Origin of the sequence: Nocardia sp. NPDC049526, from assembly GCF_044465765.1 — a bacterium.
Classification (GTDB): Bacteria; Actinomycetota; Actinomycetes; order Mycobacteriales; family Mycobacteriaceae; genus Nocardia.
In genome coordinates this window covers 464,049-521,719 of record NZ_JBITMA010000008.1, presented here as the reverse complement: position 1 = coordinate 521,719, position 57,671 = coordinate 464,049, and the positions used below count along the sequence as shown (strand labels likewise).

At 67.6% G+C, this 57,671-nt stretch carries 17 protein-coding genes (1 of these 17 only partly in view); 7 read left to right on the top strand and 10 right to left on the bottom strand.

Annotated elements, in window-relative coordinates:
- Nucleotides 1–24, top strand: partial view of a GDSL-type esterase/lipase family protein gene (locus ACIBW7_RS26670; RefSeq protein ID WP_397050761.1) — the final stretch only. It extends 1,104 nt beyond the left edge of the window; 24 of the gene's 1,128 nt are visible here — the last part of the coding sequence; its start codon lies beyond the left edge, outside the window; it ends in the stop codon at nucleotides 22–24.
- Here the strand turns inward: ACIBW7_RS26670 and ACIBW7_RS26665 are convergent, their stop codons facing one another.
- Nucleotides 25–636, bottom strand: coding sequence for a TetR/AcrR family transcriptional regulator (locus ACIBW7_RS26665; protein WP_397050759.1), 612 nt, complete (start codon nucleotides 634–636; stop codon nucleotides 25–27).
- A 71-nt stretch (nucleotides 637–707) separates the two neighbouring features.
- On the opposite strand from ACIBW7_RS26665, the gene ACIBW7_RS26660 reads away from it, so the two are divergent.
- On the top strand, nucleotides 708–1,280 hold the full coding sequence (locus ACIBW7_RS26660) for a peroxiredoxin-like family protein (RefSeq protein ID WP_397050757.1): 573 nt from the start codon (nucleotides 708–710) through the stop codon (nucleotides 1,278–1,280).
- On the opposite strand, the gene ACIBW7_RS26655 is transcribed toward ACIBW7_RS26660, so the two are convergent.
- A complete protein-coding gene (locus ACIBW7_RS26655) occupies nucleotides 1,266–1,841 on the bottom strand; it encodes a Uma2 family endonuclease (RefSeq protein ID WP_397050755.1) in 576 nt (191 codons plus the stop codon). The genes ACIBW7_RS26660 and ACIBW7_RS26655 overlap by 15 nt on opposite strands.
- A gap of 170 nt (nucleotides 1,842–2,011) precedes the next feature.
- On the opposite strand from ACIBW7_RS26655, the gene ACIBW7_RS26650 reads away from it, so the two are divergent.
- Nucleotides 2,012–3,397: a serine hydrolase domain-containing protein gene (locus ACIBW7_RS26650; protein WP_397050753.1), complete on the top strand. Its 1,386-nt coding sequence runs from the start codon at nucleotides 2,012–2,014 to the stop codon at nucleotides 3,395–3,397.
- 181 nt (nucleotides 3,398–3,578) lie between these two features.
- Here ACIBW7_RS26650 and ACIBW7_RS26645 read toward each other — a convergent pair whose 3' ends face one another.
- The 6 genes from ACIBW7_RS26645 to ACIBW7_RS26620 form a co-directional block, all read right to left on the bottom strand.
- On the bottom strand, nucleotides 3,579–3,755 hold the full coding sequence (locus ACIBW7_RS26645) for a hypothetical protein (protein WP_397050751.1): 177 nt from the start codon (nucleotides 3,753–3,755) through the stop codon (nucleotides 3,579–3,581).
- A 105-nt stretch (nucleotides 3,756–3,860) separates the two neighbouring features.
- A complete protein-coding gene (locus ACIBW7_RS26640; RefSeq protein ID WP_397050839.1) occupies nucleotides 3,861–47,648 on the bottom strand; it encodes a non-ribosomal peptide synthase/polyketide synthase in 43,788 nt (14,595 codons plus the stop codon).
- A 336-nt stretch (nucleotides 47,649–47,984) separates the two neighbouring features.
- Nucleotides 47,985–48,749, bottom strand: coding sequence for a precorrin-4 C(11)-methyltransferase (gene cobM / locus ACIBW7_RS26635; protein WP_397050749.1), 765 nt, complete (start codon nucleotides 48,747–48,749; stop codon nucleotides 47,985–47,987).
- A gap of 16 nt (nucleotides 48,750–48,765) precedes the next feature.
- Entirely contained in the window at nucleotides 48,766–49,191 is a 426-nt protein-coding gene (locus ACIBW7_RS26630) for a PPOX class F420-dependent oxidoreductase (RefSeq protein ID WP_397050747.1), read from the bottom strand.
- A 107-nt stretch (nucleotides 49,192–49,298) separates the two neighbouring features.
- A complete protein-coding gene (locus ACIBW7_RS26625; RefSeq protein WP_397050745.1) occupies nucleotides 49,299–49,916 on the bottom strand; it encodes a response regulator in 618 nt (205 codons plus the stop codon).
- The gene (locus ACIBW7_RS26620; protein WP_397050743.1) at nucleotides 49,913–51,394 is read right to left on the bottom strand and encodes a sensor histidine kinase; all 1,482 of its coding nucleotides are present in this window, start codon (nucleotides 51,392–51,394) and stop codon (nucleotides 49,913–49,915) included. Before ACIBW7_RS26620 ends, ACIBW7_RS26625 begins: the two co-directional genes overlap by 4 nt.
- A gap of 130 nt (nucleotides 51,395–51,524) precedes the next feature.
- Between ACIBW7_RS26620 and ACIBW7_RS26615 the strand changes: the two genes are divergently transcribed.
- A complete protein-coding gene (locus ACIBW7_RS26615) occupies nucleotides 51,525–52,583 on the top strand; it encodes an ABC transporter permease (protein ID WP_397050741.1) in 1,059 nt (352 codons plus the stop codon).
- Between the two features lie 30 nt (nucleotides 52,584–52,613).
- On the top strand, nucleotides 52,614–53,327 hold the full coding sequence (locus tag ACIBW7_RS26610; protein ID WP_397050837.1) for an ABC transporter ATP-binding protein: 714 nt from the start codon (nucleotides 52,614–52,616) through the stop codon (nucleotides 53,325–53,327).
- A 120-nt stretch (nucleotides 53,328–53,447) separates the two neighbouring features.
- Here the strand turns inward: ACIBW7_RS26610 and ACIBW7_RS26605 are convergent, their stop codons facing one another.
- Nucleotides 53,448–53,840, bottom strand: a complete 393-nt coding sequence (locus tag ACIBW7_RS26605; RefSeq protein WP_397050739.1) for a hypothetical protein — start codon at nucleotides 53,838–53,840, stop codon at nucleotides 53,448–53,450.
- A 218-nt stretch (nucleotides 53,841–54,058) separates the two neighbouring features.
- Entirely contained in the window at nucleotides 54,059–54,982 is a 924-nt protein-coding gene (locus ACIBW7_RS26600; RefSeq protein WP_397050737.1) for a LysR family transcriptional regulator, read from the bottom strand.
- Nucleotides 54,983–55,124: 142 nt separating this feature from the next.
- Between ACIBW7_RS26600 and ACIBW7_RS26595 the strand changes: the two genes are divergently transcribed.
- Nucleotides 55,125–56,534, top strand: a complete 1,410-nt coding sequence (locus ACIBW7_RS26595) for an MFS transporter (protein ID WP_397050735.1) — start codon at nucleotides 55,125–55,127, stop codon at nucleotides 56,532–56,534.
- 76 nt (nucleotides 56,535–56,610) lie between these two features.
- Complete coding sequence (locus tag ACIBW7_RS26590) at nucleotides 56,611–57,357, top strand: 3-hydroxybutyrate dehydrogenase (RefSeq protein WP_397050733.1); 747 nt, start codon at nucleotides 56,611–56,613, stop codon at nucleotides 57,355–57,357.
- Nucleotides 57,358–57,671 lie beyond the last annotated feature (314 nt).

Genomic DNA, 57,671 nt, shown 5'->3' with positions numbered 1-57,671 from the left:
GCGATCCCAGGGCTTACCGGCTAGTCAGGGGGCCAGGCCGCGCAGGACGATTTCGATGCCGAGGCGGAATTCCGTCTCGGCATCGACATTTCGGGCGTCGGTGGCGGTTTCGACGAGTACCGGATAGTCGGCCGGGGCGAGTCGGGTCATCGCGGCGGTGCCCGCGCCGGCGAGTGGGCCGTAGTGCTCGTTCTGGAGATGGCCGAGCAGGAAGGCCATCAGGGTGCGTTGAGCCAGGACTCGGCCGATTCCGGCGAAGCCCGCATCGGTGAGGACGGTCAGCATCGCCTCGATCCAGCGCAGGCTGTTGGGGGCGGACTGGCGGTGGCGCACTACCAGCGGGACCGTGGCCGGGTGGGCGGATACCGTCGTGCGCATGCGGTCCAGCAGGGCGGCGATGCGGTCGCGCCAGTCCGGGTCGGTCGGTGGCGTGAGGTCGATATCGGCCAGGAGATGGTCGACGACCAGCACCTCGAGTTCGTCGCGGTCGGCGACGTAGCGGTAGAGCCCCATGGTGGCGATGCGGAGTTCCTTCGCGACCGCGCGCATGGTGAGGCCGGACAGACCGTCGCGGTCGAGCACCGCGACGGCGGCGGCCGCGATGGCGGGGCTGGTCAGCGAGCGAGGGCGGGGCACGGGTTGACAGCGTACAAGGTACGCGCATACTTGACGTAGGCGTACGTCGTACACCTACGAAGGGAGTTTCCATGCCATTGCCGACCACGGTGCCCGCCCGGGAGCTGGTCACCATCGCCGAAAGCACAATTCGGATTCCGGACCAGGATTGCCTGATCCACCTGCAATTCCGCCGCTTCGCCGGCTGCCCGATCTGCAACCTGCACCTGCGCTCGTTCGCGGTCCGGCACGCCGACATCCTCGCCGCCGATATCCGCGAGGTCGTCGTATTCCATTCCAGCGCAGCCGAATTGCGCAAATATGAAGGCGACCTCCCATTCGACCTGATCGCCGACCCGACCCGAACCCTCTACCGCGAATTCGGCATCGAAACCAAACGCCGCGCCCTCCTCGACCCCCGTGCCTGGCCCACCATAATCCGCGGCGTCACCACCGCGACCATGGCCGTCCTCCGCAAGGAAAAGCCCGCTCCCCCAGCGGAACCCGAAGGCGGCCGCCTCGGCCTACCCGGCGACTTCCTGATCGCGCCCGACGGTCGCGTACTCGCGAGCAAACTCGGTGCACATGCCGACGACCAATGGACCGTCGACGAGCTCCTAGCGTTCGTGCCCGCCCGCGATAAGTCCGGCTCAGGGCATCAGTGAGGCCGGATCCACGGTGAATTCGAAGGGACTGCGCAGGGTGGCGGTATCCCCGGCCGCCACCCGGTATGTCCGCTCGTAGGTATCATCCGCACCGAGGGCGTGTGCGAAAAGGACCGGCAACTTTTCGTCGGGAAGCTGGCCTTTGAACGGGTTGATCTCGACGCGCCAGTAGTTTGGGATTCCGGCTGCGGCATAGAGCACGGGCTTGACCATGCGGTCCTGCAGCGTCGTCGATTTGGAGACGACTTCGACGACCAGTTTCACCTGTTCGACAGGGACGCCGCGGTCGTCCCAGTCGATCGGGCCAATCGCCACCATCACGTCGGGAATGGGCTCGTCGTCGCCGATCAGTACGCCGACGCCTTCCAACACCACGTATCCAGGCGGCAATACGTCGTCGAGAGCGCGCATAAGCCATTTGATCAGCCACTGATGCCGTGGCTTGGGCGCAGCGTTCACGACGAGCTGGCCATTCAGCACCTCGTACCGTAATCCGTCTTCGGGAATGTGATCGAGGTCCGCGGCCGTCCAATGGTCGGACCGAGGAGCGGGCACTGCCATTGGAACCACCTCCAACCTCGTCGAAATGGGAGCGCACGATGTCCGCTCAGTCCGTCCGAGTCTAGCCCGAGCAGTCCATGTCAGCGGCGTGTCAGCGGGGGTGGGCATGGTTCTGACAGGCCGCACGGGGATCTCCCCGGAGTGGCGGACAGGACGGAAAGGGTTGGACGATGTCTGAGGTTGTACTGGGAGAATTCGTGGCGGAGATGGCGGCGAAGTTCGGGGTGCCAGGGGCTGCGGTGGGGGTTCGGGTCGATGGGCGGGAGGTATTTGCGGCGCATGGGGTGACGAGTATCGAGAATCCGGTGCCGGTGGATCGGGACACGATGTTCGTATTGGGGTCGGTGAGTAAGACATTTACCGCGACGGCGGTGATGCGGCTGGTCGCGGAGGGCAAGGTCGAGCTGGATGCGCCGGTGCGGCGGTATGTGCCGGAGCTGGTGCTCGGCGATGCGGCGACCGCGGCGGAGATGACGGTGCTCAATCTGCTCAATCACACTGCGGGGCTGGGGATTCGGCTGATTGTCGAGACCGGGGACGGGGACGACGCGCTGGCCGGGTATGTGGCGCGACTGGACGAGTTGGATCAGATCGGGCCGGTCGGCGCTCGCGCGTCCTATTCGCAGGCGGGGTACAACCTGCTCGGGCGGGTCATCGAAAAGGTGACCGGGCTGACCTTCGAGAAGGCGGTCGCGCAGTTGCTGCTCGACCCGATCGGGCTGTCGCGCAGTCGTTATCTGTTGAGCGAGATCATGACTCGGCGCTTCGCCGTCGGACACAATCGCGGTCCGGACGGCGCGCTGACAGTCGCACGCGAGTGGAAGGACACGCGGGCCAACAATCCGGGCGGCGGCATCGTATCTTCGGTGGCCGACCAATTGCTCTGGGCGCGCTTCCAACTCGGCGACGGCCGGGCCGAAAGCGGTGAACGGGTAATGCCCGCCGAGATGCTGGCGCGGATGAAGGAGCAGACCGTCGAGTTGCAGGGCAGCTCGCTCGGCGACGCCTTCGGCATCTGCTGGTTCCTGCGCGATGTGAACGGTGTGCGAATCGTCGGCCACGGCGGCTCCTCCAACGGCCAATTCGCCGAACTCGTCATCGTGCCGGAGCGGAATTTCGCCATCACCGTCATGTCCAACGCGGGCCCGGACGACGGCATCCAGTTCAACCAGGCCGTGGTGCGGTGGGCGCTGGAGCACTACCTCGGGCTGATCGATCAGGATCCCGAACCGCTCCCCTTCGATCCGGCACGGGCCGAGGAGATCATCGGCGACTATGAAATCGACGCCATGACACTCACCATCGGCACCGATGAGACGGGCCTGACGGTCGCTTGCGGGATCAAACCTGAGGTCCGCGCAGCATCGGAAATCGAACTGCCCCCGGACCTTCCAGCAGCCGGTCTCGGCCTGCTGCCCGGCTACCGCGACGAATACATCGTCACCGGTGGCGGCCTACAAGGCCAGCGCGGTTTCTTCACCCGCGACGAAACCGGCCGTATCGTGGGCGCGGATATGGCCGGACGCATGTTCAACCGGGTCTCGACCACGGCCTGATCCGCAAACGAGTGATAGCCGTTGCCCAGCCAGGCAACGGCTATCGCATTGTGGTTTGTCGGCCTTTGTTGTCTATGGCATCCGCAGCGGTATTCAAGAGCCGGACAACCTAGCGAAATCTAGGGCTTGCTACGCCAGCGGCTGAGCGCGGTCCCGACCAACGCCCGAGCATCCTTGCCGGTCACAGCCTGCCCTGAAGTGTTTCGAACGCGCGGGCGTACAACGCAATCTCTCGGGGCTGAGTGACCGTCAGCTCTGCTGTGATCGCTTCAACCATCACCATGCGTTCATCGAACATGACGAAGTTGGTTGCAGGAGTGAGCCATTCGGCATCCGAGGGCACCACGCCGAACAGCATCGAGACGGGGCCGGTCGGTAGTAGGACCGGAAAGATAAGAGCCCCGCACCTTCATCTTTCGAGGTGCGGGGCTCTTACCTTCGTATACCGCCTGGGCGGTCTCTGTTACTCGACGATCACGATTCGCACGTCCTCGTCCGCCGCATCGGTCGGCTCGCCGACGGTGACGAACCAGTGGGTGACCTCGCCGTCGGCCAGGTCATCCGCGATGTCGTCCGCACCGGGCAGCACGGACAACGCACCGGCAACGGCTGCTGCCATGGACTCCAGGACAGCGGCTCGACCCGAGACGGCGGTGGTGAAGGTCGTCGACTCGTAATCGATGTCGTACTCCGAGCGGACCTGCTCGGCCTGTTCGAGCGCCTCGGTCTGGCTGAAGGCGCGTACGGTGCCGTCGGCCGTGAGGACCACGAAGGCCGGGTGTTCCTCGGCGAGCGGGCGGACCCGATCGGCGTAGGAGACCGGGTGCGATGGGGCGGCGGCCAGTTCGGCCTGGACCGTCGGGTCGCTCGGGACCAGCCAGTTGATCGGGCCGTCGGTCGGTTCCAGCGTGATACCGAAACCGGCTCCGGCGGTGGCCATTTCGGCGGCGGACAGATCGCCGGCGAACAGGCAGGCGGCACCGGCCTTCTGGATGGCCCAGACCGCGACCACCGCATCCACCGAACGTGGCAGCGCAAGGGCCACCACATCGCCGGGTCCGGCACCGTGCGCGATGAGCACCCGGGCCAGCTGCGAGGAACGGCGATCCAGGACGTGGTAGGCGATTTCGTCGCCGTCCACCAGCAGCGCGGGCGCCTCGGGATCGGCCTCGACCACCTCGGCGAGCACCCTCGACACCGTACGCGCACCGACCCGGCCCACCGGTTCCGGTGCGGGAGCCGTTGCCGCGATACCGGATTCGACGAGCAGGCGGGCCCGCTCACCGGCATCGAGGATATCGATATCGCCGACCAGTCCGGCCGGATCACCGAGCAGAGCGTCCAGCACCCGGAGCAGCCTGGTGGACAAGGTTTCCACCTCTTCGGCGGTGAACCGGCTGAGCAGGTACTCGAAGGTGAATTCGAGGGTGGACTCCGCGGTCACCTGCAGGGTGAGCGGATAGTGCGTCGCACTTTCCATGCCGACACCGGTCACCGACATGCCGTCGATCGAACTCGCCGCGGCGATCGCCTCCCGATCGATCGGGTAGGACTCGAACACCAGCAGGGTGTCGAAGTGCGAGGCGATTCCGGCGGCCCGCTGGATATCGGACAGGCCGACGTAGTGATGGTCGAGCAGCTCGGTCTGGTCGCGCTGCAACCGCTCGAGCTGATCGTCGATGGTCGCGCGGTCATCGATGCGCACCCGGACCGGGAGCGTATTGATGAACAGACCGACCATCGACTCCACGCCGGTCAGCTCGGCGGGCCGACCCGACACCGTGGCCCCGAAGACCACATCGGCGCGGCCGGTGAGCCTGCCGAGCAGGATGCCCCAGGCCGCCTGCACCAGGGTGTTGACCGTGATGCCGAGTTCGGCGCAGTGCTTGGTCAGCTGACGGGTGCGGTCGGCGTCGATCTCGGTGATCAGTTTGGCGGTCTCGTAGGTCTCGGCCCTCCGCGCAGGCGGCGCCAATTCGGTCGGTTCGGTCGCACCGTCGAAGGCATCGGCCCAGACCCGCAACGACGCGTCCTGATCGCGAGTGGCGAGCCAGTCCAGGAAGTCGCGGTAGGAGGAGACCTGCGGCAGTGCCGACTGATCGCCACGCGTCGCGTAGAGCACCAGCAGATCCCGCATCAGCAGCGGCATCGACCAGCCGTCGATCAGCACGTGGTGCGTGGTGATCGCCAGCGTCCATTCCTCGGCCGCGGTGCGCAACAGCGTGTAGCGCACCAGCGGTGGGGCGGACATATCGAAGCGGTCCGCATGGTCGGCATCGATCCGGCGACGCAGTTCGTCGGCCCGCTCCGCCTCCGGCACATCGGTGAGATCCTCGATGCGCCAAGGCACTTCGATCCGATCGAGCACGACCTGGCGGACCTGACCGGTGGAGTCGGTGACGAATGCGGTGCGCAGGTTCGGGTATCGATCCAGGATCGCCTGCGCGGCCGCGTGCAACCGCTCCACATCGACCGCTCCGGCCAGCTGCACCACAGCCTGCATGGTGTAGACGTCCACGGTGGCCGTGGTCATCAGCGCGTGGAAGAGCAGACCGGACTGCAGCGGCGAGACCGGCCAGACATCGTCGAGGCCAGGGTAGGTCTGTTCCCACAGATCGATATCGGCCTGGCCGACCTGCACCAGCGGCAGATCCGACGGCGTATGACCGCCGGCATCCGGCCGCTGCGCGTGCTTCGCCAGCGCGGTCAGCGCGGCAACCCACAGCTCCGCCAACTCCTGCACCCGCTCCGGGGACAGCAGCCCGACCGGGAACTCGAAGGTGGCCAGCAGCCGCGGACCATCGTCCTCGTCGCCGACGGTGACGGCGATATCGAGCGCACCGTTCGCGGGCATGGTGGCATCGCGCTCGGTCTTGATCGCCGCTTCCTGGTACCGGAAGCCGACCTGACCCGCGAGTGGCAGATTCAGCAGCCCGTGGCCGACGCCCTGATCCGGCACCGCGAGCAACTGTTCCTTCACCGACTTGATGATCGAGCCCGCGGCGGCGCCGCCGTCGAACGCCTCGGCCAGATCGATCCCGCTCAGCGCGAGCCGGGCCGGATAGACGGCGGTGAAAGCACCCACCGTGCGCGACAATTCGGCACCGTCGACCGCCACCCGACCGTCCCCGTCGAGCCGGATCAGCACATCCGAACCGTGCTCTGCACCGCGCCAGCGCACCAGCGCCATGGCCAATGCCGACAGCAGCCCGTCCGGCACGCCGCCGTGGAACCGCGCGGGAACCGTGGTGAGCAGGAACTCGGAGATCTCCGTCGGCACCTCGATGCGGACCCGTCGCGTCGTGGCGACGGTATCCAGCGCCGGATCGAAGGCCCGCGCGCCGAGCAGCGGATCGGGTGTGGCCGAAACCTCCTGCCAGAACGGCAGTTCGGCGGCGCGGCCGCTCGCCTGCTCGGTCAGGCCGTAGGCCCAACGCCGCACCGAGGTACCGACCTCCGGCAGGGCGACCTGGTCGTCGGCGATCAGATCGAGCAGATCGCCGGTCAGGATGTCGAGAGACTTCGGATCGGCCGCGAAGCCGTGCACCACGACGAGCATGAAGTTGCCGCCGTCGAGCCGGTCGGCGGTGCAGCGCACGAACTGCGCCATCACACCGTTGGCCGGATCGAGGCGATCCGCGGCGGCCCCGCGTTCGTTGTCGGCGAGCCGCATGAGCTCGTCATAGCCGTAGTCGTCGTCGAGGGCGGTATCGAAGGCGACCTCGTGCACCAGTGCATCGATATCGATGGCACCGCGCTCGAGCGCTTCGAATTCCCAGACCTCGTCGACCCGGCGCAGGCGAGTGCGCAGCGCATCGTGCCGGTCGACCAGGGCGGCGATCGCCGCACGCAGCCGATCCCCGTCGAGGTCGCTCGGCAGTGCCACCGCCGCCTCATAGGAGAAGCGCTGGTACGCCGTGCCGTTCGCGAGCACCGCCGCGATGCCGGGCGGCAACGGGATCTCGCCGATCCCACCGCCGGGCAGCTCGGCCATGGTCGCCTGCCGCAGATCCGCGGCCGAGGTCGCGATCGCGGCGAGTCCGGCGACGCTGCGCTGGTCGAAGACATCGCGCACGGAGAACACCACGCCCTGTGCCTTCGCCCGCGATACCAGCTGGATCGACAGGATGCTGTTGCCGCCGAGTGCGAAGAAGTCGTCGTCGGCGCCGATCCGTTCGATACCGAGCACATCGGCGAACACACCGGCCACGATCTGCTCGACCGGGGAGACCGGCGCGCGGAAGGCGGCATGTTCGAAGGTGGGCTGCGGCAAGGCGTTTCGATCTAGTTTGCCGTTCGCATTGAGCGGCAGGGCGTCCAGCGCCAGGAACGCGCTCGGCACCATGTACGACGGCAGCTCCGCGGCCAACGCCGACTGCACCGCGCTCTTGTCGAGTTCGCCGGTGGTCGGGACCACATAGGCGACCAGGCGGTCACCCAGTGCCGGATCGGTATGCGCGAGCACCGCGGCCGAGCTGATCGAGGTCTGCCGCAGCAGCGCCGCCTCGATCTCGCCGAGTTCGATGCGGAAACCGCGGATCTTCACCTGGAAGTCGGTGCGACCGCGATACTCCAGCTCACCGGCCGCATTCCAGGCCACCAGGTCACCGGTGCGGTACATCCGAGCGCCGGATTCGAACGGATCGGCCACGAACCGCTCCGCGGTCAGATCGACCCGTCCGAAGTAGCCGCGCGCCAATTGCGCGCCGGCCAGGTACAACTCACCCGAAACACCCACCGGCACCGGACGCAACCGCGAATCCAGCACGTAGACACGGCTGTTCCACTCCGGGGCACCGATCGACACCGAGACGGTGTCGGCATCGGTCACCTCGTGGTTGGTGATCGAGACCGCGGCCTCGGTCGGACCGTAGAGGTTGAACAGGCCGGCCGCGTTCGACTCGCGGAACCGCTGTGCCGTCGCGGCGGGCAGCGCCTCACCGATGGCGAGCACCCGGCGCAACGACTCGGGCAGCTGTCCGTCCGATTCGATCAGCAGGGCGTCCAACATCGACGGCACCACATGCAGGGTGGTGACGGCGGTATCGCGCATCAGCGTGTTCAGGTAGGCCGGATCGCGATGTCCGTCGGCGGACGCGATGACCATCCGGCCACCGGAAACCGCCGCCGACCAGAACTCCCACACCGAGAGGTCGAAGGTCGCGGCCGTCTTCAGCAGCACCGCATCCTCGGTGCCGAGACCGAATTCGGCTGTCTTCCACAGCAACTGGTTGACGATCGCCGCATGCGGCACCGCGACACCCTTGGGGCGTCCGGTCGAACCCGACGTGAAGATCACGTACGCCGTATTCGCCGGGCGCAGTGGCGCGATCCGCTCCGCGTCGGCGATCGGCGCGTCCGTGAGGTCCGCGTGTGCGTCCATCCGAACGACGTCGGTCACCGAGGTCTGGAAATCGGTGTCGGCGTTGGTCACCACACACAGCGGCCGAGCGGTCTCGAGAATGTAGTCGGTCCGCTCACCCGCCTGATCCGGATCCAGCGGCACGTACGCGCCACCGGCCTGGGTCACCGCGTACATCGCGACCACCAGGTCCACCGAGCGGCGCAGCGCGAGCGCCACCCTTGCCTCCGGTCCGACACCCAGCGAAATCAGGTGCCGCGCAAGACGATTCACCCGGGAGCCGAGCTCGCCGTAGGTAACGGCGGTGCCGTCGTCGCCGACCAGCGCCACCGTGTCCGGTGTGGCCGCCACGGTCCGATCCAGCAGCGAGGCCAGCGTCGCGGAGGCATCCACCTGGTGCGCTGTCGCATTCCAGCCGGAGACCAGTTCGCGGCGTTCGTCCGCGGCCATGATCTCGAGATCGCCGACAGCCGAGCGCGGCGCCGCGATGATCTCCGCGAGCACACGTGCGAAGCGATCGGCGAAGCCACGGACGGTATCGGGATCGAACAGATCGGTGGCGTAGGTGAAGTACCCGCCGATACCCGACGGAGTTCCGTCCTCGTCGTAGCTGTCCGCCACGATCAGATGCAGATCGAACTGCGACAGCTGGGTGTCGATATCGAATCCGGCCACCGTGAGCCCGGGCAGTTCCAGCGTGGTCCGCGCCAGGTTCTGGAACGACAGACCCACCTGGAACAGCGGATGGCGCGCCTGCGACCGCACCGGGTTCAGCACCTCGACCAACCGCTCGAACGGCACATCCGCATGCGCGAACGCCTGGATATCCGTTTCGCGCTGGCGCCCGAGCAGATCCGTGAACGCTTCGCCGCGCTCCAGTTGGGTACGGAACACCAGGGTGTTGACGAACATGCCGATCAGGTCGTCGAGCACGGCCTCACCGCGGCCTGCCATCGGTGTGCCGATCGCGATGTCATCGGTTCCGGAGAGCCGCGAGAGCATTACCGCGAACGCGGTGTGCACCACCATGAACAGCGTCGCGCCCTCGGCCCTGGCCAGACCGACCAGCGCACGGTGCGTTTCGGCGTCGATGCTCAGCTCGACCTTGCCGCCCGTAAAGGACTGCACGGCGGGACGCGGGCGATCCGACGGCAGATCCAGCTGATCCGGCACATCCGCCAATGCCGACTGCCAGTAGGCGATCTGCTTGGCCGCCAACGACTCCGGGTCGTCCTCGCTGCCGAGCAGCTCGCGCTGCCAGATCGAGTAGTCCGCGTACTGCACCGGCAGCGGCGCCCACGTGGGCGACTCGCCGACCGAGCGGGCCGCGTACGCCGTCATCAGATCCCGGGTCAGCGGGCCCATCGACGAACCGTCACCGGCGATGTGGTGCACCACGAGCACCAGCACGAACTCGTTGGCCTCGGCGGGGGCGTCGGTCACCTGGAACAGCTCGATGCGGACCGGTACCTCGGCGGTGACGTCGAACGGCGCCGCCATCACCGCGATCACCGTGGATTCCAGCTCCGCGGCCGCGATCGGCCGCAGCTCCAGTGCCGGAACAGCCCGCGCCACCGGCAGAATCACCTGCGCCGGGGCGCCCGCGGTCTCCGGGTACACCGTCCGCAGAATCTCGTGCCTGCCGACCAGATCCGCCATGGCCGCCCGCAGCGCGTCGACATCCAGCGCACCGGTCAACCGGACCGCGATGGGCAGGTTGTAGGCCGCCGACTCGGTGTCGAAGCGGTTCAGGAACCACATCCGCTGCTGCGCCAGCGACAACGGCACCGGATCCGGTCGCGGACCGGCGACCAGCGGCCGCCGCTCGCCCACACCGGACAGCTGCTCCAGCTTCACCGCCAGGGCCGCCACAGTCGGCGCCTCGAACAGCGCGCGCACCGGCACCCGCCCACCGATCGCGGCGCTCAGGCGCCCGACCACCTGGGTGGCGACCAGCGAGTTACCGCCGAGTGCGAAGAAGTCGTCGTCGGCGCCGACGCGCTCGATACCGAGCACATCACTGAAGACGCCGGCCACGATCTCCTCCACCGGCGTTGCCGGAGCGCGGAATTCGCGCGTGGTGAAGGTCGGTTCGGGCAGCGCCTTGCGGTCGAGCTTGCCGCTCGAATTCAGCGGGAAGGCGTCGAGCACCACGATGGCCGCCGGAACCATGTAGGCCGGAAGCACATCCGAGACCTCCGCCAGCAGTGCCCGCTGGTCGATCGACTGACCCGGTGCGGGAACCACATAGGCGACCAACTGATCGCCCAGTGCCGATGCGGCCACCAGCGCCACCGCCTGGCTCACCGCGGCGTGGGCGAGCAGCGCCGTTTCGATCTCGCCGAGCTCGATCCGCTGACCGCGGAACTTCACCTGGAAGTCGGTGCGCCCCAGGTATTCGAGGCGATGATCCGCACCCGCCGGTTCGCGCCAGACCACCAGGTCGCCGGTGCGGTACATCCGCGCACCGGGTGCGAACGGGTTGGCCACGAAGCGATCCGAGGTCAGATCCGGCCGCGCGACGTAACCGCGGGCCAGCTGATCACCGGCCAGGTACAGCTCACCGGCCACCCCGGCGGGCACCGGCCGCAGCCGCGAATCCAGCACGAACACCTGGGTGTTCCACTGCGGCAAGCCGATCGGCACGGTGCGTATATCCGTCTCGCGGGCGGGCCAGTAGGTCACCGACACCGCGGCCTCGGTCGGACCGTACAGGTTGTGCAGCAACGCATCCGAAACAGACCGCCACGCCGTCACGGTTTCCGGCGGCAGCGCCTCACCGATCACGAACACGTCCCGCAGCGTCGGCAGCGAGCCCGCTGCCAGCTGTGCGGCGAACACCGTCAGCATGGACGGCACGAAGTCGGTGACGGTAACCCCGTGCGCGGCAATCGCATCCGCCACGTAGGCCGGGTCGCGATGGCCGTCGTGGGTGGCCACCACCAGCTTCGCACCCGCGCGCAGTGGCATGAAATAGCCCCACAGCGACACGTCGAACGTGGTCGCGGTCTTCTGCAGGTACACATCGGCCGAGCCGAGCGGGTACTCCGCGAGCATCCACTCGATCTGATTGTTGATCGCCTCGTGCGACACCGCGACGCCCTTCGGGCGACCGGTCGAACCCGAGGTGAAGATGACATAAGCCGGGTTGTCCCGGGTGACCGGACGCAGCAACTCACCGGGTTCGAGCGGAGCGGAGGAGAACCCGGCCAGCTCCAGCGAATCCAGTTCGAGCACCGGGATGTCGGCGGGGACCGGCACCGCGTCGGCCGCGGTGGTGACCACGCACGCGGGCTGGGCGGTGTCCAGAATGTGCGCGATCCGCTCGGCCGGATGATCCGGATCCAGCGGCACATACGCGCCACCGGCCGTCACGATCGCGTACATGCCGACAACCAGATCCAGCGACCGCCGAACGGCGAGGCCGACCAGCGACTCTGCGCCGACACCCTGCGAAATCAACAGGCGGGCAAGCTTGTTCACCCGCTCGTCGAATTCCCGGTAGGTGAGTTCGGCACCCTCGAACACCACCGCGACGGCATCCGGGTGCGCCGCTGCGGCGCGCCGGTATCCGTCGAGCAGCAGCTCGGGCCGCACCGGATGCGTGGTGGCGTTCCAGCCATCGAGCATCCGTTCCCGCTCCACCGAAGTCAGCAGCTCGAGATCGCCCACCGCGGCGCGCGGGGCGTTGATGATCTCGCCGAGCAGCCTGGTGAACCGGTCCGCGAACCCTTCGACCGTGCTCCGGTCGAAGAGATCGGTGGCGTAGGTGAATACGCCTGCGATGCCCGCGGGAGCCCCGGACTCGTCGTACAGGTCGCTGAGAATCAGGTGCAGATCGAACTGGGAGATGCGGGTATCGAAGTCCACGCCGGAGACCGTGAGATCCGGCAATTCCAGGGTGGTCTGGGCCAGGTTCTGGAACGACAGGCCCACCTGGAACAGCGGGTGCCGTGCCTGCGATCGCGCCGGGTTCAGCACCTCGACCAACCGCTCGAACGGCACATCGGCATTGGCGAACGCCTGGATGTCGGTTTCCCGCTGCCGCCCGAGCAGATCCGCGAACGGCTCGGCCGAATCCAGCCGGGTACGGAACACCAAGGTGTTGATGAACGTGCCGATCAGATCGTTCAGCGCCGCCTCACCCCGGCCCGCCATCGGCGTACCGATCGCGATGTCGTCCGTGCCGGACAGCCGGGACAGCAGGACGGCCAGCGCCGTGTGCACGATCATGAACAGCGTCGCGCCCTCGGCCTGCGCCACGCCGCTGAGACCACGGTGGGTGTCGGCGTCGATGCGCACCTCGACGGTGCCGCCCGCGAAGGACTGCACCGCGGGCCGCGGGCGATCCGCGGGCAGGTCCAGCTGCTCCGGCAGATCGGCCAGCGCGGTCCGCCAGTAGGCGACCTGCTTGGACATCAGCGATTCTGGATCGTCCTCGCTGCCGAGCAGTTCGCGCTGCCAGATGCTGTAATCCGCGTACTGGACCTCCAGCGGCGCCCAGTTGGGTGCGACACCCGCCGAGCGCGCGGCGTAGGCGGTCATCAGATCACGCGTCAGCGGTCCCATCGAGGAACCGTCACCGGCGATATGGTGCACGACCATCGCGATCACGTACTCGGGCGCCGAACTTTCGGTGTCGATCTCGAACAACCGCACCCGCACCGGCACCTCGGCGGTGACGTCGAACGGCGCCGAAATCAACTCGACCACAGCGGTTTCGACCTGATCCGGCGTGACCGTCCGGACGTCCAGCTCCGGAATCGCCTGTCCCACCGGCAGAATCAGCTGCACCGCACCCGACTCGGTCTCCGGGTAGATGGTGCGCAAGACCTCATGCCTGCGCACCAGATCCGCGATCGCGGCGCGCAGTGCGTCCACATCGAGCGCGCCGGTCAGCCGCACCGCGATCGGGACGTTGTAGGCGGCGGACTGGGTGTCGAAGCGGTTGAGGAACCACATCCGCTGCTGCGCCAGCGACAGCGGAATATGTTCCGGCCGCGGACCGGCGACCAGGGCGTGCCGTCCGCGCCCGTCGGCATGCTGTTCGACCCGGATGGCCAGTGCGCCGACGGTCGGCGCCTCGAACAGCAGCCGCACCGGGACGCGGGTGTTCAGCGCCGCGCCGAGGCGCGCCGCGACCTGCGTCGCGAGCAGCGAGTTGCCGCCCCAAGCGAAGAAGTCGTCATCCAGGCCGAGCCGCTGCGCCTGCGCTCCGGAACCGAGATGCAGCACCTCGGCGAAGGTATTCGCGACGATCTCCTCGATCGGGGTGACCGGCGCGCGGAAGACCGCCTTCTCGAAGGTGGGCTCCGGCAACGCCTTTCGATCCAGCTTGCCGTTCGCGTTCAACGGCAGCGCATCGAGGGTGAGGAAGACCGAGGGCACCATGTAGGACGGCAGCTCGGCGGCCAACGCCGATTGCAGTCGCACATTGTCGAGCTCATCGACTTCGGGTACCACGTAAGCGACCAGCCGGTCGCCCAGATTCGGGTCGGTGTGCGCGAGCACCGCGGTGGCCGCAACCTCGGGCTGGCGCAGCAGGGCCGCCTCGATCTCACCGAGCTCGATCCGGAAACCGCGGATCTTCACCTGGAAGTCGGTGCGTCCGCGATACTCCAGTCCGCCCTCGCTGTTCCAGGCCACCAGGTCACCGGTGCGGTACATGCGCCCGCCGGCGCCGAACGGGTTGGCCACGAAGCGATCCGCGGTCAGGTCGACGCGCCCGAAGTAACCGCGCGCCAACTGCGCACCGGCCAGATACAGCTCGCCGGAGACACCGATCGGCACCGGACGAAGCCGCGAATCCAGCACGTACACCTGGCTGTTCCACTCCGGGGCACCGATCGGCACCGACACGTTGTCGGCATCGGTGACGGTGTGCGCGGTGATCGACACCGCGGCCTCGGTGGGGCCGTACAGGTTGAACAGCTCGGCCGCGTTGTCACGCCGGAACCGCTGCGCGGTCGTCGCGGGCAGCGCCTCACCGATCGCCAGCACCCGCCGCAGCGACTGCGGCAGGCGGCGACCGGATTCGGTGAGCAGCGCGTCCAGCATCGACGGCACCACGTGCAGCGTCGTAACGCCGGTGGAGCGCATCAACTCGTTGAGGTACGCGGGATCGCGGTGACCGTCGGCATCGGCGATGACCAACCGGCCGCCGCAGACGGCGGCCGACCAGAACTCCCAGACCGACAGGTCGAAGGTCGCCGCGGTCTTGAGCAGCACCGCGTCATCAGCGCCGAGGCCGAATTCGGCTGTCTTCCACAGCAACTGGTTGACGATCGCCGCATGCGGCACCGCCACGCCCTTCGGCTGGCCGGTGGAGCCCGACGTGAAGATCACATACGCGGTATTCGCCGCCGCCAGCGGCCGCAGCCGGTCACCGTCGGCGATCGGACCGTCCGCGACGCCGGATAGATCCAGCTCGTCGATCGACACCACATCGGTCACGACGCTGTCGAAACCATCGCGGCCGGTGGTCAGCACGCAGAGCGGTGCCGCGGTGCTCAGGATGTAGTCGGTGCGATCGGCGGGCTGATCAGGATCGATCGGTACATAGGCCGCACCCGACTTCGCGACCGCGTACATCGCGACCACGAGATCCACCGAGCGCCGAATGGCCAGTGCCACCCGGTCCTCCGCGCCGACACCGCGCGTGATGAGGTGACGCGCCAGGCGGTTGGCCCGGCCGTCCAACTCGGCATAGGTGAGCGTCGTGTCCTCGGCCACCAGCGCCACCGCATCCGGGCTCGCCGCAACGGTGGCGTCCAGCAGCGACACCAGTGTGGTCGAGGTGTCGCTGTCGAGCGGGTGCGCGGTGTCGTTCCAGGCGTGCAGAATTCGCGTGTTCTCGGCGGGCGAGAGCAGATCGATCTCGCCCACCCGCACGTCGGCATCAGCCAATACGGCATCGAGCACCAGTACGAAGCGGTCGGCGAAGCCCTGCACCGTCGACTCGTCGAACAGGTCGGTGGCGTAACCGAATTCGGCGACGATCTGGGCGGGCGTACCGTCCTCGGCGTAGCGGTCGTACAGCGTGACGTGCAGATCGGTCTTGGCCAGCTGCGAATCGAAGTTCACCGCGCTGACCGAAAGGCCGGGCAGCGTGAAGGTGGTCTCGGCCAAGTTCTGGAACGAAAGTCCGACCTGGAACAACGGATTGCGCGCCGTCGAACGCTCCGGGTTGAGCACCTCGACCAGCCGCTCGAACGGCACATCGGCATTCGCGAATGCCTCGAGGTCCCGCTCGCGCACATCGGCGAGCAGGTCGGCGAAGGTGTCGCCGGGCTCGATGATGGTCCGGAACACCAGGGTGTTGACGAACATACCGATCAGATCGTCGAGTTCGCGTTCACCACGACCCGCGATCGGGGTGCCGACCGCGATGTCGTCGGTACCCGACAGTCGCGAGAGCAGTACGGCCAGCGCCGCATGCGTGACCATGAACAGCGAGGCGTTATTGGCCCGCGCCAGCTCGTGCAGCTTGACGTGCTTGTCCGGTGCGATCTCGAAGCGAATCGCCTTGCCCTGGAACGACTGCGCGCGCGGGCGCGGCCGGTCCGCGGGCAACTCCAGCTGATCGGGCATGCCCGCGAGCGCGGACTGCCAGTAGGCGACCTGCTGTGCCGCGAGCGATTCCGGATCCTCCTCGGAGCCGAGCACGGCACGCTGCCACAGCGCGTAGTCGGCGTACTGCACCGGCAGCGGCTGCCACTGCGGGATCTCACCCTGGGCCCGTGCCACATACGCCGCCATGACGTCGCGGGCCAGCGGACCCATCGACGAACCGTCGGCCGCGACATGGTGCACCGTGAACGCCAGCACGTGCTCCTGTTCGGCGAGCCGGAACAGCCCCACCTTCAGCGGCACCTGCACGGTGACATCGAAGGTGGTGAGCGCGAATTCGATCACCGCGCCGACCAGGTCCGATTCCGAGATATCGGTGACGGTCAGCTCCGGCACGGCCTGGTCGGCGGGCAGGATCACCTGGTGCGGGCCGCCGGCCGAACTCGGGTAGGTGGTGCGCAGCACCTCGTGCCGGGCGAACACATCGCCGAGCGCCTTTTCCAGCGCCGCCACATCGAGTTCACCGGACAACCGCACCGCGAGCGGGATGTTGTCCACGGCCGAGGTGGTGGTATCGAACTGGTTGAGGAACCAGTACCGCTGCTGCGCGGGCGAGAGCGGCACCCGGGCCGGGCGCTCCCCCGCGACCAGCCGCGGCCGGGTCCGGCCGGATCCGGCATTGTGTTCGGCCTTGGCCGCCAGCGCGGCGACCGTCGATGCCTCGAACAGATCGCGGACCGCGAGCTGGGTATCCAGCGCCGCGCCGATGCGTGCGGTCACCTGGGTGGCCAGCAGCGAGTTGCCGCCGAGTTCGAAGAAGTCGTCGTCCAGGCCGACGCGCGCGACGCCGAGCACATCGCTGAATACGCCCGCCACGATCTCCTCGATCGGGGTGGACGGTGCGCGGAACACCTTCGCCTCGAATACCGGCGCGGGCAGCGCCTTGCGATCCAGCTTGCCGGAGGCATTGAGCGGGAACGCGTCCAGCACCACGAAGGCGGTCGGCACCATGTAGGCGGGCAGATCGCCCGCGAGTTCGGCGCGCACCTGGTCGATATCGATCGAACGATCCGCCGCCGCGATCACATACGCGACCAGCTGATCACCGAGGCGATCATCGGAGCGGACCACCACGGCCGCCTGCGCGATCGTCCCCAGCGCGGTGAGCGCCGATTCGATCTCACCGAGCTCGATGCGCAGACCGCGCAGCTTCACCTGGAAGTCGGTGCGGCCCAAGTACTCCAGCTCACCGTTGGCGGTCCAGGTGACGAGGTCGCCGGTGCGGTACATGCGCGCGCCGGTGCCGAACGGGTTGGCCACGAAGCGATCCGCGGTCAGATCCGGACGCGCCACATAGCCGCGCGCCAGCTGTTCGCCCGCGAGGTACAGCTCACCGGCGACACCGACCGGAACCGGGTGCAGCCGCGAATCCAGCACGTACACCTGGGTGTTGAAGACCGGCGCACCGATCGGCACCGACACCGTATCGGCGTCGGTGACCTCGTGATAGGTGACGTCGACCGCGGCCTCGGTCGGGCCGTACAGGTTGTGCAGCCAGACACCGGTCAGCTCGCGCAACCGCTGTGCGGTCACCGCGGGCAGCGCCTCACCCGAGGCGAAGACATTGCGCAGGTCGAAGCATTCGCCCGCGCGGTCGTCGGCCACGAAGACCGACAGCATGGACGGCACGAAGTGCACCGTGGTGACCTGCTCGTCGGCAATGGTGCGCACCAGGTAGGCCGGGTCGCGATGGCCGTCCGGCTTCGCGATGACCAGGCGCGCGCCGACCTGCAGCGGCCACCAGAATTCCCATACCGACACGTCGAAGGTGGCGGGCGTCTTCTGCAGGACCACATCGCCGCGGTCCAGCCCGTATTCGGCCTGCATCCAGACCAGGCGGTTGACGATCGCGGCATGGCTGACGGCCACACCCTTCGGGCGACCGGTCGAACCCGAGGTGAAGATCACGTACGCGGTATTCGAAGGCCGCAGCGGCGCAAGGCGTTCCGCATCGATCAGCGGTTCGTCGGAGTATGCCGAGAGATCCAGTGCCTCGATCTCGAGCGTCGGCGTCGAGCCCGCGTCGAACTCGTCGGCGGCGGTGGTCAGCACGCAGACCGGCTGCGCGGTGTCGAGCACATACCGGGTGCGGTCGGCCGGATGATCCGGATCCAGCGGCACATACGCGCCACCGGCCACGCTCACCGCGTACATGCCGATCACCAGCTCGAAGGATCGGCGCATTCCGAGCGCGACCATCGAATCGGGTCCGACACCCAGCGAAACCAGGTACCGGGCAAGGCGATTCACCCGGGCGGTGAATTCGCCATAGGACATAGTCGTGCCCTCGAAGGACAGCGCGATCGACTTCGGGCTCCGGGCCGCCTGTTCCTCGAACATCGAGACCAGGGTGGCCTGGGCATCGACGACATGCGCCGTCTCGTTCCACTTTTCGAGCACCAAGGTGTGCTCGGCGGCATCGAGCAGATCGACATCACCGACCGCGACGGCCGGATCCGCGACCACCGCATGCAGCAGGCGGACCAGACGCTGGGCGACACCGGCGATCGTCTTCGCGTCGAACATATCCGTCGCGTAGGCGAATTCGGCGGTCATGCCGTCCGTGTTGCCGCCCGCGTCGAGCCGGTCGGCGAGGTTCAGGTGCAGATCGAACTTCGCGGTCACCACATCGAGCGGCACACCGGCCACCTCGAGACCGGGCAGCTCGAACGATGCCTCACCGGTGTTCTGGAACGACAGCATCACCTGGAACAGCGGATGCCGCGCCTGCGAACGAGCCGGGTTGAGGATGTCGACCAGCCGCTCGAACGGCAGGTCGGCATGGCCGAAGGCGGCCAGATCGGTTTCCCGTGCCCGCGCGACCAAGTCGGCGAAGGACGCACCGGAATCGACCGGCGTGCGCAGCACGAGCGTATTGACGAACATGCCGATCGCGTCGTCGAGCACGGCCTCGCCACGACCCGCGACCGCGGTGCCGATGGCGATATCGTCGCTGCCCGACAGGCGTGCCAGCAGTGCAGCGAACGCCGCGTGCACCACCATGAACAGGCTCGCGCCGTTCGCGCGGGCCAGTGCGGTGAGCTCGGTCAGCAACTGCGCGTCGATGCCGAATTCGTAGACGTCACCGCGGTTGGACGCGACGGCCGGACGCGACCGATCCGACGGCAGATCCAGTTGGTCGGGCAGACCGGCCAGATTCCGCGACCAGTACGCGACCTGCTGGGCGATCAGCGATTCCGGATCGTCCTCGGAGCCGAGGGTGTCGCGCTGCCAGAGCGCGAAGTCGGCGTACTGCACCGCCAGCGGCGCCCAGGCGGGCGATTCGCCGCGGGTGCGGGCCGCGTAGGCGACCATCACATCGCGGGCCAGCGGACGCACCGACCAGCCGTCACCGGAGATGTGGTGCACCACGAAGACCAGCACGTGGGTATCGGGCAGCGAGCCGTCCATCGGCGACTCGAGCCGGAACAGTTTGGCGCGCACCGGAACTTCGGCGGTCACGTCGAAGCCGGTCAGCACCAGTTCGCTGATGCGATCGCGAATATCGGTCTCGGACACCACGAGCGGGGTCAGGTCGAGGTGGACCTGACCGGTGGGCAGCACGACCTGCACACCCTGACCGTCGGCGGTCTCCGGGTAGACGGTGCGCAGCACCTCGTGCCGGTCCATCACATCGGCGACGGCCATGCGCAGCGCATCGGTGTCGAGTGCGCCGGTGAGCCGGACCGCCAGCGGGATGTTGTTGACGGCGGTCTGGTTGTCGAAGCGGTTGAGGAACCACATTCGCTGCTGGGCGAGCGAGAGCGGAATCTGGTCCGGCCGTGGTCCGGCCGTCAGTTCCCGGCGTCCGCCGGTGCCCTGCTGCCCCTCCATGCGCGCCGCGAGCGCGGCGACATTCGGGGCCTCGAACAGCAGCCGCACCGGAATGCGGGTGTCGAGTGCCGCGCCCAGGCGAGCGACCACCTGGGTGGCGATCAGCGAGTTGCCGCCGAGGTCGAAGAAGTCGTCGTCAAGACCAACTGCGCGCCCGGCCTCGAGAGTCGACAGACCGAGCACCTCGGCGAAGGTGTCGGCCACGATCTCTTCGATCGGGGTCGACGGTGCGCGGAATTCCTTGGCCTCGAAGGCGGGTTCGGGCAGGGCGCGGCGATCGAGCTTGCCGTTCGGGTTCAACGGCATGGCATCGAGCACCATGAGCGCGGCCGGGACCATGTACGACGGCAGTTGCGCGGTCAGGTGGGTGCGCAGCTCGTCGATGTCGACGGTGGCGCCGTTCGCGGGTACCACGTAGCCGACCAGCTGATCGCCGGTCCTGGCGTCCGAACGCACCAGCGCCACGGCCTGTGCCACCGAATCGTGCGCGGTGAGGGCGGTTTCGATCTCACCGAGCTCGATGCGCAGACCGCGCAGCTTGACCTGGAAGTCGGTGCGGCCGAGGTAGACGATCGAACCGTCGGCGGCCCGGGTCACCAGGTCACCGGTGCGGTACATGCGAGCGCCCGGTGCGCCGAACGGGTTGGCCACGAAGCGATCCGCGGTCAGATCCGTGCGGCCGAAGTAGCCGCGCGCCAACTGCGCACCCGCCAGATACAATTCACCGGCGACACCCGGTGCGACCGGGTGCAGGCGCGAATCCAGTACGTACGCCTGCGAATTCCACACCGGCAGGCCGATCGGCACCGCGCCCTCGACCTTGTCGGCCACCGGGCCGTGGGTCGCGTGAACGGTGAATTCGGTCGGACCGTACAGGTTGTAGAGCTCGGCCGTGCTGACCCGGCGGATGGCGGTGGCGGCATCGGCGGTGAATGCCTCACCGGCGATGAGGAGTGCGCGCAGCGATGCCAGCGATTCGCTGCCGACAGCCGCGTCGACGCTGCTCGCGAAGACGCTCAGCATCGATGGCACGAACGAGGTCATGGTGACCCGCTCGGCCGCGATCACGTCGGCCAGGTACTGCGGGTCGCGATGACCGTCCGGGCCGGCCACCACGATCCGGCCACCGGTGCTCAACGGGCCGAAGAGTTCCCACACGGACACGTCGAACGTGGCGGGGGTCTTGAACAGCACCACGTCATCGGCACCGATGCCGTATTCAGCGGTGATCCAACGGATCTGGTTGACGACCGCCGCGTGCGGCACGGCCACACCCTTCGGCCGCCCCGTCGAACCGGAGGTGAAGATGACGTAGGCGGGGTTGCTCGGCCGCAGCGGCGCGATCCGCTCCGCATCGGTGACCGGCTCGTCCGAGTACTCGGACAGATCCAGGTCATCGATGACGATTGTGGGCAGACCGGTGCCGTCGAAGTCGTCACGCGAGGTGGTCAGAACGCATACCGGCGCTGCCGACTCGAGCACATATCCGATCCGCTCCGCCGGCTGATCGAGGTCGAGCGGCACGTACCCGCCACCGGCCTCCTGCACGGCGTACGCCGCGACCACGAGGTCGACAGAGCGCCGAAGACCGAGGGCCACCAGGCTCTCCGGGCCGACCCCAGCCGCGATGAGGCGACGTGCCAACCGGTGCACGCGGGCACCGAATTCGGCGTAGGTCAGCGAGGCACCCGTCGCCGGATCCACGATCGCGACCGCATCCGGTGTCGCCGCCGCCTGCGCGGCGAATTCGTCGACCAGCGTGCCGACCGCACCGAGATCGCGCTCGGTGTCGTTCCAGCCGCGCAGCGCCAGTTCGGCTTCGGACGCATCGAGCAGGTCGATATCGCCGATGGCCCGATCCGGTTCGGCCGCAACGGCTTGCAGCAGCCGGTTGAACCGCTGTCCGAACGCCGCCATGGTGTCGGCGTCGAAAAGGTCGGTGGCGTAGATCAATTCGGCCGCGATACCCGAAGGTGCGACCGTGGTGGCACCGGCGCCGTTCGAGGTGCTGATGGGAGTCGCGGTCTGCTCCGAAAGCACCAGCTGCATATCGAATTTGGCCACATCGATCGGCAGTTCGACACCGCTGACCGTGAGTCCGGGCAGTTCCAGGCTGTTCTGGCCGGTGTTCTGGAACGACAGCATCACCTGGAACAGCGGATGGCGCGCCTGCGAACGGGCCGGGTTCAGGATCTCCACCAGCCGCTCGAACGGCAGGTCGGCATGTCCGAACGCGCCGATATCGATGGCGCGCACGGTGCGCAGCAGCTCGGTGAAGGTGCTCTCGCCGTCGATCGGGGTCCGCAGCACCAGGGTGTTGACGAACATGCCGATCAGGTCATCGAGCGCGCGCTCACCACGTCCCGCGATCGGCGTACCGATCGCGATGTCTTCCTCGCCGGACAGCCGCGACAGCAGCACGGCCAGCGCGGTGTGCGCGACCATGAACAGCGTCGTCCCCCTGGTGCGCGCGAGTTCGGTGAGCTTGCCGTGGGTTGCGGCATCGATCTCGAAGACGTGTGTCGCACCGCGACCCGATGCCACCGCCGGACGCGGCCGGTCGGCGGGCAGGTCGAGCTGTTCGGGCAGGCCGCGCAGCGTCTTGGACCAGAACTCGATCTGCGCCGAGATCACCGATTCCGGATCGGATTCGGCGCCGAGGACCGCGCGCTGCCACAGCGCGAAGTCGGCGTACTGCACCTCGAGCGGCTGCCAGGAGGGCTCGCCGCCCTCGACGCGCGCGGCGTAGGCCGTCATCACGTCGCGGGTGAGCGGACCCATCGAGAAGCCGTCGGCCGAAATGTGGTGCACCACCAGGGCGAGCACATGTTCGGTCGGGCTGATCTCGAACAGCTTGGCCCGGAACGGAACTTCGGCGGTGACGTCGAAGCCGGTCAGGATGACCTCCGCAACGCGCTGCGGCAGTTCGGCTTCGGTGACATCGATGGGCGTCAGATCCGGGATCACCCGGGCGGTGGAGACGGTCTGCTGGTAGGCGGTGCCGTCGTACTCCGGGTAGAAGGTACGCAGCGACTCGTGGCGGGCCAGCACATCGGCGACCGCGATCTGCAGTGCCTGCCGGTCGAGCAGACCCGACAGCCGCACCGCGGCCGGGATATTGTCCACGGCCGATTCCGGATCGAAGCGGTTGAGGAACCACATGCGCTGCTGGGCCAGCGACAACGGCACCCGCTCGGGACGCGGCTGCGGCACCAGGGCCATGCGCGCACCGGCACCGGCGCGAGACTCCGCGCGGGCCGCGAGCGCGGCCACCGAGGACGCCTCGAACAGTTCACGAACACCGAGGTCGGTATCCAGTGCGGCCGAGAGCCGGGCGGCGACCTGGGTGGCGCTCAGCGAGTTGCCGCCGAGTGCGAAGAAGTCGTCGTCGAGACCGACGCGTTCCAGGCCGAGCACATCGGCGTAGGTGGCCGCGATGATCTCCTCGACCGGCGTGGTCGGCGCGCGGAATACCGCGGCCTCGAACACCGGTGCGGGCAGCGCCTTCCGATCCAGCTTGCCGGAGGCGTTGAGCGGGAAGGCGTCGAGCACGATGACCACCGACGGGACCATGTACGCGGGCAACTGCCGCGCCAGATCCTCGCGCACCGTCTCGATATCCAGCCGCAGGTTCGGCGTCGCGATGACATACGCGACGAGCTGGTCGCCGGTGTGCTGATCACCGCGCACCACGACGACGGCCTGGGCGATCTCGTCCAGCGCGGTGAGCGCCTGCTCGATCTCGCCGAGCTCGATGCGCAGACCGCGCAGCTTCACCTGGAAGTCGGTGCGGCCCAGGTAATCCAGCTCACCGTCGGCCGTCCAGGCCACCAGGTCGCCGGTGCGGTACATGCGCGCGCCGGCGGCGGCGAACGGGTTCGCGACGAATCGATCGCTGGTCAGATCCGGACGCGCAACATAGCCGCGCGCCAGCTGCGTGCCCGCGAGGTACAGCTCACCCGCGACACCCACCGGCACCGGGCGCAGCCGCGAATCCAGCACGTAGACCTGGGTATTGAAGACCGGCGCACCGATCGGCACGGTGTCGGTATCGGTCGCGACCACCTCGTGGAAGGTGACGTCGACCGCGGCCTCGGTCGGGCCGTACAGGTTGTGCAGCGCCGCACCGGTCAGCTCGCGCAGGCGATGCGCGGGCTTGGGCGGCAGCGCCTCACCGGAGGCGAATACCAGTCGCAGCGAATCACACCGCGCCGCGGCGGCATCGGCCACGAAGACCGACAGCATGGACGGCACGAAGTGGGTGACGGTGACCCGCTCCGCGGTAATGATCTCGGCGAGGTAGGCCGGATCGCGGTGTCCGTCCGGCTTCGCGATGACCAGCCGCGCACCGATCTGCAACGGCCAGAAGAACTCCCACACCGAAACGTCGAAGGTGGCGGGCGTCTTCTGCAGTACGGCGTCGGCGCCGGTCAGCCCGTAGGCCGACTGCATCCACACCAGACGGTTCACGATCGCGGCATGGCTGACCGCCACACCCTTCGGACGACCGGTCGAACCCGAGGTGAAGATCACGTACGCGGTATTCGACGGGCGCAGCGGCGCACGCCGTTCCGCCTCGGTCACCGGCTCGTCCGACAACCCGAACAGGTCGAGCAGATCGATGCGCACCTGGGCGGTATCGATCTTCAGATCGTCACCGGAGGTCAGCACACAGACCGGATCGGCGGTGGCGAGAATGTATTCCGTGCGCTCGGCCGGATGATCCGGATCCAGCGGCACATACGCGCCACCGGCCACGGCCACCGCGTACATGCCGACCACCAGATCGATGGAACGCCGCATGCCGAGGGCCACATACGATTCCGGGCCGACACCGCGTTCGATGAGCCAGCGCGCCAGGCTGTAGACCCGGGCGCCGAACTCGGCGTAGGTCAGACTCGTCCCCTCGAACGTCAGCGCGGTCGCATCCGGAGTCACGGCGAGCTGGGCCTCGAACATCGAGACCAGCGTGAACCCGTGAGCGGAGCCTGCGGAGCGAGCCGACAACACAGCGTCCAGGTCGTGTGCGGTGTTGTTCCAATCGGACACCACGAGCTCACGCTCGGTGGTATCGAGCAGTTCGATATCGCCGACCGCGGCGGCGGGTTCGGTGGTGATCGCGGTGAGCACCCGCACCAGGCGGTCGGCGATGCGGGTCACCGTCTGCTCGTCGAACAGGTCGCGCAGGTAGCCCGCGCGAACCCGCAGCTGGGAGTCCAGCTGCGCGATCAGGGTCAGTGGATAGTGCGTGGCATCGGCGGCCTGCATATCGACCACGGCCATGCCATCGATATCGGCGGCCTGCGCCCGGATGCCCTCGGCATCGACCGGGTAGGACTCGAAGACCACCAGCGTGTCGAACAGAGCGCCGATTCCGGCGGCGGACTGGATATCGGCCAGGCCGACGTAGTGGTGATCGAGCAGATCCGCCTGCTCGCCCTGGGTCCGGGTGAGCAACTGCTCCACCGACTCCGACGGATCGAAGCGCACCCGCACCGGAACGGTGTTGATGAACAGACCGACCATCGACTCGACGCCGGACAGCTGTGCCGGACGGCCGGACACCGTGGTACCGAACAGCACATCGTCACGGCTGGTCATCCGGCCGATCAGAATGCCCCAGGCGACCTGCAGCACGGTATTCGGCGTGACGCCGAGCGAGGCGGCCAGCGCGGTGAGTCGCGCGGTCGCCTGCTCGTCCAGCTCGAAGAAGTATTCGCCGGACAGCGAGGTGATCTCGCGGCTCGCATCCGGGCGCGACAGCAGCGTCGGTTCGCTGACACCGCGCAGTGCGGCGGTCCACGCGGTCACCGAGGCCGCGTGATCCTGCTGCCTGGTCCATTCCAGGAAGTGCCGGTAGGAGCGCACCGCGGGCAGCACATTGGTATCGGCGTGCGCCGCGTAGAGCACCAGCAGATCGCGCATGAGCAGCGGCATGGACCAGCCGTCGAGCAGGATGTGGTGGTTGGAGACCACGAACTGCCAACGGTTGGCAGCGATTTGGATCAGCGTGAAGCGGATCAGCGGCGGCTCGGTCAGATCGAAGCGCTGCATGCGATCGGCGGCGATGAGATCGGCGGCCTCGCCGGATTCGATCCGGTCGTGCTCGGCCCAGGCGACGCGGGCGCTGTCGAGGACGACCTGCACCGGGTTGCCGTCGTTATCGGTGACGAAGGCGGTGCGCAGGTTCTCGTAGCGATCCACGAGGGCCTGTGCGGCCGAACGCAATCGGGTCGGATCCACCCGGCCGGTGAGCGTCAGCACGGCCTGCGCGGTGTAGACGTCCACCGAGGTGGCGGCCAGGCGCGCGTGGAAGAGCAGACCAGCCTGCAGCGCGGACAGCGGCCAGATATCGGCCAGTGCCGGGAAGCGCTGCTCCCAGTTGTCGATATCGCGCTGTGTTAGTTCCCGCCCCGAGCCGCCCCGCGCCGAGCGCACCAGGGCGAAGTCGGACGGCGTGTGCCCGCCCGCGCCGTTCGAATTGGCATGACGGGCAACCGCTTCCAGTGCGGTAGTCCACAGTTCGCCGAATTCGCGGACCTGTGCGGCATCGAGCAGGGTGCTCGGGTAGCCGATATTGGCGGTCAGCTTGTCGCCGACCACGATGGCATTGATATCCAGCGGCGCCATCGCGGGCATATCCGCGTCATAGGCGCCGCCGAGCGCACCGAGTTCGGCGGCCGGGATCCAGCCGAAGCCGCGTAGCGCCTCGGGCACATCGCCCTCGGAGACGCGGCCCAGGTAGTTGAAGCTCACCTGGCCCGGCTGTTCGACGGGCAGTTCCGATGCGGTTGCTTCGTTCAGGTAGCGCAGCAGGCCGTAGCCGATGCCCTTGTCCGGCACCGCGAGCAGCTGCTCCTTGACCGCCTTGACAGCCTTGCCGAGCGCGGGGCCGCCGGTCAGCGCGGCATCGATATCGATGCCGGACAGGTCGAAGCGGACCGGGAAGATCGCGGTGAACCAGCCGACGGTGCGTGAGAGATCCGCGCCGGGCACGATGCCCTCTTCGCGGCCGTGGCCCTCCAGACGGATCAGCAGCGCATCGTCGGCGCGGGCGGTGGTGCGGCCCGCGCGCCACTTCGCGGTCGCCAGGGCAAGCGCGGTGAGCAGACCGTCGTTGACGCCGCCGTGGAACAGCGCGGGCACGGTAGTCAACAGCGCCTTGGTGACCTCGGCCGACACCTCGACCTGCAACTTCTCGATGGCGCCCGAGGTATCCACGGTCGGATCCAGCGCACGCTCGGTCAGCAGCGGATCCGCCGTGCCGACCACCGAACGCCAGTAGTCGAGTTCGGCGACCCGCGCGGCGCTTTCGGCCTCGCGCCGCAGCGCGTCCGCCCAGGCCCGCATCGAGGTCGCGGGCGCGACGAGCTGCGGTTCCTGGCCCGCGGTGAGCTGACCCCAGGCGGCGACGAAGTCCGGCACCAGGATGCGCCAGGAAACACCGTCCACCACGAGGTGATGCGCGGCCACGATGAGGCGGCCACCGCGGCTGCCGTCCGAGGGTTCCAGCCAGACGAACCGAACCACCACGCCCGCGGCCGGATCGAGTCGATCCAGCGCGGCATCCAGTGCGGCGGAAGCGATTTCGAAAAGTCCGGCGTCGTCGATATTGGCATCGAATTCGGTGCGATCGATCAGCGCGTCCACGTCGACAGTGCCCGGTTCGACGGTTTCGAGGGTCCAGTCCGCACCCTCGCGGTACAGCCGTGCCCGCAGCATGTCGTGGCGATCGACCACCGCGGCAACGGTTTTCGCGATGCCCGCGCGGTCGATGCCGACCGGCAATTCGAGCGCCATGGTCTGGTTGAACCGGCCGAACGAACCCTGCCGCTGCGCCATGAACCGGACCACCGGGGTCAGCGGCATCGCGCCGATGCCGCCACCGGGCAGCTCGGCCAGCGCCTCGACGGCGGTATCGGTGCTGTCGGCGGTCTCGGCGACCGCGGCGAGTCCGGCCACAGTGCGCTGCTCGAAGACATTGCGCGGGGTGAAGACCACACCGCGCGCCTTGGCCCGCGAAACCAGCTGGATGGACACGATGCTGTCGCCGCCGAGAGCGAAGAACGAATCATCGACACCGACGCGCTCGACGCCGAGCACCTCGGCGAAGACCTCGGCGATGGTGTGCTCGATCGGCGTGCGCGGTGCGCGGAAGACCACCTCGGTCGCGAAGACCGGCTCCGGCAGGGCCTTGCGGTCCAGCTTGCCGACCGGGGTCAGCGGGATGTGGTCGATCACCATCACCGACGAGGGCACCATGTATGCGGGCAGGCGTTCCTCGACGTGCGCGGTCAGCTCGGCGACATCGATCGAATGCCCCTGCACCGCAACCACATACGACACCAGCGAGGTGGCGCCCGCCGCGCCCTTGTGGCCGACGGTGACCGCGAAGTCGACGGTCTCGTGCGATGCCAGCGCCGCGTCGATCTCACCGAGTTCGATGCGGAAGCCGCGCACCTTCACCTGGAAGTCGGAGCGGCCCACATATTCGACCTCGCCGGTACGGGTCCAGCGCACCACGTCACCGGTGCGGTACATGCGCGCACCCGCGACATACGGGTTGGCCACGAAGCGTTCGGCGCTCAGTCCGGCGCGGGCGTGATAGCCGCGCGCCAGCTGGATGCCCGACAGATACAGCTCACCCGCGACACCCACCGGCACCGGCCGGAGCTGGGCGTCCAGGATCAGCGACTGCATACCGCGGATCGGCGCACCGATCACCACCGTGTCACCGGCCACCAGCGGATCGCTGATATTGGTCATGATGGTGGTCTCGGTCGGACCGTAGCCATTGTGGAAGTTGCGGACGGACCCGTTCTCCAGCGGCACCGCCCACTTCGCGACCAGATCCGCGGGAACCGCCTCACCACCGGCGACCAGTACGCGCAGCGAGTCGAGGCCGGTCGGATCGAAGGTGGCCAGCGCGGCGGGTGTGATGAACGCGTGCGTGACCCGCTCGGTGCGGATCAGCTCGGACAGTTCCTCACCGCCGTACACGCCGGGCGGCGTCACCACGAGCGCACCACCCGCGCCGACCGCGAGCAGCAGTTCCAGGATCGAGGCATCGAAGCTGGGCGAGGCGAAATGCAGTGCGCGCGAACCGGAATCGAGGTCGTAGCGCACGATCTGCTCGACGCTGAAGTTCGCCAGACCGGCATGGGTGACCACAACACCCTTGGGCACACCGGTGGAGCCCGAGGTGTAGATGACGTAGGCCGGATGCGCCGGGCGCAGCGGGCGGACCCGGTCGGCGTCGGTGATCGGACCACCGTCGAATCCGTCCAGGTCGAGCTCGTCGAGCACCAGCCAGCGCACCGAATCCGGCAGGCCGTCGCGAACCGCGGCGACCGTGAGGCCGACGGGGGAACCGGAATCGGTGACCATATGCGCGATGCGCTCGGCCGGGTAGTTCGGGTCGACGGGCACGAATGCCGCACCCGTCTTCGAGACGGCCCAGGCCGCGAATACCGAATCCGCGGAGCGCGGCACGCCGACAGCGACCAGATTCTCGGTACCGATGCCCTCGGCAATGAGCAAGCGTGCCAACCGGTTCGACCGCTCGTCGAGGTCGCCGTAGGACACACGTGTCCCCTGGAACACCACGGCGGTCGCCTTCGGATCCATCGCGGCGGCCTCGGCCAGCAGCTCGGGCAGGGTGCGCGCGGGCACCGCGGCCGCACCGGTGCGGGCGATCAGATCGGCCCGCTCCTGTGCGTCGAGCACATCGATGGCACCCACAGCGACCGTCGGGTCGGCGGCAATGGCCTCCAGCACCCGCCGCCAACGCTGCGTGATCAGTTCGGCGGTCGACTCGTCGAACAGCTCGGTGGCGTAGGTGAGCGCCAAAGCCATTCCGGCGGAACCGGTTTCGGAGAGCGTGAACTGCAGGTCGAAGCGGGCGACATTCTCGTCGAGATCCAGCGCGGACACCGAGAGACCCGGCAATTCGAGTGCGGTGCGCTCCAGGTTCTGGAATGCGAGCATCACCTGGAACAGCGGGTTGCGCGCCTGCGAGCGTTCCGGCGCGAGCAGTTCCACCAGCCGTTCGAACGGCACGTCGGCATTGCCGAAGGCGTCCAGGTCGGTCGAGCGCACCCGGTCCAACAGCGCCGTGAACGATTCCGACTGATCGATACCGGTGCGCAGCACGAGGGTGTTGACGAACATGCCGACCAGATCGTCGAGCGCCTGCTCACCGCGTCCCGCGATCGGCGAGCCGACGGCGATGTCGTCGGTGCCCGACAAACGGGCCAGCAGCACAGTGAGCGCACTGTGCATCACCATGAACAGCGACGCACCGCGTTGGCGCGCAATACCTTCCAGCGCCGCGATCAGTTCGGCGGACAGCTCGGTCTGCAGGGTCGCGCCGCGATGCGAGGCGATCGCGGGACGCGCCCGATCGCTGGGCAGCGGCAGTTCGTCCGGGACGCCGTCGAGTGCGCGCCGCCAATGCGCGACCTGACGCGCCATCAGCGAAGTCGGATCGTCCTCGGCGCCGAGGACTTCGCGCTGCCAGATGGCGAAGTCCGCGTACTGCACCGGCAGTGGCGCCCAGCCGGGTGCGGCGTCCTGGGCGCGCGCGGTGTAGGCGAGCATCACGTCGCGGGTCAGCGGGCCGATGGAGAAGCCGTCGGCCGCGATGTGGTGCACCACGACGACGAACACATGCTCATCGGCACCGGCGGAGAAGAGCCTGGTCCGTAGCGGAGCCTGTTCGGACACATCGAATCCGGTGGTCACGAATTCGGTCACCACCGCGGTCAGCTCGGCCGGATCGACCGAAACCGGCTGCAGGTCGAGCGCGATCGCGTCGGCGGGCACGATCACCTGGACCGGGGTGCCGCCGTGCTCCGGGTAGCGGGTGCGCAGCGATTCGTGCCTGCGCACCACATCCGCCACCGCCAGCCGCAGCGCCTCGATATCGAGCGCACCGGTCAACCGGATGGCGACCGGGAGGTTGTAGGCCGCGGATGCGGTGTCGTACTTGTTCAGGAACCACATGCGCTGCTGTGCGAACGACAGCGGCACGAGTTCGTCGGCCTTGCGCGGGCGGGCGACCAGCCGGGCGCGCGCGGCGCCATCGGCATGCGATTCCACCCGGGCCGCGAGCGCTTCCACGGTGGAGGCCTCGAACAGCGCGCGCACCGGGACGGTGGTGCCGAGCGCCGCGCCGATCCGGGCGACCACCCTGGTCGCGATGAGTGAGTTGCCGCCGAGGTCGAAGAAGTCGTCGTCGACACCGACCCGAGCCACGTCGAGCACATCGGCGAAGACCGCGGCGACGGTCTCCTGGACCGGTGTCACCGGGGCGCGGAAGGCCCTGGCCTGCACGGCGGGCGCGGGCAGCGCGCGACGGTCCAGCTTTCCGTTGACGGTCAACGGAATCCACTCCAGCCGCACCAGCGCCGCGGGCACCATATAGGACGGAAGTCGTTGCGCCGCACCGCTGCGCACCACATCGAGGTCCGGGATCACATCGGGTTCGGCGACCACATAGGCCACGATCCGCTGATCGCCCGGCTGGTCCTCGCGCACGATGACCGCGGCCTGGGCGATGCCCGGCTGGGCCAGGATCGCGGATTCGATCTCACCGAGTTCGATGCGGAAGCCGCGCACCTTGACCTGATCGTCGGCGCGGCCGAGGTATTCGAGTTCACCGAAGCGGTTCCAGCGCGCGAGGTCACCCGAGCGGTACAGACGCGTGCCCGCGGCCTCCGCGTCGGCGAGGGGGTTCGCGACGAAGCGGGTGGTGGTCAGGTCCGAGCGACCGAGGTAGCCACGGGCCAACTGCGGTCCCGCGACATACATTTCGCCCGCGACGCCGACCGGCACCGGCCGCAGCCGGTTGTCGAGGACGTACACGCGCAGACCCGCGATGGCGCGACCGACCACGCTGCCGGAAGCGGCGGCGATGGTCGCGGCGTCCAGCGCGCGGTAGGAGACGTGCACCGTGGTCTCGGTGATGCCGTACATATTGACCAGCAGCGGAGCGGCATGCGCCGAGCGCCTGTCGGTGCCGTCGCCGTGTCGGGCAACCCAATCCGAGAGCCTGCGCAGTTCGAGGGCTTCACCGCCGAACACCACATAGCGCAGTGCCAGCGGTTCGGCATCCGGTGCGGCATTGCGATCCGCCTCGGCCAGTTGGTAGAACGCGGACGGCGTCTGGTTGAGCACCGTGACCTGCTCCACCCGCAGCAGTTCCAGGAACTGTTCGGGCGAGCGCGAGGTGTAGTAGTCGACGACCACCAAGGTGCCGCCGAACAGCAGCGGACCCCACAGCTCCCACACCGAGAAGTCGAAGGCGTAGGAGTGGAACAGCGTCCACACATCGCGGGGGCCGAAGCCGAAGTCGCGATCGGTATTGGCGAACAGCCGCACCACATTCCGGTGCGCGACCGCCACACCCTTCGGGCGGCCGGTCGAGCCGGAGGTGTAGATCACGTACGCGACATTGTCCGGGGTGAGCGCCGCGAGGCGGTCGGCGTCGGTGATCGGCGCATCGTCGGCGTCCTCGACATTGCCGGTCTCCACCGCGAATCCGTCGAGCACCACGGTCGGCAGTTCGTCGGGCACGGTCACCTGGACCGTGGAATCGAGGATCACGCTGGTCGGACGCGAGTCCGCGAGCACGTAGGCGATGCGGTCGGCCGGGTAGGTCGGATCGACGGGCACATAGCCCGCACCGGTCTTCACCACGGCGAGCAGCGCGACCACGAGATCGAGCGAGCGCGGCAGGATCACCGCGACCAGCGATTCGGGACCCGCGCCGTCGGCGATCAGCCTGCGCGCCAATACATTCGCGCGCCGATCCAGCTCCGCGTAGGTCAGCGATTCGATGCCGAATTTGGCCGCCGTATTGTCCGGATGCGCGGCCACCGCCTGCTCGAACAGGTCGACCAGCGTGGTATCCGGTGCACTGAATCGCGCTGTGCTGTGTCGGATTGCGGCGCTCCCGGTGCCCTGCGTGGTTACCCGGGCTGCCGCCTCCGGCCCCTTCGCTCGCGCCAGGCTGTCGAATCCGGACGACACCCAGCGCTGTGACACATTGAGCCGCTCGGCCTCACCGAGCAGATCGATATCGCCGATGACGATCTCGGGATCCTCGACCACACTGTGCAGAATCCGCACCAGGCGATCGGCGAACGATGCCACCGTCTCCGGATCGAACAGCTCGGTGGCGTAGTTCCACGACATGCCCAGCGCACCGTCGGCGGTCTCGCCGACGGTCAGCTGCACATCGAATTTGGCTGTGCCGGGATCGAATTCGACCACCGACAGCTCGACGCCCGGCAGCGCGACGGTGCCCATATCCGCGGCCGAGGCGGCCTCGAAGGTCAACGCGACCTGGAACAGCGGGTGGTGTGCCTGCGAACGGGCAGGGCTGATCACGTCGACCAGTCGCTCGAACGGCACATCGGCATTGGCGAAGGCCGCGAGATCGGTGCGGCGCACCTGCGCGAGCAGATCGCTGAACTTGGCGCTCGGCTCGACCTCGTTGCGCAGCACGAGCGTATTGACGAACATGCCGACCAGGTCGTCGAGCGCGCGTTCACCGCGGCCGGCGATCGGGGTGCCGATGGCGATATCGGTGCTGTTGGACAGTCGGGCCGCCCAGGCCGCAAGTGCCGCGTGCATGACCATGAACAGCGTGACCCCGCGGGCGCGGGCGAGTTCGGCCAGTGCGGCGTGCAATTCGGCGTCGATCGAGAAGCCGTGGTTGCCACCGGCATTGGACGCGACCTCGGGCCGCGAGCGGTCGGCGGGCAGTTCGATCTGATCGGGCAGATCGGCCAGCTGCTCGGTCCAGTACGCGAGCTGCTGTGCCGCGACCGATTCCGGATCGTCCTCGCTGCCGAGCACGTCGCGCTGCCACAGCGCGTAGTCGGCGTACTGGACATCCAGCGGCGCCCAGGCGGGCGCCTCACCGCGACTGCGCTCGGTGTAAGCCAGCACCACGTCACGCAGCAGCGGGCGCAGCGAGAAGCCGTCACCACTGATGTGGTGCATGACGAGCACCGCGACATGGTTCTGCGCATCGATGCTGAGCAGGTTGGCCCGGAACGGCACCTCGCTGGTCACATCGAAGTGCACGCTCGCCAGCTCGACGATGCGCGCGGGCACCGCGCCGGGGGCGATCGCCTCGGTCGCCAGCTCGAAGCGCAGCTCGTCGGTGTGCAGCACGTGCTGGTAACCGGTGCCTTCGACCTCCGGGTAGATGGTGCGCAGCGCCTCGTGCCTGGCCAGCACATCGCCGACGGCGGCGTTCAGTGCGGCGATATCGACGTCGCCGGTGAGCCGGACGGCGACCGGAATGTTGTTGACCGCGGTGCGGTTGTCGAAGCGGTTCAGGAACCACATCCGCTGCTGGGCCGGCGACAGCGGGACCAGCTCGGGGCGCGGCTGCGGGGTCAGCGGTGCGCGACCGCCCTCGCCTGCCGCCGATTCCACAAGAGCGGCGAGTGCGGCGACATTCGACGCCTCGAACAGCGCGCGTACCGGGATCTGGGTATCCAGCGCGGCGCCGAGTCGCGCGGCGACCTGGGTGGCGATCAGCGAGTTGCCGCCGAGTTCGAAGAAATCGTCGTCCAGGCCGACGCCGTGGCCGACCCCTTGCAGACCGAGTACCTCCGCGAAGGTACCCGCCACGATCTCCTCCACCGGGGTGGTCGGCGCGCGGAATACCTTGGCCGCGAACGTCGGTGCGGGCAGCGCCTTGCGATCCAGCTTGCCGGAGGCATTGAGCGGGAACTCGTCGAGCACCATGTAGGCCGCGGGCACCATGTACGCGGGCAACTGCTCGCCGAGCGTGTTCTTGACGGTCTCGATTTCGATGGCCCGGTCCGGATTCGCGACCAGGTAGGCGACCAGCTGATCGCCGGTCCGGTCATCCGAATGCACGAGCACGACCGCCTGCGCGACCGCGGCCTGGGCGGTGAGCGCCGACTCGATCTCACCGAGTTCGATGCGCAGACCGCGCAGCTTCACCTGGAAGTCGGTGCGGCCCAGGTACTCCAGCTCACCGCGCGGCGTCCACATGACGAGGTCACCGGTGCGGTACATGCGCTCGGCGGCACCGAACGGGTTGGCGACGAAGCGATCAGTGGTCAGGTCCGGGCGGCCGACATAGCCGTGCGCCAACTGCGCACCCGCCAGATACAGCTCACCCGGGACGCCCGCGGGCACCGGACGCAACCGCGAATCCAGTACGTACACCTGGGTGTTGAACACCGGGGCACCGATCGGCACCGAGCTGATATCGGCGTCGGTCACCTCGTGGAAGGTGACGTCGACCGCGGCCTCGGTGGGGCCGTACAGGTTGTGCAGCCGCGCGCCGGTCAGCTGGCGCAGGCGCTGCGCGGCCACAGCGGGCAGCGCCTCACCGGAGGCGAAAACATTACGCAGACTGGTGCATTCGGCCGCGCGGTCCTCGGCGACGAATACCGAGAGCATGGACGGCACGAAGTGCACCGTGGTGACCTGCTCGTCGACGATCAGGCGCGCCATATAGGCCGGATCGCGGTGGCCGTCCGGCTTGGCGACGACCAGGCGGGCGCCGACCTGCAACGGCCAGAAGAACTCCCACACCGACACGTCGAAGGTCGCCGGCGTCTTCTGCAGCACAACGTCTTCGGCCGACAGACCGTATTCGGCGTGCATCCACACCAGGCGGTTGACGATCGCGGCGTGCGAGACCGCAACACCCTTGGGACGACCGGTCGAACCCGAGGTGAAGATCACGTACGCGGTATTGCCCGGACGCAGTGGGCGATGCCGATCCGCGTCGGTCAGCGGTTCATCCGAGAACTCGGAAAGGTCGAGTTCATCGATGCGGACCTGGCGCGACACCGTGGTCTCCAGATCGGTGCCGGAGGTCAGCACGCAGACCGGTCGCGCGGTCTCCAGGATGTAGTCGATGCGCTCGGCCGGATGATCCGGATCCAGCGGCACGTACGCACCGCCGGCGGCATTGATCGCGTACATGCCGACGACCAGATCGATCGAGCGCCGCATGCCGAGGGCCACATACGATTCCGGGCCGACGCCGTTCTGCTTCAGCCAACGCGCCAAACGGTGCACCCGGCCGGCGAACTCGGCATAAGAGAGACTTGTCCCCTCGTAGCTGACCGCGTAGGCGTCCGGTGTGCGCAGCACCTGCGCCTCGAACAACGAGACCAGCGTCGCGGCCGCATCGCCGACCGGCGAGGTCAGTGCCGCGTCCACCGGGAATTCGGTGTCGTTCCACCGGTCGAGCACCTGGGTCCGCTCGGTGTCGTCGAGCAGGTCGATATCGCCCACCACGATCGCCGGTGCGGCGGTGACACCGCGCAGCACCCGGACGAAGCGCTCGGCGAAGGCGTCCGCGAACCGATCGTCGAAAAGGTCGGTGGCATAGACGAGTTCGGCGGCCATCTCCGATTCCGCACCCTCGCTCAGCGTGAGCTGCAGGTCGACCTTGGCGGTCGGCGGATCGATGCCGAGTTCGGAAACCGCGAGTCCGGGCAGCTCGAGGGAGGTGCGGCCGAGGTTCTGGAACGACAGCATCACCTGGAACAGCGGATGCCGCGCCTGCGAGCGGGCCGGGTTGAGCACCTCGACCAAACGCTCGAACGGCACGTCGGCGTGCGCGAAGGCCTGCAGATCGCGCTCGCGCACCTGGGCGAGCAGATCGGTGAACGCTTCGGTCGGATCGACCTGGGTGCGCAGCACCAGGGTGTTGACGAACATGCCGACCAGGTCGTCGAGGACCTGCTCGCCACGACCGGCCACCGGGATGCCGATGGCGATGTCATCCGAACCGCTCAGCCGCGCGAGCAGGGTCGCGAAGGCGCTGTGCACCACCATGAACAGCGTGGTGTTGTGCTCGTGCGCGACGCGGTTGAGCGCCTCCACGAGTACGCCGGGCAGCTGGAATCGGTGCGTGCGTGCCTCATACGACGCGACGACCGGCCGCGGCTTGGGCGAGAGACGCAATTCCTCCGGCAGTCCGGCCAGGGTTTCGCGCCAGTAGCCGAGCTGTTCGGAGATCAGCGAGGTCGGATCGTCCTCGGAGCCGAGCGTTTCGCGTTGCCACAGTGCGTAATCCACGTACTGCACCGCGAGCGGCGGCCAGACCGGCGCGGATTCCGAACTGCGCGCGATGTAGGCCGACATCAGATCGCGGACCAGCGGACGCATCGAGAAACCGTCCGCCGCAATGTGGTGCACGACGACCGAGAGCACGTGGTTCTGGGTGTTGTCGCGCCACTTCTTGCTGCTCAGCGGCGCACGCTCGACCTGGTAGAGCCGAATCCGCACCGGCGATTCGGTCGTGATATCGAAACCGCGACCGATGAATTCATAGAGGGCACTGCCCAATTCGCTTTCGGCGACCGGGACGATCTCCAGTTCCGGAATCGCCCGCGCGGCCGGGAGCACCTGCTGGTAGGCCACACCCTCATGGGACGGGTAGATCGTGCGCAGCGATTCGTGCCGGGTGATCACATCGGCGATCGCGCCGCGCAGCGCGGGCAGATCGAGATGCCCGTGCAGCCGCACCGCCGCCGGAATATTGTCGGCGGCCGAATCGGCGTCGAAGCGGTTGAGGAACCACATCCGCTGCTGTGCGAGCGACAGCGGCGGGTACTCCGGCCGCGGGCGCACGGTCAGTGCCTGGCGGGCACCGGCACCGGCGCTGGCCTCCATCCGCGCGGCGAGCGCTGCGACGGTCGGCGCCTCGAACAGCAGTCGCACCGGAACCTGGGTATCCAGTGCCGCACCGAGCCGCGCCACCACCTGGGTGGCGACCAGCGAGTTGCCGCCGAGATCGAAGAAGTTGTCATCGATGCCGATGCGCTCGTGGCTCAGCACATCGCTGAAAATGTCGACGACGATCTCTTCGATCGGGGTCGACGGTGCACGGAATTCCTTGGCCTCGAAGACGGGTTCGGGCAGCGCGCGCCGATCCAGCTTGCCGTTCGGGTTCAACGGCATGGCGTCGAGCACCACGATCGCGGCGGGGACCATGTACGACGGCAGCTGCTCGGTCAGGTGCGCACGCAGCTCGTCGAGGTCGACCGTGCCGCCATTGGCCGGCACCACATAGGCGACCAGCTGATCGCCGGTCCGCGCATCCGCACGCACCAGCGCGACCGCCTGGGCCACCGAATCGTGTGTGGTGAGCGCGGTTTCGATCTCACCGAGCTCGATGCGCAGACCACGCAGCTTCACCTGGAAGTCGGTGCGGCCGAGGTAGACGATCGCACCGTCGGCATTGCGGGTCACGAGGTCGCCGGTGCGGTACATCCGGGATCCGGAGGCGCCGAACGGGTTGGCCACGAAGCGATCCGCGGTCAGATCGGTACGCCCGAAGTAGCCGCGCGCCAACTGCGCACCCGCCAGATACAACTCACCCGCGACACCCGGCGCGACCGGGTGCAGGCGGGCATCGAGCACATACGCCTGGGCATTCCAGACCGGCAGACCGATCGGCACCGCGCCGACCAGACCCTGCGCCACCGGACCGTGCGTCGCGTGCACCGCGAATTCGGTCGGGCCGTACAGGTTGTAGAGCTCGGCGGAGCTGACCTTGCGAATGGCGGCGACGGTGTCACCGGTGAAGGCCTCACCGGCGACCAGCAGTGCGCGCAACGACTCCAGCGCCGCACCACCGGCGGCATCCACACTGCCCGCGAAGACGGTCAGCATGGACGGCACGAACGAGGTCATGGTGACCCGCGCGGCCGCGATGACTTCCGCCAGATACTGCGGATCCCGATGCCCGTCCGGGCTCGCGACGACAATCCGGCCACCGGTGGACAACGGGCCGAACAGCTCCCACACCGACACGTCGAACGTGGCAGGGGTCTTGAACAACACGACGTCATCGGCACCGATGCCGTATTCACCGGTGATCCAACGGATCTGGTTCACCACGGCCGCATGGGGCAGCGCCACACCCTTCGGCCGACCGGTCGAGCCGGACGTGAAGATCACATACGCGGTGTTCTCCTGCCGCAGCGGTGCGATCCGCTCCGCATCGGTGACCGGCGCATCCGAGTACTCGGACAGCTCGAGCTCATCGATGGAAAGCGTTGGCAGCCCGCCGCTTTCGAAGTTGTCCCGCGAGGTCGTCAGCACACAGGCCGGTGCCGCCGACTCGAGCACATAGCTGATCCGCTCGGTCGGCTGATCCAGGTCCAGCGGCACATAGCCGCCGCCGGCTTCCTGCACCGCGTACGCCGCGACCACGAAATCGACCGAACGCCGCAGACCGAGGGCGACCAGCTTTTCCGGACCGACGCCCGCCTCGATCAACCGACGCGCCAAGCGGTGCACACGCGCACCGAATTCGGCATAGGTGAGCGACGTGCCGGTCGCGGGATCCACGATCGCGACCGCATCCGGCGTGGCCGCGGCCTGTGCGGCGAACTCGCCGACCAAGGTGAGTCCGCCACCCTTGCGAATACCGGAACGACGCGGTGTGCGGCCGGGCTGACGACGCGGCAGCAAATCGTGCTCGGTGTCGTTCCAGCCGACCACCGCGAGTGCGGTTTCCTGATCGTCGAGCAGCTGGATATCGCCGATCGGCACGGTCGGATCGGCGATGATGGCCGCCAGGATCCGATCGAGGCGCCGCGCGAAGGCCGCCACCGTGTCCTCGTCGAAAAGATCGAGGGCATAGGAGATTTCGGCCGACATACCGGCGGCCTCGCCCGATTCCTGGGTCTCCTGCAGCGTCAGCTGCAGATCGAATTTGGCCAGTCGCGCGTCGTAATCGATGCCGTTGACCGACAGTCCGGGCAGTTCGAGGTTGGCCTGCTTGACGTTCTGGAACGCCAGCATCACCTGGAACAGCGGATTGCGGGCCTGCGAGCGGGCCGGGTTGAGAATTTCGACCAGGCGCTCGAACGGCAGATCCGCATGCGCGAACGCCTGCAGGTCGGTTTCCCTTGCCAGGGCGAGCAGATCCGCGAAGCTCGCCGAGCCCGCGACATCGGTGCGCAATACGAGCGTATTGACGAACATGCCGATCAGGTCGTCCAGCGCGGCCTCACCACGACCGGCGGCCGGGGTACCGATGGCGATATCGCTGGTACCGCTGGCCCGCGCCAGCAGCACGGCGAGCGCGCTGTGCATGACCATGAACAGCGACGAATTGTGCTTGCGACCCAGATCTATCAGCGCGCGCTGGGTCTCGGCGGAGATCACGAACGCGTAGGTGCCGCCACGGTAGGAGGCGATCGCCGGACGCGGGCGGTCCGAAGGCAGCACCAATTCGTCGGGCAGATCGGCGAGTTGTTCGGTCCAGTACCGGATCTGGCTGGAGATCAGCGAAGTCGGATCGCCCTCGGAGCCGAGCACCTCACGCTGCCACAGCGCGTAGTCCGCGTACTGCACCGGCAGCGCGGACCAGGCGGGTGACTCCCACGAGGTGCGTGCCGCGTAGGCCACCATGACGTCACGCGCCAGCGGCCCCATCGACCAACCGTCGGCCGAGATGTGGTGCACCACCATACCGAGTACGAACTCGGACTCGCTGATCTCGAAAAGCCTTGCATGCAAAGGCACTTCGTCGGTGACGTCGAAAGCCATGGAGGCCAGGTCGATCAGATGCTCGACCAGCGTCTCCTCGGTGACCCGGTACGGAGTCAGGTCGGGCACGATCTGCGCCGCGTCGAGCACGACCTGAACCGGACCGCTCTTGGTCTCCGGGAAGACGGTGCGCAGCGATTCGTGCCGGTCGATCACGTCGATGACCGCGACCTGCAGTGCGGCGACATCGAGATCACCGGACAGTCGGATCGCGACCGGAATGTTGTTGACCGCGGAGGCGGTATCGAAGCGGTTGAGGAACCACATGCGCTGCTGCGCGAGCGACAGCGGCACCTCCTCCGGGCGCTCCCGGGCGACCAGCGCACTGCGGGCGCCGGCGCCGGCATGCGATTCCACCCGGGCCGCCAGCGCGGCCACGGTGGACGCCTCGAACACCATCCGCACCGGCACCCGGGTATCGAGTGCGGTGCCGATGCGCGAGGCCACCTGGGTGGCGATCAGCGAGTTGCCGCCGAGGTCGAAGAAGTCGTCGTCCACGCCGACGCGAGGCAGGTCGAGCACCTCACCGAAGATCTGGGCGACGATCTCCTCGATGGGCGTGCTCGGCGCACGGAAGGTGTGCACCTCGAAGACCGGCTTGGGCAGGGCGCGCCGATCGAGCTTGCCGTTCGCATTGAGCGGCATGGCCTCCAACGTCACGAACGCCGCGGGCACCATGTAGGTGGGCACCATGGCGGACAGATGCGTGCGCAGCGCGACGTCGAATCCCGCCGCCGGCTCGGCCTCGGTCGGCACCACATAGGCGACCAACTGATCGCCGAGCCGGCTGTCGGAACGGACCAGCGCGACCGCCTGCGCCACCGCAGGATGGGCGCGCAAAGCGGATTCGATCTCGCCGAGCTCGATCCGGACACCGCGCAGTTTCACCTGGAAGTCGGTGCGACCGCTGTAGACGATCTGTCCCGCGGCATCGCGGGTCACCAGGTCACCGGTGCGGTACATACGAGAACCGCTGGGGCCGAACGGATTCGCGACGAAGCGGTCGGCCGTCATATCCGGCCGGGTGAGATAGCCGCGCGCCAGCTGGTCGCCCGACAGATACAGCTCACCCGCGACACCCGGCGGCACCGGATGCAGTCGCGCGTCGAGCACATAGGCCTGGGTGTTCCAGACCGGCGCACCGATCGGCACCGCGCCGCGCACCACCTCGCCGACGACGGCATGGGTGGCGTTTACGGTGAATTCGGTCGGGCCGTAAAGGTTTATCAGCGTGATATCGGGGCGGCCGAGCTTGCGGAACGCCTCCACCGCCTCACCGGTGAACGCCTCACCACCGACCAGCAGCATGCGCACCGAGCTCAGTGCCGCCGGATCGACGGTGCCGGCGAATACGGTCAGCAGCGACGGCACGAACGAGGTCACGGTGACCTGTTCGGCGGCGATGACCTCGGTCAGATATTGGGTGTCGCGGTAGCCGTCGTGGGTGGCGATCACAGTTCGACCGCCGGTCAGCAAGGGCGCCAACGGCTCCCACACCGACGCGTCGAAGGTGGCCGGGGTCTTGTACAGCGCGACATCGTCGGCGCCGATCCCGAATTCGCTGATGAGCCAGCGCATCTGGTGCACCAGCGCGGCATGCGATACCCCGACACCCTTGGGGCGACCGGTGGAGCCCGAGGTGAAGATCGCGTACGCCAGATGCTCCGGGCGCAACGGCGAGATGCGGTCGGCATCGGTCACCGGGGCATCCGAGATCCCGGACAGATCGAGCTCGTCGACAACGAGCGACTCCAGGCCCTCCGGCGCGAACCGGTCCCGCGACGTGGTCAGCACATAGGCCGGCGCCGCGGTATCGAGCACATGGGCGATACGCTCGGCAGGCTGATCGAGATCGAGCGGCACATAGGTGCCACCGGCCTCGAGCACCGCGTGGATCGCGATCATCAGGTCGAGCGAGCGCCGCATACCGAGCGCGACCGGAACATCCGGGCCGACGCCCGCCTGGATCAGCCAGCGCGCGAGTGTGTGCACCCGAGACCCGAAATCCGCGTACGTCAGCGCCGCGGAGCGACTCGATGCGGGGTGGTCGGTTGACGGGTTGGCCGAGGACGCACCGACGGCCGGGGTGAAGCCGTCGATGGAACGGTCGACCACGGCGATGGCGTCCGGTGTCGCGGCCGCCTGGCGGGTGAACAGATCGCTCACCGTCCCGGCCGCCTCGAGCTCGCGCGGCGCGCCGTGCCAGCCGTCGCGTGCCAGCTCGACCTCGCGTTCGTCGAGCAGCTCGATATCGCCGACGATCGCCGCCGGATCCGCGGTGACGCCACGCAGAATCCGCACCAGTCGATCGGCGAACGACGACACCGTCGCCTCGTCGAACAGGTCGGTGGCGTAGGAGACGACCACCGAAACGCCCGCGGGCTCACCCTGGTTGCCGCGCTGTTCGGTCAGCGTCCAGAGCAGATCGAATTTGGCGATGTGGACTTCGAGTTCGGCGGCCGACACCGACAGTCCGGGCAGTTCCAGTGTGCCGTGCGACATTTCCTGGAACGACAGCATCACCTGGAACAGCGGATGCCGCGCCTGCGAGCGGGTCGGGTTGACCACCTCGACGAGACGTTCGAACGGAACGTCGCTGTATGCGAACGCCGCGAGATCGACTTCCCTGGTGCGCGTGAGGAATTCGGTGAAGGAGTGTCCCGGATCGACCTCCGAGCGCAGCACGAGCGTGTTGACGAACATGCCGATCAGGTCGTCGAGGGCCTGTTCGCCACGTCCGGCGACCGGGGTGCCGATGGCGATATCGGTGGTGCCCGACAGCCGAGCCAGCAGCAATGCGAGCGCGGCGTGCAGCACCATGAACGGGGTCGCGCCCTCGGCGCGGGCCAGTGCGCTCAGCCGGGTGTGCAGTTCGGCATCGATATCGAAAGCGAACTGCGCACCGCGGAAGCTCGGCACCGGTGGACGCTGCCGATCGGTGGGCAGATCCAGCTGATCCGGCAGTCCGGCCAGCGCGTCCCGCCAGTAGGCGATCTCGCGGGCGGCCATGGACTCGGAATCGCTTTCGGCGCCGAGCAATTCGCGCTGCCACAGGCTGTAGTCGCGGTACTGCACCGGCAGGGGCGCCCAAGCGGGCGCTTCCCCGGCCGCGCGGGCCAGATACGCGGTCGTGACGTCGCGCGCGAGCGGCCCGAACGAGAAGCCGTCCGCCGCGATGTGGTGCACCACGAACGCGAGCGCGTACTCGGGCGTGTCATCCGAGGAGGCACCGATGATCTGATACAGGCGCACCCGAATGGGCAGCTCGGTCGAGACATCGAAGCCGGTGGAGGCGAATTCGGTGAGCACGTCGAGCAGTTCGGACGCCTCGAGCGGCTGGACGTCGACACCGAGGTCGACCTCCTCGATCGGCAGCACCTGCTGATAGGCGCCGTCGCCCGAGTTGGGGAAGATGGTGCGCAGCGATTCCTGGCGAGTCAGCACATCGGTGAGCGCGGCCCGCATCGCGTCGAAATCGACGCGACCGCCCAACCGCACCACGAACGGCAGGTTGTACGTCGGCACCGTGGAGTCGAACTGGTTGATGAACCACATCCGCTGCTGTGCCAGCGACAGCGGCACCCGCTCGGGCAGTTCCTGGGCCACCAGGGCCGGTCGTGGCCGCTCGGTGGGCGGCGCCGATTCGGCGCGGGCGGCCAGCCCGGCCACGGTCGGGGTCTCGAACAGCGCACGCACGCCGATCCGGGTGCCGAATGCCGCGCCGATCCGCGCCACCACCTGGGTGGCGACCAGCGAGTTGCCGCCCAGATCGAAGAAGTTGTCATCGATGCCGACGCGTTCCTGGCTGAGCACATCGGCGAAGATCGCCGCCACGATCTGCTCGGCCGGGGTACGCGGCGCGCGGAATGCGGCCGCGTCCACGCTGAACACCGGCTCCGGCAGGGCCTTTCGATCCAGCTTGCCGGAGGTATTGAGCGGGAACGCGTCCAGCACCATGATCGCCGCGGGCACCATGTAGCTCGGCAGCTTTTCCGCGACGAACCGGGTGAGTTCGATCACGTCCACGGAGCTTGCGGAGTGGCCATCGGGTGGAGCGATCGACTGGCCAGGCGCGGGCACGACATAGGCGACCAACTGCTGACCGGTCGCGGTATCGACCACCAGCACCGCGGCCTGGCTGACCGCCGGATGGGCGAGCAGATCGGTTTCGATCTCACCGAGTTCGATGCGCTGACCGCGGAATTTGACCTGGAAGTCGGTGCGGCCGATGTATTCCAGGGTCCCCGCGACATTCCAGCGCACCAGGTCACCGGTGCGGTACATGCGCTCGCCGTTGCTGCCGAACGGGTTGGCGACGAACCGATCCGAGGTCAGATCGGGGCGGCCGCGGTAACCGCGCGCAAGCTGACGTCCACCCAGATACAACTCACCCGGTGCGCCGACCGCCGCCGGGCGCAGCCGCGAATCCAGCACGTAGACCTGGACATTCCACTCCGGAATACCGATCGGCACCGTGACGGTGTCGGCGGCGGTTGCCTCCCAGTAGGTCACCGAGACCGCGGCCTCGGTGGGGCCGTACAGGTTGTGCAGACCGGCCGAGGTGATCGCGCGGAAACCAGCGGCGGTCTCCGGCGGCAGCGCCTCACCGATGACGAAAACCGCACGCAGCGTGGCACATTGGGCGGCGGTGGCATGGGCGACGAAGACCGTCAGCATGGACGGCACGAAGTCGGTGACGGTGACGCCGTGCCGCTCGATCATCTCGGCGACATACAGCGGATCGCGGTGCCCGTCCGGGGTCGCGACAACAAGTTTCGCGCCGACCATCAGCGGCAGGAAGTAACCCCACAGCGATACGTCGAAGGTGGTCGCGGTCTTCTGCAGGTACACATCGTCGGCAGTCAGGCGGTACTCGTCGAGCATCCACAGCTGCTGGTTGACGATCGCATGATGGGTTACCGCAACACCCTTCGGGCGTCCGGTCGAACCCGAGGTGTAGATCACGTAGGCGGTGTTGTCCGGACGCAGCGGCGCGCGCCGCTGCGAATCCGCCACCGGCGCATCGTCGTAGGCAGATACGTCGAGGGTGTCGATTTCCACTCGGCGCACCGATTCCGGCAGCTCGAGTTCGTCACCGGAGACCGTCAGCACACAGACCGGTGCCGCGGACTCGAGGATGTAGGCGGTGCGATCGGCCGGATGATCCGGATCGATCGGCACATACGCGCCACCGGCCTTGAGCACCGCGTGCATACCGACGACGAGATCCAGCGAACGTCGCATACCAAGTGCGACAAGCGATTCCGGGCCGACACCATCGGCGATCAGGAACCGGGCCAGGCGATTGACCCGCGCGGCGAACTCCGCATAGGTCAGCTGCGCGCCCTCGAAATCCAGCGCGACGTTGTCCGGGGTCAGCTGAATCTGCGCATCCAGCAGGGCCGCCAGCGTGGTTTCCGGGACGTCCTGCTCGGAGTCGTTCCACTCCGCGACGGTCAGCTCCCGCTCCGCCGCGGTGGTCAGCTCGAGGCCCCAGACCGGCGCATCGGCCTCGGCCCGCAGGAAGCGCTCGAAGAATTCGAGGAAGCGTTCGTGCTGACGCCGCGTCTCCGCCTCGGAGTACAGGTTCGGGTTCGTCTCGAAGTCGATGCGCGCGCGCGAACCGCCCTCGGACTGATAGAAGTTGACGCCGAGATCCTCGATGCTGCCGGTGGACAGCACCACCATGGTGCCGACCATCGAGCCCATGCTGATCTTGTCCTGGAACAGCATGATGTTGATCCAGGGGCCGAAGAACTCCCTGGTCACCACGCCGGCACCGGCCGAGTCGCGACGGATGTCCTCGTGCCGGTAGCGCTGGTGTCGCAGCGCGCCGGTCACCTCGACCTGGACCTGCTTGAGCACATCGGCGACGGTGGTCTCGTGCCCGATCCGCAGCCGCAACGGCACGATATTCGACGAGACGCCGCCGGAGCGGCGCATCACGGCAGTGGTCCGCGCAGTCACCGGCAGGCTCAGGATCACGTCCTCGGAGCTGGTCCACTGCGCCAGATATCCGGCGAACGCGGCGAGCAGCAACCCGGCCGGCGACGAATCATGGCGCGCCACAGCCGCTTCCAGCACCACGTTCTGCTCGTCCGAGAGCAGCACACTGCTGAGGGTGTTGATCGGCGCCGGTCCCGCGGACCGGCCCGTCAGGCTGGTGCCGTCCTCCACGCCGGCGACCCGCTCGGCCCAGTACTTCTTGTCCGACTGGAACCGGGAGCTGTCCCGGTAGGCCATCTCCTGCTCGAGGAGCGTGCGCAAGTGCGCGGCATTGGCCGGTGCAGGCTCGGTGCCGTTCAACAGGGCGGTGTACCACTCGGCGACCCTGGAAAGGTTGGTCACCGCGCCGAAGCCGTCGAGCACGATGTGGTGCGCGCGCAGGTACAGGTACCAGTGGTGATCGCCCACCTGCAGGCCCGCGAAGCGCAGCAGCCGATCCTCGAGCAGGTTCAGCGGGGCGCTGTACTCGGCGCGCATCCACGCCATGGCTGCGGCCTCGGGATCTGCCTCGCCGCGGAAGTCGACGTAGTAGACCTTGTCCCGGTCCGGAATCGTGTAGTCGATCCACTGATACGGCTGGCCGTCGATCTCGGTGATGCAGAGCATGCCGGAGCCGCGCTCCTGCCCGGAGCTGATCAGCGCCTCGCGCAGGACCTTCAGGTCGAGGTCGCCGTGCAGGTCGACGTACTGCGCGATGTTGATCGGCACCTGCGGGTCGACGTGCTGGGCGTACCAGATACCCAGCTGCGCCGGGGACAACGGGAACGGCTCGCTCGACTCCCTCGAATCAGCGTGCGCCCGTTCGCCACCAGTTTCGCCGTTTCCGCCGAAATCCAGCCGGTCCAACCGTAACCTCGCTTCCGGAACACCACACGAGCGCTCCCCGATGAACACCGGGACGCCGACGCGCACCTATACCAGCGTGGCGCCTGTGTTCCCGCGTTCAGTTCTCATCAATCAAGCAAAAATGTTCATTGGCACTATCTGCCCGTCAGGCCGAGCTTGTTACATAGGCGCGACCATGCCCGCCACCCACCGACCGGCTCCGCCGGGAAGTTCAATGCAGATCACCGAAACAATCTACCGTCGCCCTCGCCAGCCGACCAATCAGCTCTCATAGCCGGGAAACATCAGCCCAGGCAGGGGGATCATCGCAAGTTTGCTGGGTGGCTGTCACCGATCTCACACTGCTTGCGAAGGTCGGTTTCGGTCGCGGGCCGGGTCGTAGAGATGGGACTGGGTACAGGACAGATTCGGCGTGAGGGCGCGGCCGACGAGAATCACGGCGGCTTGGCGCAGACCCGCGGATTCGACCTGGTCGGCGATATCGGTGAGGGTGCCGCGCAGCACCAGTTGGCCGGGTTGGCTGGCTCGGTAGACCACGGCGGTCGGGCAGTCGGCGCCATAGGCCGCGATCAGCTCGGATGCCAGTGGGCGGATTCGGGTGATGGCCAGGTGCAGCACCAGCGTGGCCTGCGTCCGGGCAAAGTTCGCGAGGGCCTCGGATTCGGGCATGGCGGTGGAGCGGGCCTGGGTGCGGGTGAGGACCACGGACTGGACCACTTCGGGCACGGTCAGCTCGGTGCCGAGCAGGGCGGCCGCGGCGGCGTAGGCGGGGACGCCGGGGGTGATGTCCCACGGTACGTCCGCGGCGTCGAGGCGGCGGGTTTGTTCGGTGAGGGCCGAATATATGGAGGGGTCGCCCGAGCAGAGGCGCGCGACATCCTTACCGGAGCGGTGCGCGCGCACCAGGTGCTCGGTGATCTGGTCGATGTCCAGGTGCTGGGTGTCGATCAGTTCGGTATCGGGAGCGCAGTGCGCGAGCACCTCGGGGTCGAGGTAGGTGCCCGCGTAGAGGCAGACCGGGGCGGCGCGCAGCAGCTCGACCGCGCGGACGGTCAGCAGGTCCGCGGCGCCCGGCCCGGCCCCGATGAAGTGCACGGTCATGCGGGTGAGTCTAGGGCTAGGCCGTCGCGTCGAAGTGGGCGATCACTTTGGACGGGTGCACCCGGACCACCAGTTCGCCCGGGACGCCGTTGCGCTTGCCGAATTCCTCGGCCCGGTCCGCGCCCATATAGCGGCCGGCGATCTCGGTGGCGGTGCGCAGGAGTTCGTCGGGATCCTCGGACAGGGTCACGGTGCCCTGGATCTGAATGGACGAATACGGCGCTTCCTCGAGGTCGACCACCACCGCGATGCGCGGATCGCGGGCGAAGGCCTTCCCCTTTGCCGTGGCCTTGCCGGTATTGAAGACCAGTTCGTCCCCCTCGAGGACAAACCACACCGGACTGACCACCGGTCGACCGTCGGCAGCCACGAACGCCACCTTCCCGGTCCGCTTGCCATAGGTCAGAAACTCGCGCACCTTGGGATCCGAAAGTGAGTCCATCCCCCAACCCTAAAACCCCCACACCCGGCTGGACAGATGATCACGTGGAAACCATGGCGGCAAAACGCGAGAAGCCCCCGCCACCAGGTCCACTTGATCTTGATCGCTCAGAGGGTGCCTTGTTCGCGGGCGCGGGCGACGGCGGAGGTGCGGGAGCGGACGCCGAGCTTGGCGTAGATGTGCACGAGGTGGGATTTGACGGTGGTTTCGCTGAGGAAGAGTTCCTTGGCGATCTCCCGGTTCGAACTGCCGTCGGCCACCAGGCGCAGCACCTCGATTTCGCGCGGGCTCAGCGTGGTGTCGGCGCGGCGCACGCGGATCATCAGTTTGGAGGCCACCGCGGGCGACAGCACGCTCTCCCCCGCGGACGCCGAGCGCACCGCCGCGAGCAGTTCCATCGGTGGGGTGTCCTTGAGGATGTAGCCGCAGGCTCCGGCCTCGATGGCGCTGAGAATGTCAGCGTCGGTGTCATAGTTGGTGACCACCAGGACATTGGGCGGCTGAGCGAGCGCACGCAATTCGGCCGTCGCGTCGACACCGGATCGGCCCGGGCCGAAGCTGAGATCCATCAGCACCAGGTCGACCGGGGTGGTGGTACAGAAGGCGACGGCGGCCTCGGCGGTCGGTGCGTCGCCGACGACGGTGATGTCGTCATTGCTTTCCAGTAGTGCGCGCAGGCCCGCGCGCACGATGGCGTGATCGTCGACCAGGAGTAGGCGAATCATTGACCGCCCTCCTGGTTCGTTGCCTTCGGTATGCCCTGGGCGGATTCGGCTGGCCGCGAACTGGCATGTGCTGCGGCCGTCCCGGGATCGTTCGGCTTCGTCGAGCTCGGCGCCACCGCAGGCAGGTCGGGGTCGTCCGGCACAGGCTCGGAATCCGCCGCACGCTGCGCCAACGAGGGCAGGTCGGGAGCATTCGGCATGGGCTCGGAATCCGCCGCGTTCGTTTCCGTCGCGGACAGGACCGAATCGGCCGCGGGCGGGTTCGAATCAGCCGCAGACAAGCCGGATTCCGCTGCGCGCAGGCCGGAATCGACTGCGCCGGAACCGGGCTCCAGCGGAAACGCGACGGTGACCGCGGTGTGGCCCGGCTCGGACTCGACCGCCATTGTGCCGCCCTGCTGTTCGACGCGACTGCGCATGGCGGCCAGACCGAAGGTGCCCGTCGGCGCGCGGTCGAGCACCGACGGATCGATGCCCATGCCGTCGTCGACCACGTCGAGGTACACATCGGTATCGGCATAGGTCAGGGTCAACCGCATCCGGCTCGCGCCCGCGTGGCGCACCACGTTCGAGACCGCCCCCTGCGCGATCCGAACCAGTGCCGCCTCGACGGGCATCGGCAGGCGCTCCGGGGTGCCCTCGACGACCATCTGGGTGCGCAGTCCCGGAGCCTCGGCACGTTGACAGATGCGCTCGAGCGCCTGCGCGAGGCTCTGCCCCTCCAGGGCGGCTGGTGTCAATTCCGCTATCAGCCTGCGGGTTTCGGCCAGATTCTCCGCCGCCGTCTCGCGGGCCAGCCGAATCTGTTGCAGTGCGGGATGATCCGGCGCCGACTGTTCGGCGGCGTGCAACAGCAACTGGATGCTGCTCGAGCCTTGCGCGACGGTGTCGTGGATCTCCTGAGCCAGCCGTTCGCGCTCGGCCAATTTGCCCGCGGTGCGCTCCTGTTCCGCGAGAGTTGCTCGGGTACTGAGCAACTCGTTGATCAGGCGCTGGCGTTCGGCGGATTCGCGGAACAGCGCCTGGTAGCCGAGTCCGATCCCCACCGCGACGGCCGCGCCGATAATCGGGCCGATCGCACCCGCCACCGACCAACCACGATGCACCCCGAAACCGATCACCGCAACCACCGTGGCCGCACCGACCGCGAGCAGACTCCACGGTCGTGGCAGCAGGTGCAGGTAGAGGAAGAACACGCCGAATGCGAGATATCCGGCATCCGGTGCGAGCACCACCAGGCCGAGCCACAGCACCGTGAGCGCCGCCAACCAGATGCGGATGCCCGCCGGGCGGCGACCGACCAGCGCACCGGCGAAGTACACCACCAGGAATGCCACGGTCAGCGTGACGACGCCGAGCGGATGTCCGGCGCCCGGCAGCAGTGCACGCACCGCGACCACCACCGCCAGCGTCGTCACCAGCACATGCAGCCCCAACCGCAGCGCGGTGAAGACAGGTGTGAGCGGCGACGAATGCACGTTGCCAGCTTATGTGCGGCTATCCGGGCGGCATCCATCGAAAGGCGTAAAACACCGACCAACCTTCGATCGGGGCGCATTCCTCCGCGTGCGCGATGGCATGGGAGCCGGCGCGCGGCAGGGTGATGGCATGTTCGTCGCACTCCGGGATCTGCGGGCCGCACGCGGCCGTTTTCTGCTCATCACGCTGGTCGTCACCCTGGTGGCGCTGCTGGTGAGTTTCCTCAGCGGTCTCACCGCCGGACTCGCGCACCAGAACATCTCGGCCATCGAGGCGATCCACGCCGATGCCATCGTCTTCGCCGATAGCGGCGCGGATCCCTCCTTCGACGCCTCCGCGCTGACCGAGCAGCAGGTCGAGGCCTGGCAGGCGGCCGCGGGCTCCGTCGACCCGATCGGCATCAGCCGGGCGGAGGGTGCGGTATCGGGTCAGGGTGCGACCAAACCCGCCCAGGTCGCGCTGTTCGGTACTACCGGAACCACATTCGGCAACCGCGTCGCAACCGATTCCGGCACCGTCGTGCTGAGCACCGGTGCGGCCGCGGCTCTCGATGCCATCGCCGGTGACACCGTCACGCTCGGTGCGGGCACCTTCCGGGTGGCCGCGGTCCAGGGCGACGACTGGTACAGCCACACTCCCGTCGTCTGGATGACGCCCGCCGACTGGCAATCGGTGAGTCCGCGCGGCGGCGCCGCCACGGTGCTCGCAGTATCGGGCATACCGAATATGGCCTCCGTCAACGCATCTGCGCGTACGACCTCGACCAGCGTCTCCGGATCGCTGTCGGCATTGAGTTCCTACAAAGCCGAAAATGGTTCGCTGACACTGATGACCGTACTGCTGTTCGTCATCTCCGCCTTGGTGATCGGCGCGTTCTTCACCGTGTGGACGGTGCAGCGCACGCCCGATATCGCGACCTTGAAGGCGCTCGGCGCGACGTCCGGCGCACTGGTCCGCGACGCCCTCGCCCAAGCGGCAATCGTGCTGACCGCGGGTGTCGCGATAGGACTCGGAAGCACGGTCACCGCAGCAACATTCATGGGCGACGCGCTGCCATTCGTACTCAGCCTTTCGACAACCCTGTTCCCCGCGGCGGCCCTGATTTTCCTCGGCCTGCTCGGCGCGGCCTTCGCCCTGCGCTTCCTGTTCACCACCGACCCACTGACCGCACTCGGTGCGGCCCGCTGACCCTCGGAGACCCGCATGACCGCCGCAACCATGACGAAAACCGCTCTCATCGTGAGCGAAACAACCCTCACCTACCCCGACGGTGCGGGCCGCCTCACCGCACTGAACCGGGTGAACCTGCACGTCACCGGCGGCACCATCGCCGCGATCACCGGCCCGTCCGGCTCTGGAAAATCCAGCCTGCTCGCCGTTGTCTCCACCCTGATCCGCCCCGACTCCGGCCGCATAATGCTCGAAACCACCAACGGCACAGTCGATCTCGCCACCCTGAACCGCCGCGAAGCCACCGCCCTGCGCCGCTCGTCCATCGGCATCGTCTTCCAGCAGCCGAACCTGATCCCGGCCTTGACCGCCGTCGAACAACTAGAGGCCATGTCCCACCTCGGCCGGAACCTGTTCGCCTCCCCCACCCGGCGCCGCGAAACCCGCACCAAGGCAATGGAATTACTCGACGCCGTCGGCCTCGCCGACCAGCACGCCAAACGCCCGGCCCAACTCTCCGGCGGCCAGCGCCAACGCGTCAACATAGCCCGCGCCCTGATGAACGACCCGTCCCTCCTCGTCATCGACGAACCAACCAGCGCCCTCGACACCGAACGCGGCACCGCCATAATCGAACTGATCCTCACCGTGGCCCGCACCCACGACGCCGCCACCCTCCTGGTAACCCACGACCGCACCCACCTCCACCAAATGAACGCCGTCTACCGCATGACCGACGGCACTCTCACCCCCGCGACCTGAAACCTGCTACTCGCATGGACAGGTGCACAGATCTGAGCCGACTCGACATCTGGCTCGATGGCGCCCCGACCGCAGCCACCATCGACGACGTATTCACCGGCCGGCGGTACCTCACACATGTCAGCGGCCCAGCGCGAGATTGCGCTGGGCCGCTGATGTATTCGTGCTGATCGGTCCGATCAGGGCTGGCCGCTGAAGTAGGCGATGCCCCGCGTCGATCAGGGGCTGCCCGCCTACGGCGAGGAAGCCGATGCCCGCGCCGATGGCGGTGGTGGCCATGGGGATCGGGAAGAGGATGATGCCGCCGAGGGGGAGGCCGATGATCAGGCCGATGCCCGCGCCGATCAGGGCGCCGAACGAGGCTCGCTGCACTTCCTGGTTCCAGCGCTCCGCCGATGTGGTCGGCTGGGGATCCACCGCCGGGTCATCGATCGGGCGCAGGGTCAGTGCCTTGCCGTCGTGATCGATGGTGGGCTGCAAGGCGATATCGCGGTTCCGCGCCGGAAAAACCAAGGGACCTTTCTTTGTTGCCGCGCCGATCGCAGCCGACGCGGGCCCGCCCCGGCCGGACCGCACGGATGCCCGACCCTTCACGACAGCGCGAATCCCATTGACAGACACGGGTTATACACGAAGTCGCACCGAGTACATCGAGCCTTTCCGCGACGTGTCAAACTTTCCGGAAGACCTGCGATGCGCATCACATTTCGATTACATCGGCTATCAAACGACTACGCCGATAAACCGAGCAGAACATTCCGCTGCTCCCGCACCCGAACCTGAATCGCGTCGACCACCGCCGCTACCTCTGGCCTGCGTAATGTCTCGGTCCGCGTGACGAGCCAATAGGGGAGCCGAACGGAGACTTCCTTCCGAAGCACTCGGATCAGGTCGTCGTGACGATCCGCCATAAAGCATGGCAGCAAGCCGAGGCCCGCCGCCGCCCGGGTCGCTTCGACGTGCACGAAAACATTTGTGGAAGTGACGGATTCGCGCATCGCCGGCGTGAAGCTGGAGGACAGGTCCAAGTCATCCACTTGCAGCATCGAATCGATGAAGTACACCAGCGAGTGGCGCGCGAGATCCGCAATGGCCGTGGGTGTTCCATGTTCGCGGAGATAGTCACGCGAACCATAGAGCCCGAGACAGTAATCGGCCAGCCGAATTGCCCTGGCGCGGTGCACTTGTGGCTCACCCACCACCACTTCGATATCCAGACCCGAACGCTGCTGGGACGCGCGCCGGGTCGCCGCGACGATCTCGACGGCGATCTTCGGATGCCGCCGCTGCACCTCGGCGGCGGCCGGTGCGGCCATATAGGCACTGAATCCGTCGGTCGCCGAAATCCGAACCACACCCTCCAATACGCGCATGCCATCGGCATCGGTAGCCAGCGACTTGACCGCGGACTCCACCGCCTCGGCCGCCGCCAACGCCTCCCGCCCGAGATCGGTCAGCTCCCATCCACCGGTGACCCGGGTGAGCACCCGCCCGCCCAGCGTCTGCTCCAGTGCGGCAATACGGCGCGAGATGGTGGTGTGGTTGATCCCGAGCTCCTCGGCGGCCGACACGAAGCGCCCGGAGCGCCCGACGGCGAGCAGAACCAGCAGATCATCCGCGCTGGGACGGCTGGGACCCGAGGCAGGGGGACTCATTTCTGCATTCTTGCAGATACGCACTGCACAACTGGTCATTGCGGCCGAAGATATGTGCACGAATACTCGTTCTGACCACGAAATGTGGGGGCCGTCACATCTTATTGCCAGATGTGGCCCCGGTCATGAAGGAGATTGTTCGATGAGCGTGCGCGATGCAATGCGGCCGACGGGAAACGATCCCGGCGGGATACCGGCCGGGCTGAGGCGGGTGGTGGCCGCGTCCATGGCCGGCACCGTCGTCGAGTGGTACGAGTTCTTCCTCTACGGCACGGCCGCGACGCTCGTTTTCAGCAAAGTGTTCTTCGCCAAAGGCACCAGCGATCTCGACGCGATCCTCGCCGCCTTCATCACCTACGCCGTCGGCTTCGCCGCACGTCCGTTGGGCGGCGTCGTCTTCGGACATTTCGGTGACAAATACGGCCGCAAGAAGCTGCTGCAGTTCAGTCTGGTGCTGGTCGGTGCCGCGACCTTCCTCATGGGCTGTCTGCCGACCTTCGCCCAAATCGGTTATTGGGCACCGACATTGCTGGTCGTCCTGCGATTCATCCAAGGCTTCGCGGTCGGCGGCGAATGGGGTGGCGCGGTTCTGCTCGTGGCCGAACACAGTCCGAACAAGAGCCGCGGATTCTGGGCGAGCTGGCCACAGGCCGGGGTGCCGGTGGGCAATATGTTGGCGACGGTCGCTTTGCTGGCATTGACCTCGACACTGTCCGACGCCGCCTTCCTGAGCTGGGGTTGGCGCGTGGCATTCTGGTTGTCCGCGGTGGTCGTGCTGGTCGGGTACTACATCCGCACCAAGGTCACCGACGCGCCCATTTTCGTTGCGGCACAGCAGGAAATCGAACAGATCAAAGCCGATTCGCTCAGTGTCGTCGAGGTGCTGCGGCGCTACCCGCGCGGCGTGTTCACCGCCATGGGGCTGCGATTCGGCGAGAATATCCTCTACTACCTGGTGGTCACCTTCACCATCACCTATCTCAAGGTGCATGTGCACGTCGACACCAAGGTCATCCTCTGGTGGCTGCTGGCCGCACATGCCGTGCACTTCTTCATGATTCCGTTGGCGGGCAATCTCTCCGATCGCTTCGGCAGGCGGCCGGTGTATCTGGTCGGCGCGCTCACCGCGGGCACCTGGGGCTTCTTCGCCTTCCCGATGATGGACAGCGGCCACAACGCGATCATCATGTCCGCGATCATTATCGGCCTGGTATTCCACGCCTTCATGTATGCCGGACAGCCGGCGATCATGGCCGAGATGTTCCCGACCCGGATGCGGTATTCCGGTGTTTCCCTCGGTTATCAGGTCACCTCGATCGTGGCCGGATCGCTCGCCCCGATCATCGCCGTGCGCTTGCTCAATACCTACGGGTCCGCGGTGCCGATCGCCCTGTATTTGGCTGCGGCCGCGGCGATTACCGCGATCGCCGTCCTGTTCGCCCGCGAAACGAAGGGCATAACCCTGGAAAGCATCGACAGTGCCGACGCAGAAACCCTTGCCGCACAGACCCCGGCGGCGCGGGTCGAACCCCTACGAGCGGAGCTCGGATGAGTGAGCGCAGCGAGCGAACGACCAACACGGCGACAAGGTCGGTCATGCCGGAGCCGAGCACCGGCGAGGCACAGGCATGACCGACCTGAACGGACGTTCCGCCCTGATCACCGGCGGCGCCAGCGGCATCGGCGCCGCCTGCGCCAGAGAACTCGCGGCACGCGGCGCAACCGTCACCATCGCCGATATCGATGACGTGAGCGCGAAGGCACTCGCCGCTGAGGTCGACGGAAAAGCCTGGGCCATCGACCTTCTCGACGTCACAGCACTGGAAGAACTGACCCTGGACGTGGACATCCTGGTGAACAACGCCGGTGTCCAGAGCATCAACCCGATCGAAGATTTCGCACCGGAGCGATTCCGGAACCTGATGACCCTCATGGTCGAAGCGCCGTTCCTGCTCATCCGCGCGGCACTGCCGCAGATGTATCGGCGGGGCTTCGGCCGGATCATCAATCTGTCCTCGGTGCACGGGCTGCGCGCGTCCGAATACAAGGTTGCGTATGTGACGGCCAAACACGCACTCGAGGGCCTGTCCAAGGTAACCGCGCTCGAGGGCGGTCGCCACGGTGTCACCAGCAATTGCGTCAATCCCGGCTATGTTCGAACGCCGTTGGTGGACAAGCAGATTGCCGATCAGGCCAAGGCGCACGGCATCGACGAGCAGGAGGTCCTGGAGCGGGTGCTGCTCACCGAGAGCGCGATCAAGCGCCTCGTGGAGCCGGAAGAGGTTGCGTCACTGGTGGGTTGGCTCGCCTCATCGAATGCGGGCATGGTCACCGGCGCGTCCTACACCATGGACGGCGGGTGGACCGCAAGGTGATGCTGTATCTTTGGCCGCGCCTTCGGCGCGGCGGGTTCGCGGCCCCCTGGTGTCTCGCGTCCGAGTCGTCGAGACTCGCGACTTCGGCGCATGCGCTTCGACGACTCGGACGCGAGACGGGCCGCGAACTCCTCGCTCGTAAGACTCGCTCCGTTGGGGTCACCGATGGCGGATCGTTCGGCCACCGATGCACACACGACGGATGGTCGAGACTCGCGACTTCGGCGCATGCGCTTCGACGACTCGGACGCGAGACGGGCCGCGAACGGGTTGCTCGTAAGACTCGCTCCGTTGGGGTCACCGATGGCGGATGT

Coding starts and splice junctions, on each gene's coding strand:
- ACIBW7_RS26595 (WP_397050735.1), top strand. CDS start 55,125: ATGAGCGTGCGCGATGCAATGCGGCCGACGGGAAACGATCCCGGCGGG.
- ACIBW7_RS26630 (WP_397050747.1), bottom strand. CDS start 49,191: ATGGACTCACTTTCGGATCCCAAGGTGCGCGAGTTTCTGACCTATGGC.
- ACIBW7_RS26615 (WP_397050741.1), top strand. CDS start 51,525: ATGTTCGTCGCACTCCGGGATCTGCGGGCCGCACGCGGCCGTTTTCTG.
- ACIBW7_RS26625 (WP_397050745.1), bottom strand. CDS start 49,916: ATGATTCGCCTACTCCTGGTCGACGATCACGCCATCGTGCGCGCGGGC.
- ACIBW7_RS26655 (WP_397050755.1), bottom strand. CDS start 1,841: ATGGCAGTGCCCGCTCCTCGGTCCGACCATTGGACGGCCGCGGACCTC.
- ACIBW7_RS26650 (WP_397050753.1), top strand. CDS start 2,012: ATGTCTGAGGTTGTACTGGGAGAATTCGTGGCGGAGATGGCGGCGAAG.
- cobM (WP_397050749.1), bottom strand. CDS start 48,749: ATGACCGTGCACTTCATCGGGGCCGGGCCGGGCGCCGCGGACCTGCTG.
- ACIBW7_RS26600 (WP_397050737.1), bottom strand. CDS start 54,982: ATGAGTCCCCCTGCCTCGGGTCCCAGCCGTCCCAGCGCGGATGATCTG.
- ACIBW7_RS26610 (WP_397050837.1), top strand. CDS start 52,614: ATGACGAAAACCGCTCTCATCGTGAGCGAAACAACCCTCACCTACCCC.
- ACIBW7_RS26645 (WP_397050751.1), bottom strand. CDS start 3,755: ATGCTGTTCGGCGTGGTGCCCTCGGATGCCGAATGGCTCACTCCTGCA.
- ACIBW7_RS26590 (WP_397050733.1), top strand. CDS start 56,611: ATGACCGACCTGAACGGACGTTCCGCCCTGATCACCGGCGGCGCCAGC.
- ACIBW7_RS26660 (WP_397050757.1), top strand. CDS start 708: ATGCCATTGCCGACCACGGTGCCCGCCCGGGAGCTGGTCACCATCGCC.